This is a genomic window from Flavobacterium sp. PS2 (assembly GCF_046250155.1).
GTDB lineage: Bacteria > Bacteroidota > Bacteroidia > Flavobacteriales > Flavobacteriaceae > Flavobacterium.
This window is the reverse complement of record NZ_CP176426.1, coordinates 2306859-2364529: the sequence shown is the minus strand read 5'-3', so window position 1 is coordinate 2364529 and position 57671 is coordinate 2306859. Positions and strand designations below refer to the sequence as shown.

The window sequence follows — 57671 nt, the reverse complement described above, 5'->3', positions numbered from 1 at the left end:
CCATTGGGATTATATTGGATTGGTCTTTGGCTTGGAAATCCAAATATAGGATTAGCATTAGTTGCTATAGCAGGAATAATTGGTTTTGCTTTTAAGGATAAAGTCTTTTTGCTTATCGAAAAAAGATATAAAATCGAAAAATATTCTACTATAAGTGCTTATAAACAAAAGAACTAGAGTAATTATAAAATGTGTCAATTTGATAATTTTTATCTAGCCAATAATCAAAAAAACATCAAATTAACAATTAACCAGATCAACAATTAAACATTAAAAAATGATACAAGTAAATAAACTTTCAAAGATATATAACGGAACAACAGTTTTAAAAATCGATAATCTTGAAATTCCAAAAGGGCAAAGTTTTGGGTTAGTAGGGAATAATGGTGCGGGAAAAACTACTTTTTTTAGTTTGCTATTAGATTTAATTCATCCCTCTACAGGAAATATTACAACAAATTCTATTCAGGTAAATAATGACGAAAGTTGGAAAACTTTTACAGGTTCATTTTTAGATGAAAGCTTTTTAATAGGATATTTAACTCCCGAAGAGTATTTTTATTTTGTAGGAGATTTACGAGGACAAAATAAGGCCGATGTTGATGCATTATTACTCAAACATGAGGAATTTTTTAATGGAGAAATTCTAAAAAACAAAAAATACCTGCGAGATCTGTCTAAAGGAAATCAAAAAAAAGTAGGAATTATAGCTACACTTATTGGTAGTCCCGAAGTGATTATTTTAGACGAACCATTTGCAAATTTAGACCCAACAACAGTAAGTCGATTAAAAAAAATAATAAAAGAACTAGCTGATAATCCGAATGTTACAGTTTTAGTTTCGAGTCATGACTTACAGCACACAGTCGAAGTTTGCGACCGAATTGTTGCCTTAAATAAAGGAGAAATTGTGAAAGATATTCAAACTTCTAGAGAAACACTTCAAGAACTGGAATCGTTTTTTGCCGTTTAAATATAAATATCTCAAAAAGAAGCGTATTTTTACCAGTTATTATACTAAAAAACTTTTTTAGATGTTAAATGTTAAAAATGTTTCCCATTGAAAAACAATCGACTTAAATACATATTTCTGCTCTTATTTTTTTCCCTTTTGATAGCTTGTTCTACCAAAAGAGATACATTTTTAGCAAGAAATTCTCATGCTTTGAGTACAAAGTATAATATATTATACAACGGACAAGTAGGTTTTGATAAAGGCATGAAAGCTATAGAAGCAAATTATACAGATAATTTCTGGAAATTACTGCCTATCGAAAGAATGCAAATTAACGAAGGGAATTTGGATGAAGCAAAAACTAAAAATGCTGATTTTGAACTTGCCGAGACCAAAGCTACCAAAGCTATTCAAAAACATTCGATGAATATTGGAGGTCGGGAAAAAAATAGCCAGATAGACGAAGCATATCTTATGCTTGGTCAGGCACGTTATTATGATCAGAGGTTTTTACCAGCCTTGGATGCTTTTAATTATATTTTATATAAATACCCAACAAGTAGCAACATTAATACCGCGAGAATTTGGCGAGAGAAAACCAATATGCGTTTAGGTAATGATGAATTGGTTATAAAAAATATCTATAAATTAATAAAAGGAGTTGCATTAAAAAAACAAGTTTATGCTGATGCAAATGCTTTATTAGCAGAAGCTTTTATCAATTTAGAACAAAAAGACAGCGCAATTACAAAACTTAAAATTGCTGAGGAGTTTACTAAAAGAAATCCTGAAAGAGCTAGATATCGTTTCATCCTTGGACAATTGTATCAGGAAACACATAAAAGAGATAGTGCGCTTTATTTTTATCAATCGGTAATTGATATGAACAGAAGAGCAGAGAGAAAGTATGTAATACATGCTTACTCAAAAAAAGCTCAGTTATTTGATTATCAAACAGGAGATAGTACGGTTTTTATTAAAACATATAATAAACTAATTGCCGATAGAGAAAATAGACCATTCCTGGATGTGATTTATTATGAAATGGGAGTTTTCTTTGATAAGCGTAAAAATGAAAAATCGGCATTAGAGTTTTATAATTCTTCATTAAAACGAAAATCCTTAGATCCATATTTAACAGCATCTACTTATCGAAACATTGGTAATATGTACTTTAAGAAAGCTAGTTATACAATGGCGGCAAAGTATTATGATAGTACTTTGCTAAAAATGGATCCTAAAACCAGAGAGTATGTTTATATCCAGAAAACGCGAAAAAATTTGGATGACGTAATAAAGTACGAAGGTATTGCAAAGCGTAATGATAGTATTATAACAGTAGTTGGACTACCGGATTCAGCCAGAGTAAAATATTTTAGAGATTATATTGCCAAGATAAAAACTGAAGACGAAGCAAAACGAATTCTCGCAGAAAAAGAAAAACAGAAACTGGCTAATATTGCGCTAAACACAGGTGGAGGTGGTTTGGAAACAGTAACAGCAACGGGTGCTGTACCTGGAACTCCTGAAAAAAGTGGTATTCCAACACCGCCAACAGGAAACGAAGTTGCCAGCAATTTTTATTTCTATAACCCATCTACAGTAGCTTACGGAAAATTACAGTTTAAAAAATTGTGGGGAAATAGAGTCTTAAATAGTAACTGGAGATTACCATCTAATAAACCAAATATGACTTTGGATGATGATAAATCGACGGATGTGGTTGTAAATGATTCTATTAAAACAGAAGCAATAGTTGAAAAGTATACTACAGATTTTTATGAAAAACAACTTCCAAAAGATAAATCTGCAATAGATAGTATTGTAAAAGAACGCAATTTTTCTTACTATCAATTAGGGATTATTTATAAAGAGAAATTCAAAGAGTATGAATTGGCTAGCAATAAGTTAGAGCAATTGTTACAGAATAACCCTGAAGAAAAATTGATTTTACCATCGATGTATAATCTCTACAAAATTTATGAGATAACAAATCCAGCGAAAGCAGCAGCGGTAAAAAATGAGATTTCTTCACGTTATCCAAATTCACGTTATGCACAAATCATAAATAACAATGGTTTAGATGAAGAATCGGCAAGCAAAGCACCTGATAAAGAATATCAGAAATGGTATAAATTATTTCAGGAAGAAAAGTATGGCGAAGTCCTAAGTAATATTGATAATTTAATTAATCAATATTCCGGAGATGAAATCGTATCAAAATACGAGTTATTAAAAGCCAATACTTTAGGTAAAGCAAAAGGATTAGTTGCTTATAAAAAAGCAATAGAAAACGTGGCTGCTAATTATCCAAATAGTGAAGAAGGAAAAAAAGCTCAAGATATTTTAACAAATCAAATTCCGTTTTTAGAGAAGCGAGTTTTTACTACAACAGATACAAAAAATTGGAAAATCCTGTATAAAATTGGTATTCAGGATGAGAAAGCAAGAAAAACAATTGAAGATATTATTAAAAAGTTTTTTGCAGATGAAAATTTCCAAAAGCTTACTTTTTCTTTCGATAAATACGATTTAGATTCAGGATTTGTTACCGTTCACGGTTTAAGATCAGAAGTTTATGCAAATGATGTTGCTAAAGTATTAAAAGAAAATAAAAAATATAACTTGGTAGAATATCCTGCAGTAATAATATCAAGTGATAATTATAGTATAGTACAAATTAATAAAAATTTAGAAGCTTATTTAGCGCCTAAAACCCCGTAATCATGTTTAATAAAGCACCCAAATTTAGCACAGAGCACTTAGGAAAAACAAATAGAATAGTTGAAGGAACTATAATAACAGGAGATATTACATCGCTAGCCGATTTTAGATTAGATGGTGAATTAATAGGGAATTTTACTTCAAAAGGAAAAATTGTAATTGGCCCAGCAAGTAAAGTTAAAGGAGATATCATTTGTCAAAACGCTGATATCGAGGGAGAATTTACAGGAAAAATCAAAGTTGTAGACCTTTTAAACGTAAAAGCCACAGCTAAAATTACCGGTGAAGTTACCATAGGAAAATTATCGGTAGAACCAGGAGCCGATTTTAGTGCGACTTGTATAATGGCAACAGATTTTAAAACTGAAATAAATGACGGACAAGGAACCAAAAAAGGATAATCAGCGAAATAATAAATGGATCGCGCTTATTAATATTCCATTTCAGATGGGGGTAATTATATTTTTATTTTCCTATCTGGGTATTTGGTTAGATGAAAAATATTCAAACGGAGGTTCTTTATGGACAATCGTTTTGTCTTTGTTTTCGGTTTTCTTAGCACTTTATAATGTCCTGCGACAAGTTAAAAATTTAAATAAATAATGAATAGAACTGTTGATTTTCTTAAGTATTTTATCCCTTTTTCGATTGTATTGTTTGCCACACAATACTTTATTATGCAATCTCTTTCAGAGAAATTAGTTTTTTTTTACTCCGCGTGGAGTATTTATACATTTAATATTCTTGCTACTTTTTTAGTTTTCCTGTTTTTAATTTTTGTCAATAAAAATTTCCCAACTTATACAGGTTTTGCTTTCCTTGGCGCAAGTTTTTTTAGAATGATGGTAGCCGTCATTTTCTTAATTCCTTTGATAAAAGGAGATGTAAAAGACCCAATAATAGACTTGGGCACGTTTTTTATCCCTTATTTTTTATTTTTACTTTTTGAGACATATTTTGCCGTTCGCCTAATAAATAAAAGTTAACCACTTCATTATTAGATAAATTGACTAAAAAAAATGTAATTTTAAAAATTACATCTATAAATTTTCAATTTTCAATTTAAAATGTACCTTTGCAAAAAATTTTTGGAACCTAAAATTAGATAAAGATTTAATAATGATATTTTCAAATAAACCAGTTCAGTACTTATTAGTTACTTTATTAGCTTTTTCTTCGTCGATAAATTTCGCCTCTACTCCAGTTGACAGTGTTTCAGTTAAACACGAAAACGTTGCAGTAGCAGAAGGAAAAGGTCACGCAGAAAGTGTTGGTCACGAAATAGAAGAAGAATTTAATGCTAGCAAATTGATCAATTCGCACATTGGAGATGCTCATGATTTTCATATTGCCGATTGGGATGGTCATCCTATTTCTTTTAATTTGCCAGTTATTTTATGGACCAATAACGGATTGGAAATTTTTTCTTCGAAAGAGTTTCACCATGACAATACAGGGGAACATGTTGTAGATATCAACGGTCAAAAAGTAGTTCGTTATAAAGAAGTTATTTTTTATGCTGACAAATTTGAACAAATGACAACTGAAGAAAGAGATAATGGTGCATTTGCTTTTGATGCAAGACCTTTAGATTTTTCTATCACAAAGAATGTTTTTTCAATGTTGATGTCAGCGATAATTTTGTTTTTCTTATTTTTTGCAGTAGCAAGATCTTACAAGAAAAATCCAAATGCACCAAAAGGATTAGCTGGATTTTTAGAGCCACTAGTTACTTATGTTAGAGACGAGATTGCAATTCCAAACATTGGACCAAAAAAATACGCAAAATACATGCCGTATCTTTTAACTATATTTTTCTTTATCTGGATTAATAACTTAATCGGATTAATTCCTTTCTTCCCATTTAGTTCAAACTTAACAGGTAATATCTATTTTACATTTGTAATGGCATTTATTACTTTCGTAGTTACAACTTTAAGCGGAAACAAAAATTACTGGGGACACATTTTTAATACACCAGGAGTTCCTGTGTGGTTGGCTCCAATTATGATTCCTGTAGAAATTATCGGAATGCTTACTAAGCCATTTGCATTGATGATTCGTTTATTTGCAAACATCACTGCTGGTCACATTATTATCTTGAGTTTAGTTTCTTTGATTTTCATTTTCAAAAGTATTGCTATCGGACCAGTTGCTGGAGCATTCGTATTGTTCATGAGTGTATTAGAAATGTTGGTTGCTGCTTTGCAAGCGTATGTATTTACATTGCTTTCAGCATTATTTATTGGTCAGGCTGTTGAAGAGCACGATCATCATTAATTAGAGTTTTATTAATTATTAACTATATAAATTTATTATTATGGTATTAGCTGGAATCGGAGCTGGATTAGCTGTAATTGGTGCAGGTCTTGGTATTGGAAAAATTGGTGGATCTGCAATGGACGCTATTGCTCGTCAACCAGAAGCTGCTGGAAAAATTCAGACTGCTATGATTATTGCTGCTGCACTTATTGAAGGTGTTGCACTTTTCGCAGTAGTTGTTGCGTTAATCGCAAAATAATTAAAATCTAAAACTTCCTGTAGCGGTTGGCTCCAGGAAGTTTTTTAAAAAAAGACAAACAATTTTTAAATATATAATGTTATGCAATTAACTTCACCAGAAAGTTTAATTTTTTGGACAACAATTATCTTTATTGTTTTCTTCATTCTTTTGGCAAAATATGCTTGGAAACCTATTTTAGGAGCGGTAAAAAGCCGTGAAGAATCTATCAATGAGGCTTTAGCATCTGCAGAAGCAGCTCGTAGAGAAATGCAAAATTTAACTGCAGATAATGAGCGTATCTTAAAAGAAGCTCGTGCAGAACGTGATGCGATGTTAAAAGAAGCTCGCGAAATGAAAGAGCAAATTATAGCTGAATCTAAAAATGAAGCTCAAGAGCAAGGTCAAAAATTGATCGCTCAAGCTAAAGCAGCTATTGAAAATGAAAAAAATGCAGCTATGGCTGAATTGAAATCTCAAGTTTCAACTTTATCATTAAGCATTGCTGAAAAATTATTGAAAGAAGAATTATCTAGCAAAGAATCTCAAACTAAATTAGTTGAGAAAATGTTAGATGACGTAAAGCTAAACTAATATTATGGCAAGTACAAGAGCAGCAATTCGTTATGCAAAAGCAATTCTAGACTTAGCAAACTCTAAAGGTGTTGCCGAAGCTGTCAATAACGACATGAAATCAATTGCTTCAACAATAGGAGCAAATGAAGAATTGAGTACCTTTATCGAAAGCCCAACTATAAAAGTTGAAGTTAAAGAGAGTGCTCTTTTAGAAGTTTTTGCAAGTGTAAATGGTGTAACCAAAGGGTTATTTCATTTATTGTTTGAAAACAAAAGATTCGAAATTCTAGGAGCAATTGCACTAGAGTACAATAAATTATTTGATGAAAGCATTGGTGTTGAAGTAGCTACGGTTACAACAGCAATTCCTATGGATGCTGCTTTAGAAGCTAAAGTATTAGCTAAAATTGCAACATTATCAGATAAAAAAATTACAATAGAAAATAATGTAGATGCTTCAATTATTGGAGGATTTATTTTAAGAATAGGCGATAAGCAATATAATGCATCTGTTGCAAACAGATTACAAGTATTAAAAAGAGAGTTAAGTAATTAGTTTTATTACACATAAAAGTGTCTAAATTATAAATTTAAGATGGCGGAAATCAAACCTGCTGAAATTTCAGCAATATTAAGAAAGCAAGTAGAAGGTTTTGAATCTGGTGCTACGCTAGAGGAAGTAGGAACGGTACTTCAAGTTGGAGATGGTATTGCTCGTATTTACGGGCTATCTAATGTACAATACGGTGAGTTAGTTGAATTTGAAAACGGACTTGAAGCTATTGTATTGAACCTTGAAGAAGACAATGTTGGTGTGGTACTTTTAGGACCATCAACAGGAATCAAAGAAGGATCAACTGCAAAAAGAACACAACGTATTGCTTCTCTTAAAGTAGGTGAGCAAATGGTAGGACGTGTAGTGAACACTCTTGGTTTTCCAATTGATGGAAAAGGACCAATCGGTGGAACATTATATGAAATGCCTTTAGAAAGAAAAGCTCCTGGAGTTATCTTCCGTCAGCCAGTAACTGAGCCATTGCAAACAGGTATTAAAGCTGTTGATGCTATGATCCCAGTTGGTCGTGGACAACGTGAGCTTGTTATTGGTGACCGTCAAACAGGTAAATCAACTGTTTGTATCGATACAATCTTAAATCAAAAAGAATTTTACGATGCAGGAAAACCTGTATTTTGTATATATGTTGCAATTGGGCAAAAAGCTTCAACTGTAGCAGGAATTGCTAAAATGTTAGAAGAAAAAGGTGCAATGGCTTATACAGTTATTGTTGCTGCAAATGCTTCTGACCCAGCTCCAATGCAAGTTTATGCTCCTTTCGCAGGTGCAGCAATTGGAGAATATTTTAGAGATTCAGGTCGTCCAGCACTTATCGTGTATGATGATTTATCTAAACAAGCTGTTGCTTACCGTGAGGTTTCTCTTTTATTAAGAAGACCACCGGGACGTGAGGCATATCCTGGAGACGTTTTCTACTTACACTCTCGTTTATTAGAGCGTGCTTGTAAAGTAATTGCAGATAATGGAATTGCTAAAAACATGAACGATTTACCAGATTCTATTAAGTCTATCGTAAAAGGTGGTGGTTCATTAACTGCTTTACCAATTATTGAGACTCAAGCTGGTGACGTTTCTGCATATATCCCAACAAACGTAATTTCGATTACAGATGGTCAGATTTTCCTTGATGGAGATTTGTTCAACTCTGGAGTTCGTCCTGCTATTAACGTAGGTATCTCAGTTTCTCGTGTTGGAGGTAATGCACAAATTAAATCAATGAAAAAAGTATCAGGTACTTTAAAATTAGACCAAGCTCAATTCCGCGAATTGGAAGCGTTTGCTAAATTTGGTTCTGACTTAGATGCTGTTACTTTAAACGTAATTGAAAAAGGAAAAAGAAACGTTGAAATCTTGAAACAAGGTTTAAATGATCCTTATACAGTTGAAAACCAAGTTGCTATTATTTACGCTGGTTCTAAAAACTTATTAAGAAACGTTCCTGTAAATAAAGTAAAAGAATTTGAAGCAGATTTCTTAGCATACCTAAACAGCAAGCATAAAGATACTCTTAATGCGCTTAAAGCAGGTAAACTAGACGATAACATTACAGATGTTATTGAAAAAGTAGCAAAAGAAATTTCAGCAAAATATAACTAATAAGATAATTGGATAATTAGATAATTAGAAAGATCAAAGTGTTTTTCTAATTATCTAATTGACTGATTTTCAAATTTTCTAATTAGAAAAGATGGCAAATTTAAAGGAAATCCGTAATAGAATTACTTCCGTTTCATCTACGATGCAGATTACATCGGCGATGAAAATGGTTTCTGCTGCAAAGCTTAAGAAAGCACAAGATGCAATCACAGCGATGCGTCCTTATGCCGAGAAATTAACGGAATTATTACAAAACCTTTCTGCAACACTTGATGGTGATGTAGGAGGAGATTTTACTACACAACGTGAAGTAAAGAAAGTATTAATTGTAGCAATAACATCTAATAGAGGTTTATGTGGTGCATTTAATACCAATGTAATAAAGGAAGCAAAAGTACGTTCTGAATTTTATGCCGGAAAACAAGTTGACATTTTTGCTATAGGTAAAAAAGGAAATGATGTTTTAAGCAAAACACATTCAGTAATAGACAATAAAAGTTCAGTTTTTGATGACTTGACTTTTGATAACGTAGCTGAAATTGCTGAAATTTTAACTCAACAATTCTTAACTGGAAAGTATGATAAAATTGAATTGATTTATAATCAATTTAAAAATGCTGCGACTCAAATTGTTCAAACTGAACAGTTTTTGCCTTTGGCTCCAATAAAATCAGATGTACCAGTTTCGACAGGAGATTATATCTTTGAACCTTCAAAAGAAGAAATCGTGTTAACTTTGATTCCTAAATCATTAAAAACACAATTATACAAAGGTATTCGTGATTCATTTGCGTCTGAGCATGGTGCACGTATGACTGCTATGCACAAAGCAACTGATAATGCAACTGAGTTAAGAAATCAATTGAAATTAACTTATAACAAAGCACGTCAAGCTGCAATTACAAACGAAATCTTAGAAATCGTTGGTGGAGCAGAGGCTTTGAAAGGATAGGAAAAATTTTAATTTTTCAAATCTTCAAAATTGCAAAGCAATGAAAGGATAAGAAAAATTTTTAAGTATATAAAAAAGAGCCAACAATTGTTGGCTCTTTTTTTATGTCTATATTTTAGAAGTTGAGAGGGATAAATTTTACTTTAAAAAAAGTTCTTCTTCAATTTTTGAAAATTCTTCTTTTTCATATTCTTTGATAGCTGTATTTTTTACCAGAAAAATTTTGTCGCAGTCTTTATATAGAATTTCCAGAATATGTGAAGAAATAAGGACTATACTTTTTTGAGATAACTCTCTAATATAATTCATCAACAGATAATTAGATTCTAAATCGAGACCATTAAAAGGTTCGTCAAAAATATAAATTGGATATTCTCTTTGGAATACGGCATTCATGTAAGCCTTTTTTTTCATTCCAGTCGAAAATGTCTTGATGAGTTTATCTTGTGAGACATCAAACAAATTGGTTTTATTTCCAGTTTTTAGATTTAGTAATTCTTTATAAAAATTTGAAAATTCTGTAGCAGTAAGTTCATCGTAAACTGGTACTTCAGTTGGGAAAAATGCTATTTCGTTATGTTTAATGGGCAAATCAATGTAGGATATTGTTCCTTCAAAATCTATTAGTGCAGTTATAATTTTAAATAATGTAGTTTTACCTTCGCCATTTTTCCCAACGACTCCATATATTCCATTTTTTGAAATTGAAAGATTTATATCCTGTAAAACAGTTTTATTTCCAAATGCTTTCTTCTTGATATTAATCTGTAACATATTTCAAATTGTTTATTGTTTTTATTGACTTATAGTATAAATAAGGTAAAATTAAAAAAGGTATTCCAATTTGGATATTTATAATAAATAAAGCGAAAAAAATCTGTTGTAATAAACTATTGCTAAAAAAAGTGTATTTAAACAAGATGCTAATTATTGGAAATAAAAAAACTAATGGTACAAACAGTAGTAAATCCCATTTTTTGAATATTAATAGACATAAAATTAAAGCTGTACTCAATAGTAAGGTGTTGTATATCGCAACTTGAATTTGCTTTAAAAGATATTTCCCAGAATCGAAAGAACTTATTTTTATATGAATTATGTTCTCTCTATTAAAGGATGGTAAACAGCCAATAAAAGAAACTAAAAATAAGCTGGCAAGATTTAGATTATCATTATTGTATTGGTCTCCCATTACATTAAGGAAAATAATCAAAGGTATAAAAAGGATAAGTTTATTTTTTCTAAAGCAAATATGCCAAAATGGATCAAATAATCTGAAGGGATACTTTATGGTTTTAAGCCCTAGTTTATTTAGTAGAATCAAGAAATACAGTATTAGAGAGTGTATTATAAGAATATCCCAACGTTGGTTTATAAGATAAATAATTATAAACGGAAAACTATATATTGTGTATTCCAGGAACAATAAAAGACGATAATTTTTATTTACCCTCAATAGCTCTATGTCCTTTCTGTTCTGATGATAAAAGGCTATTTCTAAAGTTGTTATTAAAAAGAAATAATTGTATTTTGGAAATAATTGATTTAGAAAATAAATAATAACTGCGTAAAAAGCCAAGAACAATCCTATTGCTAAATAGTCATCTTTTGGTAATATTTTTCTAAATCGGATTAGGATTAAATACTTTAATATTTTTATCATTTCTTATTTTAAAAAGCAGTCATTAAGCAAAATGTAATATTATTTTCCTGCTATAAAGGCTGCAAAATAGATAAAAAAACAAAGCCGCAAATAATCAAATACAATTATTATCCTTCAAACTCTTTTTTCCAAGCTTTTAAAATACCAGAGAAATCCCATATCTTTTTTTGGTATTTTGTTACCAAAAATATTAAAACAACAACATCAAATAATAAAAACAACAATATTATGTATAAGCTCATAGCTATTAATTTAAGTAGTATTGTGTATATATTGGTAAATCTCCGAAATTCTACATATTCATAGCATAAATTATCTATTCATAAATGCATATGTAAATCTGCCCAATTCAAAACCGATGTAAGTTAATATAGCGGATATCCATAATAACCATACTATGAAATTGTTGGTTTCCTCTTTGGCATAAAGAGCTATTTTATTCATATACTTTTTCATGTTTTTATAGTTTAATTAGTTAGTAGTTTGAAGAGTTGTTAATGGATGAAATTATAATATGCTTTTCCTATTACGCATCCTGCAAAATATAAACTAGCCCATAATATAACTGCTGATAGGACTATCTTAGCAAGAGTGTCGATATTTATAATATTGTTTTGGTTTTTCATCATTTATATATTTTTAAGATAATAACACCCTAAATATAGAATTATTTATGATAACACCACATTATTTTGTAAATAAAATCTGTAAAAACATTAGGAATGCATAAATAGAAGAAAGAATAATCAATTTTATTTTTTGAGTTACATCTAGTTTCATTACAATAGCAATTGTTTTATTCCCAGTATTCACTATAAAAATTTTTAGTTTCCATTAATTCTAAATGACTTCCTGATATGGAAACTGTTTTGTCTTCTAGAATATAAATAGTATCGGCTATGTTTTTTAGCATATTTAAGCGATGTGAGATAAAAAAAATGGCACATTCTTTTTTAATTTTTTGCAATAGATTTATAGTAAATTGTTCTGTGTTTCGATCCATTGCAGCGGTAGCTTCATCCAGAATTAAAAATTGAGGTTTTTTGTATAAAACTCTAGCCAAAGCTATAATCTGTTTTTGACCTCCTGATAAATTGATTCCTTCTTCACCAAGAATAGTTGTTAAGCCTTGGGGCAATTGACTAAAATAAAAATCAAAACCATATTCGGTTATAAATTTCATGAAACCTTCTGGTGTTTCCTCTTTGCCAAGTAAAATGTTATCAATAACGGTTCCTTTAAAAATGGTAATTTCTTGAGGAATCACAGCCAGTAAATCTCTGTAGTGTTTAAGACCAATTTTTTTAAGGGAGTATTTATTATTTACAATAATATTCCCGTTTTCAAAATCATAAAAGCGCTGTAATATTTGCCCTAAGGTGCTTTTCCCGCTTCCACTTTCTCCAACAACAGCTATAAATTTGCCCTTTTCCATATCTATATTTACATCATGGAAAAGTTCACTTCTTCCTGCAAAGCGGAAAGAAAGATTTTGAATAGAAATTTTCTCAATTTCAAAAACTTCTAAACCATCTTCAGTTTCTTTTTCTATCGATGCAAATTCATACATTCTATTAAAAGCAATTTTAGCCTCATTTATAGGAATTGATATTAGAGCTAAATTTGCAATAGAAGGGAGCAAAGCTCCTACAATACCTAATATAGCCATCAATTCACCAATTTTAATTTCATCATTAAAAACCTGAACAGAAGTATAAATCAAAATACTGATTGAAAAAATAAGACTTGCCAATCCAGATTGCCAAGACAGGGTGATGTTGATTTTTCCTAGATTGAATTTTTTTTCTTGAAAATCAGAAAAAATATGTTCGTTTAATTTATTAAAAAGAGGTTGTTTATTGTCAATTTTTATAGTTGAAATCCCTTGAATAGTATTGATATAATTACTTTCATTAAGAGCGTAACTCTGCATAACTTCTTTTTGAGAGTCCATTATTTTTTTATTTTTACTATAAATAATGAAAAAATATATAGGCAAACTTAATAAGGAAATTAAGCCCAGCTTCCATGAATAACCAAACAGGAATACTAACGAAATAATAGCGACTAAAACATCAATAACAAAAGTACTGGTGAGCATTTTAATTACACCTTGTACACGTTGTACATCGTTTAATCGTGCTACTAGTTCTCCTATTTGTCGAGTATCAAAAAAAGGTTTTGGCAATTGTAAAAGAGAAGAAAAAAATGAATTGTTTATTCGGTTATTAAAATCTTTGGATTGTTGTAGTAAGAAGTATTCTCTTAAAACAGCTATTCCTACTTTGGCCAAAAGCAAAATGACTAATAGAGAAATTCCTGAGATTAGCTTTTTGATATTGTGTGAAGGTAAAATATCATCTATGAGTTTTTGAGAAAATAATGCCATCGACATTCCTAAACTAGCGATAAAAATACCTAGTAAAACAGAAATCCCAATAAGTTTGTAATCTTCCTTCACTACGTCCAGAAACCATTTTATCTGAGCTTTTTTATCTGTCTTTTCAGTTATGAAATTTTCATTTGGTTCCAGGGTCAAGCAAGTTTTTGAAATCCAAATTGTTTCTAACTCTTCTACTGATAAATTGTAAAGGCCTTTTGCAGGATCTCCAATCAAGAAACCTTTGCTGTCATCATATTTATAACACACAATATAATGTTGTAGTTGGTTGTCTATAAGGACATGAAGAATAACAGGTTGTTTGTGAGTAATAAGCGTTTTTATATCTGCCTCATAACCTTCTGCCGTAAAACCTAATTTATTTGCAGCTTGGTAAAGCCCTAGTGTTGTAGTACCTTGTTTGGTTGTACCACTTATTTCTCGAAGTTTTTCGGTAGACTGATTTCCGTTATATAATTTTATAATCGATAATAAACAGGCTACGCCACAATCGGATTGGTCCAATTGTAGAGTATGTGTTTTCTGAATTTGTTTTATCTTCATTATATTTTATTCGAGATTCATTTGTTTTATCAAAACTTCGATTTTAGTCTGACCTTTTATTTTCTTAATTAGGTTCTGCTCTTTATCATAAAGGACTAAACATGGCAATGACTTAATATCAAAAGTAGAAGCGAAAGTAACTTTGTTATCACATAAAAAATAAACGTTGTCATAAGTGGTTAATTGATGTTTTTGGGCAAATATTTTTATGTTTTCCGGTTTTTCAAATGAGACGAAAATTAATTGGAAATTACTCAAACGCTCCATGTTTTCTTTAATCATTTTAGCTTCTTCATGGCAAAATTCACAATCTGTATTAAAATAAATAAAAATTGTTGCAGTCTCTTTCTTTAATTTTTGATTGGTGAAAATACCTCCTGATATATCTTGGTATGAAAATTCAGGAATGTTTTTTATATTTTGTGCAACCTCTTTTTTATGGTTTATCTTAGACACAATTAAGTAACCTAAAAAAAGTAAAATGCCAATGAATGTTATAAGAAGAATGATTTTTAGAGATTTTTTCATTTTTCTGGTCCTTTATTCATAATCAGAGACATTATAAGGCAAATCATTGCAATAGTTCCCATAGCTGCTTGAAGAATATCTTCATTATAAAAGAAATACCTTACTATATGCGCAAAAAGCATGATAAAGCATGCAATAAGAAATAATTTTTTAGTGTTAGACATGTTAAGAATAATTAAGGGTGAAAAACATAACGATAGTTATCCATAATAATAAAGTGGGACCATAACTATAAGCTACAATTTTAAGCCCTTTATCCATATTGGTTTCGGTTTCTTTGCCTATAAAATAAGCAAGGATAAGCCAGTATGCCAACTCGAATAAATTGAGTGTTTGAAAGGGATAAATAAACCAAGATTCTAAATCTTTGTAGCCTACTATATTTAATGCTGATAAGGGGTAGTAATATTGAATATCCTCTAAATCGTATTTGGTTTGAAAAAAATAGAACCAAATAATTTTAGTAATAGGAACAAGCAGAAAGACAAACTCAGCTTTAATTGCAATAGTCCATAATGATTTGTATGCTACTTCTTTCTGGCTAAAAAAATAAGTACCCATGTATAACACAATGGCGATTACACTTGTTTTTATTGTAATGTATACAGGAATGAAAAAATAAGAAACCCACTTCCATTTATTTTGAATTTCAAAAAAGTGGTTTAGTTGTTGAGAGCTTAGATTTTCTGCCATTGAATTGTAAAGTAACTTGTCAATATTTAAAACTGATTTTATAATCTCAGTAATTAGGATTAAAGCGATAGAAAGAAACAAGCATTTAATAAAAGGATTTTTCATTTTTTTTCATTTAAAAATACGCAACAATCCTTCCTTGATTTATGCAGCATGAAGTACAGATATGTGTTTTTAAAATATTTAATAACGATTCTTGATTACAAGAAGGATTGCAAACTTGTGTTATAAACATCATAAAAATAAAAGATTGAGTTTATTATTTATTTTCAGTTTCATCTTCTTTAAGATTGTCATTAGATGCTTTCTTAAATTCTTTGATGCCATTTCCGATACCTTTCATTAATTCAGGTATTTTTTTTCCTCCAAATAATAATATAATTGCAAGGATTATAAGTAAAATTTCTGTAGTTCCTAATCTTCCCATAGATTTTGTTTTTAATAAAAACGACCTCAAACAAAGTTTGTTTAAAAGGTCGCTTTTAAATGAATTATTTGTTAGTCTTTTTTTATGGAATCTGTATCCTAATCCAATTATTATAACTAGAAGAGATAAAATTAATACCGAATTATTCATAATTTTATTAATTCAGATGTTTTTTTCCGAACAAAAAAAGTATAATAAATATTGGCAAAAGTTATGAAAACCCGATTTTTCCATAAAATAAGTTTTAAGTAACCTCAAACATATTATATTTGAGGTTAAATATTTTAAACAGAGGCAAAATCATTTTTTTCTGTCCTTATAAATTTTATACCTATAACCTATTGCTATTATTATAATTAGCAACATCATTGTTATTGACCCTCTGTTCATAATTTTTTAATTTAGTAGAAAACAAGCAGCAGTTGCTAGACCACCAACTAATGGATTCAAACCTGCTGCAACACCAGCAGCTAAGCCAGTTAAAGCACAGCCCCATTCTCTGGAAGTTGAACTCCCACCACCAGTATCATCATCATCTTTTTTAGGTTTTATTTGTCCTCCTAATAAAATTTCCATTTGATTTAATTCTAATTTTTTCATTGTATAAAAATTTAATTGGTTAATAATAATTTTATTGAATTCCCATTTGTTTTATTTTTAAAGGTTATAAAACAATTAAACAATCCTTGATAAATTGGCCAAATTATAATTTATAGAAAAATAGAGTATTCTAAAGTAACGTCTTACTAAAAAACAATCTCGTTTTCTTCTGCCAAAACTATGTCAAACATCATATTGAAAGCAAATGGTCGTTATCGGGATTCGGGAAAACCGATATAGATCTCAGGAATTTCGTATTAAAAACACGGTTAACTATGTGATTTTTAGTGTTTTTCTTGTGGTTCGTTAAATTAGCAATTTGTTGGTTTAATTGTACAAGTTTGCTGTATTTTTGTAAGAAAATTAAATTTAATGAAGAGCTTTATCTGGAATATGAAGGTTTTATTGTTTTTATTGCCGATAATCGTATTGGGACAAACTCCAAAAAAAGAGTATGCAAAACTTTCTTATGATGAGTTGCATGATTTGTATTTTGCTAATGAAAAAGATAAAATAGTGCAACAGCAATGCGCACAAGCTTATTTGGCTAAAGCCAATAAAGAAAACATTCCTATCCAAAAAGCCAAGGCAAATTACCAATTTGCCCTTTTGTATTATGATAAAGATGTCAGTAAAGCCATTATGTATCTGGATAGTGTGATTAAATATTCTCAAAATACAGGTCATAAATTTTTTCCTGCTGCGGCTTATTGCGAAAAAGCAGATTTACTTCAAAGACAATTTAAGTTTAAAGAAGCTTTGAATAATTATAATTTAGCCGAAAAAATAGCGCTTAAAACAAATATCGATTACTATTATGTAGTGCGGGGATATATAGCTATTACGAAATCAGAAGATTTAGGAGATTTTAAAGAAGCACTCGATATTTATAAAGAATGTTATCGGTATTATAAGAGCAAAGATGTAAGAAATCCGAAACTTGGCAGGGATTATCTAACTGTTATTTTTGGAATAGCAGATTGTTATAAATCGTTACATAATAAAGATTCAACTACTTATTACAATAAATTAGGCTACAGAGAATCATATATAACAAAAAATGAAGAATATAAGTACCTGTTTGTTTTAAATGAGGGAGCGAACCAAGTAGAAGGAAAGAATTATAAAGTAGGTTTGGACAGTATTAGTAAAGCATTGCCCAAGATGATCAAATATGATAATGTTAGTAATGTATTAGCAGGGTATTTTTATTTGGGTAAAGTCTATGAGGGATTGGGGAAAAAAGCAATAGCTGCTGAAAATTTTATTAAAGTAGATTCTATCTATAAAGTAACAAAAGAAATAAGTACCGAATTTATAGATGGATATCCGTATTTGATTTCATATTATAAAAATTTAGGAGATAAAGAAAATCAATTAAAGTACATAACTGCCTATATGACGATAGACAGTACTTTACAGAAAAATTATAGAGAATTAAATAAGTTGGTGCATAAAGAATATGATATCCCACGTTTAATTTCCGATAAAGAAGCTCTTATAGAATCTCTGGGCAAGGATAAAATAAAGACATATTGGGGATTTGGAGTTTTATTTTTAATAACCATTGGTATGGGGGGTTTTGGTATCTATCAGTATAAACTTAAGAAGAGATATCGTTCCCGATTTGAAAAAATAATAAATGAAACGACAGGAAAAGAGGGCAATGGAATTGAGGAAAATAAAGATAAAGAAATTAAAATAGCTGTAACAAAAATTGAAGATATTGGAATAGCTGAAGAATTAGTGAACCAGATTTTGGAAAAGCTGGATGATTTCGAAAACAAAAAAGAATATCTAGAATCGAATATTACGGTACAAATGTTGTCTACCACATTTGTGACGAATACAAAATATGTATCCAAAATAGTAAATGTGTATAAGGGAAAAACTTTTACCCAATACATAAACGATTTAAGAGTTGAGTATGCAATTACCCAATTACAAGAAAATAAGATGTTAAGAAAATATACCATTCAGGCTCTTGCTTTGGAATTTGGTTTTAACAATGCGGAATCCTTTTCGGCTGCTTTTTATAAAAAAACAGGTATCAAACCAACTTATTTTATTAAGGAGCTCGATAATGTCACATAATAGTAAAGCTTTTATTCTTATGTTGTTATAAGAATCTACAAACTCGAAATTCCCGAATTTCGATATACACTAGGTGATTGTTTAGTAGTTTTGTAAGAGAGCTGTTCTATATTTGTAAGTAAATAATAAATATAATTTATAAAAATGAAAACGAAAAGAGAAAAAAAAGAAGTTAATAAATTTGATTTAGAAAGATTTGTAATAGCAAAATTAAAGAATCCACATTTAATTAAAGGGGGAGGAAATGGCACTGAAGGTGAGCCGGTTACTAATCCAAAATTTAAAAAATCGACAGATTATTGTAAATAGGATAAAATTATTTATGCTATTTATATGCAGTTAGTTATTAACTGAAATTTAATTAAGATAAATAATGACAAAAGATAAAAAAAGTTTCATTTTCGAAATTATCCAAATCGGGTAAAGTTTTAAATGTGTATAATGCGATGCAACTTGCAGAAAAAGTGAGCAAAAAGAAACGATAATAGATACCATGATAACATTAAGTATAAATAAATTGAAAAAAATTATAACATTATTAGTCATTAGTTTTTCTGGAACTATATTGGCTCAGTCTCCTGCATTGGCTCCATCAATTCCAGCAACCGATGTATATCATGGAATTGAAGTTGTTGACGAGTACAGAAATTTAGAAAACCTGGAAGCCCCAGCTGTTATTGATTGGATGAAAAACCAAACGATTTATACTGAAGCAACCTTGAAAAGTATTTCTAAAAGAAATGAATTTTTAAATCGAATGCTAAACATAGATAAGAAAACAGAATTTTTTTATGGTGCTATAAATACAACTACAGATGGCACTAATTTTTATACTAAAATGCGTAATGACGAAAACTATCGAAAATTGTATTGCAAAAAAGGAATTAATGGTAAGGAACAATTACTTTTTGACCCCAAGGATTTTAAACCAGAGGATAATAAAAAATATTTAATAAGTTATTATAAGCCTACCAAAGACGGTTCTAAAGTAGTTATTGCAGTTACGGAAGGCGGAAAAGAAATTGCCGAAGTTGTTATTTTTGATGTACTAAAAAATAAGATGTTACCAGAGATTATTGCCAATACCTGGCCAAGTGGAATAGGAGGAATAAGTTGGTTGCCCGACAACTCGGGAATTGTTTATGTTCATATTCCTAATATCGACATGAAATCTGATGATTTTATTATGAACACAAAGGCTGTTGTTTATAAACTTGGAAGTAACCCTAATACGATAAAAGATATTTTTTCGATATCAAATAATCCTGAATTAAAATTAGACAAGGCAGATCTTCCTATTGTAACAATTCCTCAAAAATTTAATAATTACATATTTGGACGCGTGGGTGGAGCCACCAATTATAGTGATTATTTTTATGCAAATGCGGTAGATGTTTATAATGATAAAGTGATTTGGAAACCCTTTTTTAAAAAAGAAGAAAAAATTAAAAGTTTTATAATAGACGGAAACGATGTGATTTTTATTTCAGAAAACAATAACAAAAGTCAGCTATGTAAAACATCTCTTGATTCTCCGAATTTTTCAACTCCGGAGGTTATTGTTCAGCAAATAAAAGATGAAATAATAGATGATGTTGTAAAAACAAAAGATGGATTTTTCTTTACAACAGTAAAAAATGGAGTTGTAGCAAATTTTTATTTTTATAACGGAAGAAATTATAAAAAAATAATTATGCCAACACCTTCTGGTAAAATTTACATGCAAACCATAAGTGAAGATGTATCGGATATTTGGATTTCTTGTTCAGGATGGACTCAAAATAGAAAAAGATATAAGTGCGATATTAAAACAGATACCTTAAGACCGGAAGATTTTCGTGAACAGCCAGATTATCCCGAATATAAAGATATAGTAGTAGAAGAAATAGAAATAATAACACATGACGGATTAGCTTTACCTCTAACGATTATTCACAAAAAAGGATTGGATAAAAATGGTAAAAATAGAGTAATCATGGATGGATATGGTGCTTATGGGGATTCAAACGAAGCTTATTTTAATCCATATAGTTTATTATGGGTTTTAGATGGAGGTATTCTGGTGCATACACATGTGCGAGGTGGTGGAGAAAAAGGCGATGCATGGCATAAAGGCGGTTTTAAGAAAACAAAGCCAAATACATGGAAAGATTTTATTTCGAGTGCAAAGTTTTTAATCAAGGAAAAATATACTTCTCCAGAATACTTGGGTGTAGAAGGTGTAAGTGCTGGCGGCATCTTAATAGCCAGAGCGATTACAGAAAGACCAGATTTATTTAAAGCAGCAATTATCGATGTAGGATCGATAAATGCGGTTCGTGCTGAAATTGCACCCAACGGGCCAAATAATATAAAAGAATTTGGAACTGTTAAAAATGAAGAAGAGTTTAAAGCATTGCTAGAAATGGATGCATTTCATCATATAAAAAAAGGAACAAAATATCCTGCAACCTTGATAACTGCTGGTATGAATGACCCTCGTGTAATTGCTTGGATTCCGGCTAAGTTTGCAGCCAAACTTCAAGCTAATAATTCAGGAGATAACCCTATATTTTTAAATGTAGGTATGGAAAGTGGTCATGGTGGAGATGTATCTTTTGATAAATTAAATGATAGACTTGCCGATTCTTATGCTTTTTTTTATTGGCAGTTGGGGCATCCAGATTACAAATTAAAGAAGGAATAATGTGTTTAAATCAAAAGAATGAACATTTATAAAGTTCATCATTTTTCCCAGTATGTTTTACGAACGCCTTTATTTCCTATTTCTTTTTATTTAAATGTAATAGAGAATCATTCTCAGGAAGGATTATTAGAGGCGTTTGAAAACCAGTTGGTTCGGGAAGCAATTTATATCGCATCACCCGAATTGGTGTTGGCCTTAGATAAATGGAAAAAAGATTCTTCTGTTCTTTCGAACAAAAAAGAGAACGGTCTAGAGATTACCTTATTAAAATACATTGCCAGAATGTCTGCAAGGTGTACTCCTTTTGGGTTATTTGCTGGATGTACTACAGGAAAAATAGATTCGGAAACAAATTGTATTCTTAAATCGCCAGCTAGTTTTAATCGTTTTACGCAATTTGATAGACAGTTCTGGTTAGGAATGTTGCAGGAATTTGGGAAACGAAAAGAAATTAGAAATCATCTTGTATATTATCCTAATACTTCAGTTTATACTCTTGGCGATTTCTATCGCTATGTAGAGTATAAATATGTAAATACTAAAAGGGAGCATAGTATTTCGGCACTAAGAAAATCAGAACTTTTAGAAACGGTATTGCTTCATGCAAAGTCAGGAATAAGGGTTGATGAAATTGTTTTACATCTTATCGATGATTCTTCTGAAAAGGAAGACGCATTAGCTTTTATTTACCAATTAATCGATTTTCAGTTTCTTGTAAGCGAGATTGATGGTACTATAACAGGTAAAGAGGAGTGGGATAGTGTATTTACTATTTTTAATAAAATTCCCAAATTACAACATGATAATAAACAATTGCAAATTCTTAAAAAAGGGCTTTTAAAATTAGACAAGAGCTTGATTCCTGTAGAAAACAGTTATACCGAAATAAAGGAATTAATCCAAAACATGGATTTGTCTTATGATGAAAAATATCTTTTTCAGACTGATTTAAACACAGCTACCTATGTAAATGTATTAAGTGAAAAAGTTCCAGAAAAAGTAATGCAAGCGATTCGTTTTTTAAACGGAATTCAAAATTCTAAAAAGTTTACAAATCAGACCAATTTTATAAAAGCATTTAATCAAAGATATGAATCAAAAGAAATGCCACTAACTACAGTTCTGGATACAGAAACGGGTATTGGCTATCTTCAAGACTCAGATATGAATGATGTTCATGACATATTAGAACGGTTCTCTTTTCAAGGTACAAAACCGAAAACAGAGAATCAATCTTGGAGTGCTTATGACTACATCATAGAGAAAAAATTGCAAGAGGGTGTTGTAAAAAAAGAGAAAAGCATTCTATTTTCAGAAAAAGATTTTCCTGATTTTGATGCCAATTGGGATAATGCTCCAGCTACATTTTCGGTAATGATCGAACTTTTAAAAAATGAAGAAATTAGTATTGAATCTTCAGGAAATAGTAGTGCGGCAAAATTATTAGGACGCTTTTGTAATGGAAACAAGGGGATTCATAATTTGACAAAAGAAATTATTGAAAAAGAAACAAAATATCATTCTGATAAAATCTTGGCAGAAGTGGTACATATTCCTGAATCAAGAACGGGGAATATATTACGAAGACCAGTTTTAAGAGATTATGAAATTGCCTATCTTTCTATTCCTGGTGTAGCAGAAGAGAAAGCAATCGATTTAAATGATTTGATGATTTCTATTAAAGAGAATAGGATTTTTTTGCGATCTAAAAAGTACAATAAAGAAGTTGTTCCTTGTTTATCTAATGCTCATGATTATTCTAATAATAAATCATTACCCATTTATCATTTTTTATGTGACTTACAAAGTCAGGATTTAAAACCTATTTATAGTTTTAATTGGGGTGTTTTGGATTTGCATTATGATTATTTCCCACGAGTATTATATAAAGACGTTATTCTTTCGAAAGCAAAATGGATGGTGGATAAAAAGGAAATAAACCAGTTTTTAAAAATGGAAGAAAGCGGTTTATTTGAAGCTTTTACAATTTGGAAGAATGAACGCAATATACCCCGACTTGTAAATTGGATTAACACAGATAATACACTTTTACTTGATTTAGAAAAAGAGATTTGTATGAAGATGTTTTTAAAATCGGTTCAAAACTATAATAAAATTACGCTGGAAGAATTTTTGTTTACTGGTGATTCTGTTGTTAAAGATGCCAATGGAGAAGATTTTACAAATCAATTTATATTGTCATTTTACAAAGAGTAAATAGACTTTGAGAATAGAGACGCAATGGACGCGGATGATACGGATTCGCTATCGCGAAAACACGGATAAAAGCGGATTTTCTTTCTGTTGTCTTTACCGCAGAGCACGCTAAGAAGAAACGTAGGGGACACAAAGCTTTGCGAACTTTGTGAAAACTCTTTTAAACTTTGCGGTTAATTTTTTTGCTACAAATTATACAAATAAAAATCTGCTAAATCTTTGCGGTTAAAAAAACATAAAAATGAAAAGAGATTTTTGTTTAGGGAGTGAATGGTTGTATTATAAAATATACACAGGAGTTAAAATGACCGATATTGTTTTAGTAGAAAAACTATATCCTATTATTTCATTATTAAAAGAGAAAAATTTAATAAGTAAATGGTTTTTTATACGATATAAAGACCCTGATGAACATTTGAGGATTCGTTTTTTGGTAGCTTCACCTGATAGATTATCTGAAATAATAGCAATGCTTTATCCTGTTTTGGATGAGATGATAGAACAAAATATTGTTTGGAAAGTAAAAACGGGTACTTATAAAAGAGAAATTGAAAGGTATGGCCAGAACACAATGATTGATTCAGAATTTCTTTTCTACCAAGACAGTGAAATGGTTTTGCAATATTTAATCTTAAAATCGGGATTTGTAAATAACAGCATACCATTGCTTTTTAGTTTTTGTGCGATTGATAGTTTTCTAAATTCATTTTTGTTAACAAGTGCAGATAAACTAAAGCTAATGGATGAGTTGCAATTATCTTTTAAAGAAGAATTTAATGCCGATAAGAATCTTAAAAAAGAAATGGATAAACACTATCGAGAGTTATTTCCTGAAATGAATCGATTTTTATTTGATAAAAGTATAAATGATTATCCTGAAGTTTTTGAATTTATACAAGAAAAACAAAATGAAGTAGATAAAGTGATTTTACAGATTAAAGAAAATCTAGAAATTTCTCTATCAAGTTTTTTAAAGAGTCACATACACATGATGGTAAATAGGCAGTATACATCCAAACAAAGAATGTATGAACTATTAATTTATGATCATTTATATCGATATTATAAAACAATAGCCTATCATCAATTGGCTCCAATTGAATCATGATTATAGTGACACCAATTATTAATCAGTTTTTTTGATTAATTTTGGCTTCTATTTTTATATCAACATGCAATTTATAATCAAAGAACTAATTACTATTGAAGAAATGGTTGCTCAAATTGCGACCATGCAGTATTTATATCCTAATCTGGATTTGGAGAAATATGAATTATACCTATCAGAAATGGTTCCTCATAATTATACCCAAATTGCTGTTTTTGAGGATGATATTTGTTTAGGAATTACAGGATGTTGGTCATCTACAAAGCTTTGGTCTGGAAAATATTTGGAGATAGATAATTTTGTTGTGCATCCAGATCATCGTTCTAAAGGAATCGGGAAATTACTGACGGATTATATTGAGAAAAAAGCACTTGATTTAGGATGTTCTAATATTGTTTTGGACGCATTTACTTCTAATTTTGCCGCACATCGTTTTTATTATAATCAAGGTTATGGCCCTAAAGGATTTCATTTTGTAAAAATATTAGATGAAAATAAGTTGACTTAATATAAAAAAGCATAACATTTCCTTAATGAATCGATAAAAACGATATTAAACCAAAGAATTGGTTATTTTTGTTTTATAAATTTTATTACCACAAATATTTTGGGATTATATAAAAATCTTTTTAAACAGACAGCTATTTATGGGCTTGCGACAGTATTGCCACGAATGCTGAGTTTTTTATTAGTACGATTATACACCGGAATTTTACCAACAGCAGAGTATGGTGAGGTTTCTATCGTGTTATCGTGGATGGTTTTCTTTAACGTAGTACTTTCTTACGGAATGGAAACTGCTTTTTTTAGGTTTTATAATTCCGAACCAGATAAGAAAAATGTCATTGCGACTTCTACAATTTCTATTTTTTGGTCATCAATTATTTTTCTTTTTGCAGCATTAATTTTTAGAAATACACTTGCAACTCTTGCCGAAGTCGATGTGCAGTTTGTTACCTATTCGGTTTGGATTTTAGTTTTGGATGCATTGGTTTTAGTACCTTTTTCTAAGCTTAGAGCCAATCAGCGACCAATGGTTTATGCAGCAATAAAAATTGGAAATGTAATAGTAAATCTTGTTCTGAATATTTTCTTCTTGATGTACTTACCTAAACTTGCGGCTGATAATCCAAATTCAGTTTGGGATAATTTATATGTAGAAAATTTCCAAATTGCTTATATTTTTATTGCTAACCTGCTTGCTAGTTTGGCTACTTTTATAGTGTTATCTCCTAATTATCTTTCGCTTGGACGAAAATTTGACCCTATACTTTGGAAAAAAATGATGAAGTATGGTTTGCCAATTTTGGTGGCTGGATTAGCTTTTGCGGTTAATGAACATTTTGATAAAATCTTACTAGGTTATTTATTGCCGGAAAACATAGCAAAGTCAGAAGTTGGAGCGTATTCAGCATGTTATAAATTGGGTTTATTTATGGTTTTATTTGCAACAGCATTTAGATTAGGAATAGAACCTTTCTTTTTTAGTCATGCTAAAAATGCAAATGCACCTCAAACTTATGCAGTAATCACGAAATATTTTGTGATTCTTGGATCTTTGATTTTGTTAGGAGTAATTGTTTTTGCAGATATTTTAAAATTACTACTGTTAGAAAATAAATCTTATTGGGAAGCTATGAAAGTAGTTCCGTTAATTATCCTGGCGAACTTTTTCTTAGGAATTTATAATAATTTATCGGTATGGTATAAACTAACTGATAAGACAAAAATTGGTGCTTACATATCGATAGTTGGAGCTATACTAACTTTAGTATTAAATTATCTTTTAATTCCGAAGTATAGTTACTATGGATCAGCAATTGCAACAATTTCGGCTTACGGAAGCATGATGCTTATTTCGTATGTTTTAGGAAACAAGTATTACCCGATACCTTATGATATGAAGAAAATTGGAGCCTATTTAGGAATTTCAATTGTATTCTCGGTTATTTCTTTTTACGGATTCAGAGAAAATTATTTTGTCGGAATTCCATTGTTCCTTCTGTTTGTTTATTTCGTTTATCATAACGAAAAGGATACGATAAAAGGAATTCTTAGCAAAAAATAACAAATTCAAGATTTACATTTAGCTTTAAAAATATAAAAATGACGATTAATATTATCAACAAATCACAACACGATTTACCTAACTACGAAACAATAGCTTCGGCAGGAATGGATTTGCGTGCTAATTTATCTGAACCAATAACATTAAAACCTTTAGAAAGAACCATAGTTAAAACGGGACTTTTTATAGAATTACCAATTGGTTACGAAGCACAAGTGCGACCAAGAAGTGGATTGGCTGCTAAAAAAGGAATCACCGTTTTAAATTCTCCAGGAACTGTAGACGCGGATTATAGAGGTGAGATAGGAGTAATTTTAGTAAATTTATCCAATGAGGCTTTTGTGATTGAAAATGGAGAAAGAATTGCACAACTTATTGTTGCCAAACATGAAAGAGCTGAATGGGTTGAAGTTAATGAACTTTCGGAAACATCAAGAGGCGAAGGAGGTTTTGGTAGTACTGGGGTGAAGTAAGCCCCCTAACCCCCGAAGGGGGAATTGAAAAAGCAAAAAATAATATAAATTAAAAACCTATTAACCCCTAATAGGTATTCCCCTTCGGGGGCTAGGGGGCTAAACATGAAAATAATCGTTCCAATGGCAGGTCGCGGATCAAGACTTAGGCCACATACATTAACTATACCTAAACCATTAATTCCGGTTGCAGGAAAATCAATTGTACATCGTTTAGTCGAAGATATTGCTAAAATTCTTAAAGAGCCTATCGAAGAAGTTGCATTTATATTAGGTGATGAAGCTTTTTTTGGTGATGATGTTGTAGCAAGTTTAAAAGAGTTAGCAAATGGTTTAGGAGCTAAAGCATCTATTTATCGTCAGGATTTACCTTTAGGGACAGGACATGCTATTATGTGTGCCAAAGAATCTTTATCAGGACCTGCGGTAATTGCTTATGCAGATACTTTAATTAGAGCTGATTTTGAATTAGATCCAGAAGCTGATGCTGTGATTTGGGTAAAACAAGTTGAGCAACCAGAAGCATTTGGAGTAGTTAAGTTAAATGCTAATAATGAAATTACAGAGTTGGTCGAAAAACCAAAAGAGTTTGTTAGTGACTTAGCTGTTATAGGAATATATTATTTTAAAGAAGTTGAAATTCTTAAAAATGAGCTTCAAATAGTTTTGGATAATAATATCCAGAACGGTGGAGAATATCAGATTAATGACGGTATTAAAGCAATGATGGCTAACGGAAAAGTTTTTAAAACCGGTAGCGTAGATGAATGGATGGATTGTGGTAATAAAGATGTTACTGTCGAAACTAATTCCAGAATGTTAGGATTCTTGCATAATGATGGAGAACATTTAGTAGATTATGATGTAAAATTAGAAAACTCAACTATTATTCCACCGTGTTACATTGGTGAAAACGTAGTATTGAAAAATGCAACTGTAGGACCTAATGTATCTTTAGGAAAAGGATGTTATGTTATTGATAGTTCAATCAAAAATAGTTTGGTGCAAACTAATGCACAAATAAAAAACGCTAATTTAGACAATGCAATGATAGGAAACCACGTTGTTTATGACGGTAAGTTTACAAGCATTAGCATAGGAGATTATTCGGTTTTAGAATAAACAAGAAGTTTATTAGGGGTTCGTTTTTACTTTAATATCATAATATAAAAATGAAAAAAAGAGTTTTAATAATTGTATTTATGGCTTTGCTTGGCAATCAGGCTTCGATAATGGCTCAAACCGAGCCAGAAGATATAGCTATGGCTACCGATGAATTTCAGGACTCTTTTTATGAATCATTATTGCAAAAAGGAATCGAGAATTATGACAAAGCAATAACAGCTTTGCAAAAATGCGAGAAATTGCAACCTAATGACGCAACTGTTTATTTTGAATTAGGTAAAAACTACCTGTCTTTAAAAGATTATAGAAATGCCCAAAGTTCGTTTGAAAAAGCGGTACAGATAAATCCAAAAAACAAGTGGTTTTGGTTGGGTATTTATGATGTTTCTTATCAGACTAAAAATTATCCTTTGGCGATAGAAACGATCCAGAAGATTATTCCGTTTGATGAGGAATATAAAGACGATCTGATTTCTTTGTACATGATTACAAATCAGTGGGACAAAGCGCTTGCATTGATTAATGAAATGAATGACAAGTTTGGAAAATCAAGTGAAAGAGAATTATATAAGGCACAGATTTTGTCACAAGGAAAATATCAAAATGTCGAAATAGAAAGTCTTACGGATCAGATTAAGAAAAATCCGAAAGAAGAGTCTAATTATATTGCTTTGATTTCTTTGTATGCAAAGAACAATGACGCTAATAAGGTATTGGAAATTACGCAACAATTAGAGAAAGCAATTCCAACATCGGAGTGGGCACAAGTAAGTTCTTTTAAAACGTATTTAGATCAGAATCAACCTGAAAAAGCAATTCAGGCAATGGATGTTGTTTTAAAAAATTCTAAAATAGATTCGAAAATCAAACATAGAATATTAAACGAATTTCTAATTTTTGTAGGTAAGAATCCACAATATAGTCCTGATTTGGATAAAGCGATTACTTATTTTAAGAATGACCCAGATGTAGATGTTGCAAAAGAAATAGGGAAGTTTTATCATAGCAAAAACCAATTTGATCAGGCAACTAAATATTATGAATTGTCAGTAAATTCGGCTTCACAAGTAGATATAGAAACAAATTTACTTTTGCTTCAAGCGTACACCGAAACTAAACAATACGAACCGATGGGAAAACGTTCGCAAGTAATGATAGAAACATTCCCAACGCAACCGCAGTTTTATTTTTATTCGGGATTGGCTAATAATCAGTTGCAACAATTTAAAAAAGCAAAAGACGTTTTAGAAATGGGACTTGATTATGTTGTAGATGATGTAACTTTAGAAGCAAATTTTAACATTCAGTTAGGAGAAGCTTATAATGGTTTAGGAGATTTGAAGAAAAAAGAAGCGTATTTTGCGAAGGCAAATCAATTATTAAGACAAAAAAAATAAGAATCTTTTATTTTAGGTAAAAGTTCAAAACAAATAAATTCTGATGAAGAAATATCTAATGTTATTGTTACTCGTTTTTATTGTTTCGTGCAAATCGAAATCGGGTGCAGTAAAAGGAAATAATACAAGCAAAGAGGAAGTAAATCCAGTTTCTGCGAATAAAATTATCGACGGACATTATAATAATAAATTACAGTTTTCGACTTTATATATTAAAGCTAGTGCAAAATATTCGGATGATAAACAAAATCAGAATGTTACGGCTGAGATAAAAATAAAAAAAGACGAACAGATTTTGGTAAGTATCCGTTTTCTTGGAATTACAATGGCAAAAGCTTTAATTACACCAAATTCGGTAAGCTATTATGAAAAAATTAGTAGCACTTATTATGATGGTGATTTTAGTAGTTTGAGCAAATGGTTAGGAACAGATTTAGATTTTAATAAAGTTCAAAATCTTTTGATAGGTGAAGCAATCGACGACTTAAAAAAAGGAAAATACACTGAAACATTAATTGACAGATTATATCGTTTGGACGAGGCAAAAGAAACGGATATTAAAAAATCATTCTTTTTTGAAGCAGATAAATTTTTATTGGAAAAAGAGCAAATTTCGCAAACTTCCAAAAATATCATGATGCAAATTGCATATGGTGAGAATAGAACTTTTGATCAAGGAATACTTCCAACAAGTATTGCAATAGAAGCGATTCAACCAAAAGGAAAAACAGAAATCAATTTAAATTACAATACAATTACATTTAATGAAGAACTTTCTTTTCCTTATAGTGTCCCAAATGGATATAAAAAAATTATAATTAAGTAAGTTTGCAAAAATATATTTTAAAGATGCCAAAATTTCTCCTAAGCCTAATTCTTATTTGCACCACTTCGTTTATGTGGGCGCAAGACTCGCAACAAGAAAAACTGGAACAACGTAAAGCTCAGATTCAACAAGAAATTAGAGATAACGAAAAAATGTTGCAGTCTGTAAAGAAGAAAGAAAAATCTGCGGTGAATGTTTTTATTGTTCAGTCTAATAAAATAAAACTTAAAGAAAAACTAATCAATACTACCGAAAAGCAAACGAAGCTTTTGAGTAATGATATGTATATTAATCAATCAAAAATTAATAAGCTTAAGAAAGAGTTAGAGATATTGAAAGCTGATTATGCTAAGATGATTCTTAAATCGTATAAAAGTCGCTCAGAACAAAGTAGAGCGATGTTCTTATTATCATCAGAGAGTTTCCTGCAAGCATATAAACGTGCACAGTATATGAAACAATATACTAATTTTAGAAAAAATCAAGGAGAAGAAATTCAGTCAAAATCACTTCAATTAGCTGATTATAATTCAAAATTAGATGGACAAAGACAGGTAAAGAAAAAAATCATTGCCGAAAATGAAAAGGAAAAAGTAGCATTAGAACAAGAAAAGAAAGAACAGCAAAAACTAGTTAACTCGATTAAGAAAGATAAAAATAAGATTATTGCTGATACGAAAAGTAAACAACAGGAATCGAAAAGAATCGACAGACAAATTGATCGTTTAATTCGTGAAGCTATTGCCGCTGCCAACCGTAAAGCTGCTGCAGAAAAAGAAAAAGAAACTGGAACAAAATCTGTTGCTGCAGTATCTGACACAAAAATTGCATTAACAGCCGAAGCTAAATTACTAGCTGCCGACTTTAAAGCTAATAGAGGTAAATTACCTTGGCCGGTAGAAAAAGGATTTGTATCATTGGGTTATGGTGATCAGCCACATCCTATTTATAATACTTTGGTAATTCATAATAGTGGTGTCGAAATCACGACAGAAGCAGGTTCAAACGCAAGAGCAGTTTTTGAAGGAGTTGTATCTAGCGTTATGGTATTATCACCAATAAACAAGGCAGTAATGATCCAGCATGGAGATTACTTTACAGTATATCAAAATTTAAGTTCTGTATCTGTAAGTAAAGGAGATAAAGTAAGTATCAAACAAAATATAGGTAAGATTAGAACTAGTGGAGAAACAGGAAAAACAACTATTAAATTCTTAATACTACAAAACACAACATACAACAATCCGCAAAGTTGGTTGTATAATATGTAATAAAAAACGGGACTAATGTCCCGTTTTTTTATGGTTATATTTTGATTTAATCGTATTGTTCTAAAAAGTATCTTACAACATCGGTTGTTGTAACAATACCTTTAAGTTCTCCATTATCGACTACAGGTAAAGCATGGAATTCTTCTTTCACAAAAATTTCTGCTAAATCTCTTATAATCGAATCCGATGATACCGTCATAGGTTTTGATGTCATTACTTGAGGGATGGTAAGCATATCCAGGATTGCTTCATCGGCACCTTCTTGTCCTTCAAATAAAGCTCCAAATGTTAATCGGTTTATATCTGTACGACTTATAATACCAATCACTTCTTTACCTCGAACGATTGGGATGTGTCTAATGGTATTTTTTTTCAACTTTTCGACTACCATTCTTAAGCCGTCATTTTCATTTGCAGTTACTACGGTTTTAGTCATTATATGACTAATTGGTTCTCTCTTTTTCATAATAGATGTGTTGTTATATTTCTATTAAAGGTGTAGAATATTTCTGATAAAAAACATGATTTTTATCACATTGGAGAAATGAAATCGAGGAGGAATAATTATTCCAATTTTAGGCTTTTATTAAAAAAGAGTATCGAAATTTGCACTAATGAAGATAAGAATAGAAAAATCATCTTATTGTTCATTTGAAATTGTATCGATTGAAATTTAAAAATAGTATTTTTGCACTATGGAAACAAATAGACAGAAAAAAATAGGCGGTGTCATCCAAAAGGATTTGGTTGATATTTTGCAAGGTGAAGTGAGAAAAAATGGAATTAACAATTTGATAATTTCAGTATCCAAAGTTAGCGTAACTACAGATTTATCTGTGGCAACAGTATATTTAAGTATTTTTCCTCAGGATAAAGCTAAAGAAACATTGGCAGCAATTAAGTCAAATTCAACTTTGATTAAGCATGATTTATCACAACGTGTACGTTTACAATTACGTAAAGTGCCAAACTTAGTTTTCTTTATAGATGACTCATTAGATTATATTGAGAAAATAGATAATGCATTAGCAAATAGAGATAACCCAATAGAAAATCGTGATCTTTTAGAAAAAAGAAGAAAATCATAGTTTGAACTTTCCCCTTTACATAGCCAAACGGTATATTTTTAGCAAAAGTAAAAACAATGCTATCAATATCATAAATCGTATTGCCAGCCTTGGAATTATTGTTGGTACAATGGCTTTGTTTGTGGTTTTATCCGTTTTTAGCGGATTAAAAGTATTCAGTCTTTCTTTTACAAATGAGATAGATCCTGATTTAAAAATTGAGAGTACCTACGGAAAATCATTTTTGGTTACTCCAGATCAGGAATCTCAGATTAAAAAAATTGAAGGAATTGCTTCGTACACTAAAATAATCGAAGAACGGGTTTTGTTTATTTTTAACGGAAAGCAACAAGTTACCTACTTAAAAGGAGTTGATCGTAATTATCCTGTTGTAAACGATATTAGAAAAAAACTCTTTAACGGACAATGGCTAAAACCCGATACGTATCAGGTTGTTGTAGGGTATGGGATTTCCAAAAACTTTTCGATGGGAATATTGGATTTCGAAAATCCATTGCAAGTATTTGCTCCAAAACCAGGAAAGGGCGCAATCGAAAATCCTGAAGAAGCTTTTAGTAAAACCGATGTATTGCCTGTTGGGATATATTCGATAAGCGAGGATTTAGATTCTAAATATGTTTTTGCCGATTTAGGGTTGGTTCAGGAGTTATTGGAATATAAACCGAATCAGATTTCGGGAATCGAGTTTAAGTTAAAACCGAATGCAAACGAATCTAATATCGATTCGCAATTGCAAAAGATTTTCAATAATAAAGTCACTACAAAAAATAGGGCTCAACTTAATGCGTCTTTGTATAAAATGCTTAATACCGAAAACATTGCGGTATATTTAATCTTTACATTGGTAATTATAGTAGCTCTTTTTAATTTAATTGGAGCATTAATCATGATGATCTTGGATAAAAAAGGCAACCTAAAAACGCTTTTTAATCTAGGAACAGAAATCAAAGATTTGCGAAAAATATTTTTGCTACAAGGAACCTTGCTTAGTGTATTTGGAGGATTAATTGGTCTTGTTTTAGGTGTTATTTTGGTCCTATTACAACAACGATTTGAACTTATCATGATTACTGCAACGCTAGCATTTCCTGTTGTTTTTACTCTCGAAAATGTATTTATTGTTTTAGGGACTATATTTTCACTTGGATTTATAGCTTCATTTATAGCAAGTAAGCGCGTTAGCGAAAAATTGCTAGATTAGAATTTTTATTCTAAAATTAAAAATATTACTTATATTTATCGTCTTAAAAAAAATACGCTATGATAGTTTCTGCCTAATCCTATTTTATTTTTAGAATAATTAGGATGCCTTCAAATTTTTTAAGTCCAGCCAATAAACAATTGGTTCTGGACAATTTTATCATATATCCTTAATTATCATGACAGAAACAACAATACAGAAAAGTTTATTTTCTCGAATTTTCTCAACAATAAAACAAGCTATCAAAGGAGATGAATCTTTTGATTACACTTCGGGCAGTATCAAAAAAGCCGTAATTCTTCTTGCTATTCCAATGGTATTAGAAATGCTTATGGAATCGGTTTTTGCATTGGTCGATTTATATTTCGTAGGACATCTGGAGCATAGCAGTTTTGCTATTCAGGCAGTTGGACTTACAGAGTCGGTTATTACGATTGTTTACTCGATTGCAATCGGGATTAGTATGGCTGCAACAGCAGTTGTTGCTCGTCGTATAGGCGAAAAAGATCCTGTTGCCGCAGCAAAAGCAGGAATGCAAGCCATTATTATTGCTTTTGCAATTAATAGTGTGATTAGTATTTTTGGTTTTATTTATGCCAAAGACATCTTGTTACTTATGGGTGCATCTGCAGAAGCGGCAGAATATGGTTATAAATTCACCCAAATAATGATAGGCGGAAGCTTATGTGTGATGCTTTTATTTCTTATCAACGGAATATTTCGTGGAGCAGGAAATGCTGCTATAGCCATGAAAAGTCTTTGGATTGCCAATATTTGTAATATCATTTTATGTCCTATTTTAATTAACGGACTAGGACCAATTCCTGCTTTTGGATTAGTTGGAGCTGCTATAGCAACAACTTCTGGACGAAGTATTGGTGTATTATATCAATTGTACCACTTGTTTAATGGTCGTGGGGTTTTAAAGATTATTTCATCTTACTTTATTCCAGACTTTGAGCAAATCAAGGCATTGGTAAAAATTGCTGCGCCAGGAGTATTACAATTTGTTATTGCATCTTGTAGTTGGATTTTTCTGGCACAATTGGTAGCAACAACAGGTGGAGATCATGGTTCTGCAGGATATCAAACCGCATTACGTATCATGATGTTTTTTATTCTTCCGGCTTGGGGATTAAGTAATGCTGCAGCCACTTTGGTTGGGCAAAACTTGGGTGCAAAACAAATAGAACGTGCCGAAAAATCGGTTTTTACAACCGCAAAATACAATGTCATTTTTATGGCTACAATTATGCTTATCACATTCTTTTTTGCAAAATATATAGTTTCATTTTTTACCAATGATATCCTTATCCAAAACATAGCTGTCGAAGCATTACAGATTATGAGTTCTGGATACATTTTCTACGGAATTGGGATGGTATTGATTAATACCTTTAATGGTGCTGGAGATACCTGGACACCTACATTGGTAAACTTCTTTGGTTTCTGGTTATTTCAGATTCCATTGGCCTATATATTAGCCAAACATTTTAAAATGGGACCAACAGGAGTTTTTATTGCAATTCCAGTTGCCGAAACAGCGATAACGTTGGCAAGTATAGTACTTTACAAAAAAGGAAAATGGAAACGTACTCAGGTATAGTAATTTTAAAAGACTAACACAAATTGCACGAATTTCCACAAATTAATCCGTGGTAATTATAGAAGAATCGATTTATGATTATAAATAAGAAAGACCGTCAATTGACGGTCTTTTATTTTAAAATATCTTTGTCAAAGTTTTAAGCTTTTTTATTTTTTAAACAAATTCATATCCAGCATATACTTCCTGGATTTCGTTCATTACATTAAATAATCCTTGAGGATCATCGATTGTAACTAGTTTTTGTTTGTATTCTTTAAACGAGTGGATTCCTTTGAAGTAATTGGTATAATGACGGCGCATTTCTACAATTCCTAAGCGTTCGCCTTTCCACTCCATCGACCATGTAAGATGGTTTCTTGCGGCTTCTACACGATCACTAACGGTTGGAGCAGGTAAATGCTCACCAGTTTCAAAAAAGTGCTTTATTTCGTTAAAAATCCAAGGATAGCCAATTGCAGCACGACCAATCATAATACCGTCGATACCATATTCATTTTTAAATTTTAATGCTTTTTCAGGACTATCGATATCGCCATTTCCGAAGATAGGCATTGTAATTCTAGGATTGTTTTTTACACGAGCAATATGTGACCAGTCTGAATGGCCTTTGTACATTTGAGCACGTGTTCTTGCATGAATCGTTAATGCTTGTACACCAATATCTTGTAAGCGTTCGGCAACTTCATCGATGTTTATCGAGTTATCATCCCAACCCAAACGAGTTTTTACAGTAACAGGCAAATTAGTACTATCGATAACAGCTTTGGTTAAACGTACCATTAAATCAACATCTTTAAGAACTCCTGCACCAGCGCCTTTACAAACTACTTTCTTTACAGGACAACCAAAATTAATATCAATTAAATCAGGATTCACGGTTGTAACAATTTTTGATGACATTGCCATCGCTTCTTCGTCTCCACCAAAAATCTGAATTCCAACAGGGCGTTCGTAATCAAAAATATCCAACTTCATTCGGCTTTTAATAGCGTCACGAATTAATCCTTCCGAAGAAATAAATTCCGAATACATTAAATCGGCTCCGTGTGTTTTGCACAATCTACGGAACGGTGGATCACTCACATCTTCCATAGGAGCGAGTAGTAAAGGAAATTCGGGTAATTCTATGTTGCCAATCTTGACCATCTTCATTATTTTTTGCAAAATTACAACTTTTAGTTTAATTCCTTGCTATTTAGAGATTCAAAGGGGGAGGAGAGGTGCAAAGGCTTAGAGAAGGTTCAGAGGGACAAAGGTTCAAAGGTTTTCTATAGAGGTGCGGCAGTTTATCTCTATAAAAAGATTAAAGGCTCAAAGGTTTTAAAAAAGGATCGTATTATTTCCAATTTTAAAACCTTTGGGCCTTTGTTACTCAGAGCCCTAGAACCTTCTTTAAACCTTTGTGGCTTTATACGCACAGCAGTGCGTCTCTACGAAAAACCTTTGTCCCTTTGAACCTCAGAACCTTTGTCCCTCTTTTTAAGAAATCCTATTATCGAAAAAACGAATCGGCTTGCGACTCATTGGGTTAAAAACCAAAGGATTTAATATTTCTTTTGAAGTAAATTCTATTTTTGGAGTTACTCTTAATTTGGCTCTAAAGTGGTCTTTAATTTCTTGCAACAATTCACTCGATTGACTTTTTACGGCAATCTTGATTAGGATTTCATCTGTTCCTAAATCATTGGTGAATATCTCGATGATGTGATTTTCGATAGCATCAAAGTCACTTAAAACATCATTCATAGCTGGCGGATAAAGGGTTGTTCCTTTATATTTTATCATTTGTTTTTTACGCCCGATAACTGGACCAACACGCAAAGTATTTCTTCCGCAAGCACAAGGAGTATCGTGCAACTGAACAATATCACCAGTTTTAAAACGCAATAAAGGCATGGCTTCAATCCCTAAAGTGGTAAAGGTAAGTTCGCCAGCTTCGCCATTTTTTACTCGATTATTATTTTCATCAAGGACTTCTACAATGATAAGTTCGGGATGATGATGTCCTCCGTTTTGATGTTCACATTCGGTAAAGGCTGTGCTCATTTCGGTAGATGCATAAGTTGAGAATAGCTTAATATTCCATTTTTCTGTTATTTTTTTAGATAAAATATTCATCGAAAAATCTTGATTTCTCAACGATTCTCCGATGCAAATTGCGCCTTTTATGCTCGAATTATTATAATCGATATTATGGCTTTCGGCATATTCTATCAGTTTTAATAAAAATGAAGGAACAGTTATTAGGTACGAAGGATTATATTTTAAGATAGAATCCCATTGCAATTCGGGTATTCCTGCACCAACACGGATTACACCTACTTTTAATTTTCGTAATCCTAAAAAGTAAGCTAGTCCAGCCATGAATTTGCGATCAATTGTAGTCATAAGTTGTACAATATCACCTTCTTTAATTCCGGCACAGTCAAAAGAAATAGCTTCGTTGTAAGCCAATCTGTCTAAATCGGCATCGGTTAAACCAAAAGTTACAGGATCACCTAAAGTTCCCGAAGTGGTTGCAAAATCGATGATTTTAGAAACTGGTACACACAGAAAATCATCGTTATTATTCTGAAGATCTTCTTTGGTAGTAGCAGGTAAAAGTTGAAGATCTTCCAGTGTTTTGATAGTAGAAACATCAATGTTTTTTTTCTCAAAAAGGTCTTTATAATAAGGTGAATTCTGACTTATGTAAGTCAAAAGTTCAACTAATTTTTGTTCTTGAAAAACTTTAATTTCTTCTAAAGAACCTTTTTCTATTTCTGGAATCATCTTAATTTTCTTTTGATTTTCTTAATATATTTTTCAACTTTCTGTTTTTCAGGAAGTGTGGTAATTTCTTTTGTCAATGCTTTTTTAAACTGATTTTGTGCCAAAGCATATTCTTTTTTCTGATAAAAATACAATCCCACTTTGTAATAAACTACCCAGTAATCAGGGTTTAAGGATAGATATTCCTGAATAAATTCAGGTGAAATTGCGTTCTTGCTTTTTAAATAAGAATTGATTTTTTCATCTTCAATTCTGAATTTTTGATAATTTTTAAATTCGGCTGTAGCCAAAAAAGGATCTTTGGCAATATTCAATTCACTCTCAGACAAAGATACAATTGTATCTGTTTGCTCTCTGTTTTTAAATATTTTATTCAAGTCGTAACAAACAAATTCTCCCAGTTGATACGGATTGGCAGAAACCCAAACTAATTTTTCTTCGGGTTTAAAAATTATGCCATGGTGCGCCATTAATTGATTTAAGGATTTTTCGTTACCATAACCCAATTTAATATTTTCCAAACCTTCTTTGTTTCTGAGTATTTCGGATGCTTTTTTAGGATTTACTTTTGGTGTTTCTTCAAAAAGTTCCACCATTCTATCGTATCTATATTTCGAATGACTGTTTAGAATTTGGTTCTCATTTCGTTTGTCATCTTTTAAGGCGTCGCTTTGAAAATGATTGGAACAAATAAGCTGATTGTTGTTTGAGACTTCATAAACTCCAAATTTGTGTGGAGAAACTTCTATTAAAACGGCTTTGTTATCATTGGCACTTCCTACCATTATAGATTCGGAAACGAAAACGGTTGTCTTTTTTGCAATAGCAATAGCTTCATCAATGTTAGTTGCATATTGTAATATTTGACGGGTGAGAACAGAAATAGGAGTTTTGGCAATTAGCGGAATTTTCGATTTTCCTGCATTGATGGTTACTGTTAATCCTTCCTGATTCATTCCTGAAACTGCTCCAATCATTCCCGGCCAGGTTACCATCATAAACGGATGACCTGTTTTTGGTTTTATAAAGGCTACGATTTTGTCTTTCGCGAAAGCGTCATTTACATAAAAATCGAAATTGCGACCAAGAATTAAATTCCCATCTTCAGATTTTTCTCCCCAAGCAGCAAATGAGGAACAACCTACTAATGCCAAATCTTGTAATGCGTGCCCAATATCGTGCGCTGCATGTAAATATAAATTGCGTAAATATTGCGATGCGATGGCATCATAATCATGAGATGTATATTGAGAAACACCGTAAATTTCGGTTTGATATTCTTCGGGAACATTGAGGTATAATTTCCTGTTGTACCATTTTAAAAAGTTCCGAAGCATATTTTGCTTAAACTTTGAAGGTACTAAATCTTTAATTTTTGAGAAAAATATGAGTTCTTGCTTCTTTAAAAGAGAGTCAGTTAATGCTCCAGAGTTAAGACCAATTTGATAAGCGTCGCCTTCTACATAAAGTTCCCAAAGACCTTGTTTGTTTTTTAAAAGAGAGTTCTTTCCAACTGAAAATACAGAATTGGATTGTTTTTTTACGATAGGTAAAATAGCATCATAATCTGCGATATTGGGCTGATGATGCATTGATTTTGAAGTGCCACAGGAGAGAAACACCAACAAAAAACCGATTAAGAATACAATCAGAATTCGCTTTTTCATAATCAAAATTATTCAGAGGCTTGATTGATTTTGGTTACTAGATATTCTTTCCCAACTATTTCTGAGCAAGTAACAACGGCGCCAATAGTTACGCCCAAAACGCCATGCATATTAATACTTTGTCCTGTTAAATACAGGTTGTTAAGTTTGGTCTTAGAAGCAATAAATGATTTCATAGGATTGTTAGAATCTTTAATGTAACCATACATATTACCATTATGTCCACCAATATAATCACGATAAGAAAGTGGAGTAGAAGTGTGTATCGATTGGATACAATCTTTTATCCCGGGAAATTTTATCTCGATTTCGTTTAAAAACTTGGTTGCTTTACGGGATTTAAATTCATCATAACTTTCGCCACGATCATTCTTTTCGGCAGTCGTATTAAATGTATCTACCCAAGGTAATAAATCGTCGAATTTCATGTAGGTAATAAAAGTCATTCCATCCGCCCATTCTTCATCTTTCTTAGATGCGTTCATAGATGCCATATATGCTTTTGGCCAAGAGTTTTCGTTATACTCATGGGCAGTCCAAACATCATTACTATTTTTAAAATGATAGTAGTTATGATTGATATATTTAAAGGTATTTGGTTTAAAAACCAAATACAAACTAAACGCTGAGATTACACCTTCGAGACTTTGGATTCGGCTATAAAATGATTTTCTAAAATTTTCTTCGCCAACCATTTTTAAAGTGGTTTTGGGTTCAATGTTAGAGATGAAGTACGTTGCCGAAACTTCGGTTCCATCTTTTATTTTAACGTTGGTAACATTGTTGTCTTCAACATTAAAGCGAACGACTTCTTTGTATTTATGAACTTCACCCCCGTATTTTTTTAATTGTTTAATGAGTTGTTTTGTAATCTGGCTTCCACCATTTATACATCTCCAAGAACTCTGAATGTATGAGTTTACAGATAAAGCATGTACATAAAAAGGTGATTTATCTTCAATACCAGCATATAAAAAATTAGAACCAGCAAGCACAGCTCTTAGTTGTTTATTATCGGTTATCTCATCGATGGTTTGTTTGGCATTTAAGGTCAGGATATCGCTATCGTATTTCCCTTCCCAACGCAAGTTGTATAACGGGAACGAATCGCAGGTATCTTTTATTTTTGTGCAATAATTTTCTATTGCTTCTTTTTCTTCTGGAAAGTGTTTTAATAATTGGGCAACGAAGTTATCATATCCTTGAGCATGTGGATATTCTTTGTTTTCATCTTCAAATGAGATGATATCAAAACCATCTTCATCCATTTTTTTTAGTTTCAAATTATCCATGATGCCTAGATATTTGAAATATTTATACAAATTTTGTCCTTCACTCAGTCCTCCGATATAGTGAATTCCTGTATCAAAAATGGTTTTATCTCTCACAAATGTTTGGAGGTTTCCACCAAACTGATTATTTTTTTCGAGCACACAAACGCTATATCCTTCTTTGGCAAGAATAATAGCCGAAACAAGACCGCCTAAACCGCTTCCTACGATAACAACATCATAACGTTCTTTCATGCTATTCTTTCTTTAAGACTATAATTTTGTCTTCTTCATTTGTACAAGTATAGCCAAAATTAAGCAATGTGTCCTTTAAACTTGTGCTATTTATTAAAATAAAACAAGATGTTGTCGGAATAATTTTTTCAATAATTGAGTTGTAACTTTCGTCGGAAACTAAAACAACATCATATTGTTTTTGTAATGCCACATCTAGATTTTCCAGATAATGTATGGCTCTTTTCTTAACGATATAATTGGTTTGTGCAACCTTATGTTTTTCTTCATCGGTTGTATAAGAATCAATCTTTCGTTGTGGTTCTTGTAATGTTAATAGTAAATCGAGTTGGCCATAATCATTGGTAAGATGCAAGATTTTGGCTTTAGGTTTTATGTATTTATTTAATAGATAATAGGTCTCTAAATTGGTTTTTAGATTCTTTTTTACACTATTTATTATTTCTGATTCTTTATAATCAAAACTATTGATAATTATTTTTTTGAAATAATCTGGTCCTTCAAGCTGCTCTCGTACTTTATGGAATTCGGCTTTAAAGAAGGTGCTTATTTGCTTTGTTCTTTCGGTATAATTTTTCCCAAAAGAAAGATTATCAGGAGTAATTCGCTCAAGAATAGAAATGGTTATTGCACTATCATATATAATGAAATCTCCTTTTGGCAACGCTTCTGAAGTACCGTGGATCAGGATAGGAATAATATCCAGATTAAAATGTTCTGCAAGATAAAATGCGCCTTTATGGAATCGTTTTACCTGATTGCTTTCAGATCTTGTTCCTTCTGGGAAAACCATTAAGGAATATCCTTCGTCAATTTTTTTGCGTAAATGTTCAAGACCTCCTTCAAGACCTTCTGATACGGGATAAAAACCTGCTTTTCTTACCGTAGCACCAAAAATAGGAGAATTATAAACCCAGTCGCTTACCAGATAAATGATTTTAGGGCTTAGCATTCCAACTGCCAAAATATCTAAAAAGGAAGAATGGTTGGCAATAATTACAGCTGGTTTTTCGAATTTCTCGTTATGAATATTAATTACTTTTTTGCTTACAAATGGATTTGTATATAAAACGGATTTCATGAATTTAGAAATCAGATATCGGAATCCTTTTATTTTTGTCTCTTCTTTTAGAGGAAGAATTTTCATAAATGTCAGGCAAAAAAGGGACATTAGGACTCCACCAAGACCATAGTATAAAAATGATAATACGCCATGTATAAAGGAACGAAGCTGGAATGGTGCTTTTCCGTTTTTAGGGCGATTAGACAAGAATAGCTTGAATAAAATTGGGTAGAAGATAAATGTAATGATTAGCGCTGCAAAAACCCCAATTAATGAAATTGATGAAATAGATTGTAATGCGGGGTGTTTGGCAAATATCAAAGCACCAATTCCTAGTATGGTTGTTATTACCGCAAGTATAATTGATGTTCTGTATATCGCAATCTCATTCTTTCCGGTTGTATATTCTTTTTGTAAGGCGCTTGTCATGAAAATACTAAAATCGACACCATGACCAAAAATCAAAGTACATACAATCATGCTAAAAATATTCAATTCGATATTAAAAATTCCCATGATACCAGCAGTTACAATTCCGGTTAATGCAATCGGAATGCAACTTATAATAACCAATTCAACTCTTCTGAAAAAGAAGAACAGAATAAGGATCACGGCGACAAAAGAATAATTTACAAGAGAATTAAAATCGGTTTTTAGTGTGCTAAAGAAAGTTTCATTCATTTGCTGGCGGTCAATTGCCAATAAACCATCTTTGGCAGAAGCCGATTTTACAAATGCGTCACGTTGTTCGGGAGCAACTTTTACTAATGTTGAGATGGTGAAAAAGCCGTTTTTCTCACTAATAAATTCCTGTAATTGTAAGGCACTTATCTTTAAATAATCCTGATAGGTTATAGGTTTGAAGCTGGCATCAAGATGGTCAAAAAATGTGGTGTAGGTTGTGGGTTTAAACCCCAGTTTTGCACCTTCGTTTATTAATTGGGATTTTAATAGTTGCTTTTTATTAGTATCCCAAAATGAATTCCATTTATCAATTTTTTGCTTTTGCTCCTTTTGCGAAAGCATAATTCCTCCTACAGAACTATAATTTAATATTTTGTTTTCCTGTTTTTCTTTTGCAAGAGCATTAAAAAGCAAGCTGTTTTTTTGCAAAACATCTTCCATACTATTTCCGTAGGATGCCAGATAAATAGTTTTAGAAGTTAAGCTTGTTGTACTTTCTTCAAGATCTTTTTCGGCAGCTTTAATTTCTTTTGGAACAAAATTAAGTTGTGATAAATCGTTATTAAAACCAACATCGTTATAAGTAAAACAACAAATTATTGTAATAAGAACGCAAAAGCCAATTAAGAATTTATTGTTATGAAATGAAAAATGCGCCAATTTATCAATCACATTTTTCTTGTGTTCAAAATTGTTTTCTTTTGGTTTATACAAATGCGGAACAATGAGAAGGGAGAAAAATGCGGAAGCCATTACAATTACTGCAGCAAAAATTCCTAAGTCGTTTAATGCATCCGATTTTACAAAAAGCAGACATAAAAATGCAACAGCAGTTGTAGAACTACTCATGATTACTGGCATCGTAATGTCTTTGTACAATGTTTTTACATCGCTATTGTGCTTGTAATGTGTTAAGATATGTATAGAATAATCTATTGTGATTCCTAAAAGAATTGAACCAATACCAAGTGAAATCGCCGAAATTCTTTCCTTGACAAAGTATAAAAATGCAACGGCAAATAAAGCGCCAAAAACTGTTGGAAGAAATATGATTAATGGGATAAAAACTTTTCGATAAAACAAAATCAAGATAAGCATTAATGTAATCATTGCAATAGTTGTAGTAAGTACAATATCGCTCTTAATCTGGTTGGCATTTGCAACGGCAATAAGTGCTGATCCAAAATAACTTACTGAAGTTTTTGTTTTAAATTGCTTGTTTAAATTGTCTTTTATTGTATTAAGCTTTGCTGCAAAAATGGAGTTTTGTTCTGTTTCGCTCGAAGGTAGATTAGAAGTAATAAACAATAACAATTTCTTTTTGTCCTTGGTCATTACAAAACCATTGTCGAGGGTAAAATCATCGCCAACATTTAATTGCTGTAATTTTTTTAGGGCTATAAATGAAATCCCTAATGGATCTTGTAATATAAAATCTTTGGTAATAAATCCCGAAGGAGAAATTATCGATTTGTAATTTCCTTGCACTGTTGCCGCAATACTATCTTGTTGCAATTTTGATTGTATGGTTGCATAATCTTTATCGTCTAGAAAAAGAGGCACATTGTTGTAAACAAAATCGATAGTTTCCTGAATGTTTTCTTCATCGATTTTTCCTTGTACAGCTGTTATATAAGGCTTGCAAGTTTTGGCAATACTATCTGTAAAAACTGCTGCCATTTCTTTTAAATCTTCATCAGTTCCGTCTTTTTCAATTTGGAAAATAACGGTGATTTTATCGGCAAAATTAAGCTGCTTTAATACTTTGGCAGTAACATCGGCTTTATCGTTTGTTGGAATAAGTTTGGTGATATCTTCTTCAAATTTAATTTTTGAAGCAAAAAAGCCAAATATAAAAAGCATCGCAATTGCCAAGAAAACCGATAACGATTTTCTCTTGTTTACAAATAGATGTATGGCGTAAAAATAATGATGCATGCTTATAGTTTTTTTAGCCACTGATTATACTGATTCGCACAGATTACTCCCGTTGCGAATATAATTTTCTTTAATCCTTTAATCTGTGGCAAAATATTTAATTTAATTATTGGTTTTATTTTTGGGTGTACTAAACAATGTTAAAAGCAAGTAGGCTATTGATCCTAATAATAATGCCATTACGGATGCTAATACTAAACTCCCAACAACATATTGTGTTACATTCTTTGATACATTTGTAAGTGATAGTGAATCATTTAGTACCAAAGGAGCTGTATTTGTTATAAAAAGACTTCCCATTTTTAAAGATCCATATATTACTAATGGGATGAATGGTGGGAAACTAACATTTGATGCCAAAAAAGCGATGACTTTATTAAGCTTGAATAAGGTGGCAGAGAAAAGAAGTAATACGGTCTGGAATCCCCAAAATGGTGAAATCCCAATAAAAACTCCTAATGCAATTGCAGCCGATTTTTTAAAATTAGATTCGTCGCTTTCCAGAATATCTTCTAGTAGGAATTTTTTAAGTCCTTTTTTTTTAATTTTCCGAACTAAATCTCTCGGTTTAATGTAAACAAGAGCAATAAAAACCAATACGGTATTTAAGATACTGATTCGGGTAAAATCCTTGAATGGACGAAAATGTGAAACTCTTTCGAGAGGGTCGTACAAAACTTTGACAGGAATGTTTTTAACCGGAATGCCTTTCCAGGCAGCACGTACAATAATCTCGATTTCAAATTCAAATTTAGGCGTGAAATGTCTCTCGGGAATTAATCGTAAAGGGTATAATCGAAATCCGGATTGTGTGTCCTGAAGTCTAATTCCTGTTTCAAACCAAAACCAGAAGTTTGAAAATTTGTTTCCGAAACTACTTTTTTTAGGTACATTTTCCTGAGTCATATTACGACTTCCAATAAGCAAGGAATTTGGTTCTTTTTGGATAGCATCAATAAACGAAGGAATATCCGAAGCAAAATGTTGTCCATCGGAATCGATTGTTATCGCATATTCGTAATTTAAAGCAATTGCTTTATTAAATCCGTTTTGTAATGCAATTCCTTTTCCTTGATTCTCGGGATGGTGAATTTGTATGAGTTCTGGAAAATTTTCTAAAATTTCTCTTGTTTTATCTGTCGATCCATCATTGACTACAATAACATCTTTGGTGTAGGTTAAAATAGAATCAAGAACTTTTGCTAACGTTTTGTGGTTGTTGTACGTGGGTACAATAACACAAAAATTAGTTTGGGCAAGTTGTTCTTCTTGAGATAAAATAGGTTCCATTTTGTGGTTTTGCTTTAACTACTTTACAGTTTGCTTTTCTTCTGCAGAAAAACTTTTAGATTGTAGGATAAAGTTCTTTAGATATTCCTTTAGCGCAGTATTTTGATCTTTATAATGTGCCAGAATAAATTTTTTGTCTTCTTTGATGTTTTTTTTATAACCCGTAATTCCAGGAACATTTTCCTGAATACTTAATCGAATCATTCTAATTTCTATCGAGTTTGGCTCTTTTACGACAGTGCTTTCTAATAATTTAGCACCTTCTTTAAAACGACTCATTTTGGCCGAAACTTTCTTCTCATATTTAGAATCCAATAGGATAGAAGCGGCTTTATATGCTACCAGAATATTTTCGTCTGTGGTCGAAATGTCGTTTAGTTTTGCAGTAAAATCTTTTGCGCTTGTTTCAGAACCTGAAGCTGTTGGATATATTTTCCTAATAGTTGCAAGATCTGGTGTACTTACCAGACTTACTAATAAAAATATGGATAAAAATAGTTTCATGATTAAGTCTTTTTATAAACATTGCTTAGTTTTAAAGCAACTGTTTCATTAAAATAAGTCGTATTTTTTACTTTTACCAAACCGTCTTCGGTTGTGGTGATATCCAATTCTAAACGTAATTCGGGTGTAACTTCGGGATTAATTAGCGCCATGAATTTTACATTACTCAGCGTTTGCATCATTAGGTTACTTTTGGTAATTGTTTCCGAAAGTTCTTTTATAATTTGTATCATACATACTCCCGGCATTATCGGGTTGTCTGGAAAATGACCTTTAAAAACATCGTGTTTATCATTTACTAAAATGACAGCATCATATTTAGAATCACTTGTGTTTTCTAATGAAAGTATTTTATAAAAGTCTTTTAAAACCATAGTTACATTTTATTTCAACCCTGTTGGGTGTAGTTAATTTTAACGTATGAAATCTATGTTTTTATACGTTAAATAAAATTTTTATGACCCGAGTGAACAGATGCTGTAATTTACACCTAACAGGTTATTTTACTTTAAATGTATAACTAATCCCAATTTGGAAAACGTTATTTAATATGATGTTATCATAGTAATCATCGTATCCGTTATCAATACCATCATATCCGTAAATATCGATTAGTCCTTGTTTAAATCTTGCTTCAAAAGTTAAACCATTAGGCAAAGTATATCCAAGACCAGCAACGAAAGCAACATCAACTCCAACTGGATTGTAGTCGTATGAAGGGAAATTATCACTTGTTTTAAAATCTACCGACGGACCACCTAATATATGAAATCCACCTCCTGCAAAATGAAATTTAGCAACTGCACCTAATGAAACATAATTTAATTCGTAGGTTACTTTATTTGATCTAAATGATTCATATGAATATTCACGTGCTTCTGCGCCTTGTCTTGTATAGGTTAGTTCTGGCTGAAGAGTAAAATATTTATTGAATCTTATGGCTACCAAACCACCCACATAAAAATCTGTTTTAGCGTCGCTAGATCCAAAATTGGTTAAGTTCGAAATATTTAAACCGCCACGAATTCCTGGACTTACAGTTACCTGAGCTTGTGTGTTAAGGATTCCAACAAGGAATACAACTGCGATTAAGATTAATTTTTTCATTTTTGATTTAATTTTTAATGATTCGTTTAATTTTTACTCTGATTTAAAATAATTCAGCTCTATTTTTAACTTTATATTTTGATGTAAAATCTCTATTTTTTCTGCAAAAATATTGTTTTCTGAACTAAAACTAATAGTTATTTTTTCTTTTGTTTGTGAGGCATGTACTACCTTCTCTAGTTTGTTATTTTCTTTAGATAAAAATATAAAATTATATTGTTTACCATCTTTGGTTTGGTAGATGGTATTTTCTTGATTTTCAAATAATTTGTCGATTATGTAGTTCTTTTTAAGAAGTAAACGAAAATCTTTTTTTAAGGTCGAAATAAGAATTTTTCGGTCTAATTCGGATACAATTGAGTTGACTTTAAAACTGGTTTCCGAAATTTCAAAGTCTAATAATTTGTTACCAAATTCAGTTGTAAATACTACTCGATGTGTAGTATCATTTATTTTCTTGGCAATAAAAATTCCTGACAGTTCATGACCATAAACCGTTATGTTTGCTTTATAGACATAATCAATTTCGGGATTAGAAAAATAAGGAGCTTCGTAAGTCGTTTTTTCTAATGGTTTTGGAGTATAATTTTTGGTAATTTTTTGACCACAAGAAAACAAGAAAATGACTAGAAAGCAATTAATTAGTAAATACGGAGTCGTCGATTTTTGCATTTATCACTTTATTTTTAAGTACAATTCGAGTATAATCTTCAGATGATTCAAGTAATTTTACCTGAACAACAGTTGCGTCTTCTTTATCAAAAGTCAATTCTATTTGCTTGATGTATTTTTTTAAAGTTACATCTTTTGGAATAAACTTGGCAATGTTCTGGTTTTTTGATTTAAAATAACTGATGCTAAATTCCTTATCATCAAACATATCGCCACTTACACTACCTACAATAAGTTTATTGATTCGACCAAAGATTTTGCTATTTCCAATATCGACCGCACTTTTTTTGCCTTCGTCATTAATCAGGATTTTACCATTTTTAAAAACAATACTATAATTATATGGTTTTTTGTATTGCCATTGTAATAAGCTTGGTTCTTTAAAAATCATCTTTCCAGATGTTTCAATATCCTTGGATAAAAAATCCAAATGTTTGTACTGAACGAAATCGGTACTTAATGTTTTTATTTTTTTAGAAACTACATTCACAGATTGCTTGAAAGCTGCAATTTCACTATCAGACATTTTTTGTTCTTGTGCAAACGAGTTCAAGACGAACAGGTTCAGAATTATAACGGATAAGTATATTTTAGTCTTCTTCATATGCTTTAAGATTCAAAAGTTTTTCAACCGAAATTACGGTGTAATTGTTTTGCTGCAAGAACTGCAAGAACTGTTCCAAGACCAAAACCGAATGCTTGGCTGTATCATGCAAAAGTACAATTCCGCCAGGAGAAACTCGTTTTATAATGCGATTGTAAATAATCTCTTGGTCTTTAATGCCGCCATCAAGCGACCGGATATTCCAACCAATTACTTTATGGTTGCTTATTTTTAAAGCTCTTCGGATGGATGGTGTTGTTACGCCATACGGTGGACGGAAAAATTGTGTTTTTTTTGAAGTAAATTTTTCCAGAAGCGCATCCGTTTTCCTCAGTTCTTCGAGTATTTTTTTAGCATTGTAAAAATCAAAAAAATCAGAATGACTATAAGAATGATTCCCTACCAAATGTCCTTCGGATAAAATACGTTCTATAATTTCGGGATGTTTCTCGATGTTTTTTCCAATGCAGAAAAAGGTAGCTTTTGCATCGTATTTTTTTAAAACATCCAGAATTTCTAATGTAGTTTCGCTTGGACCATCATCAAACGTTAATGCAATTTTCTTTTTAGTTACCGATGAATTATTGCAATAAGCCTTTACATGATAATTAGAATTTATTCGTGCCGAGTTTATCGCAGCAATACTCAACCAGATTATTCCAATGATAATAAACCACCAAATGTTGATTGCGATATAAAGTTTCGAAAGAAGCAGTAAAAGCAATATGATGATAAAAAACAAAGAAGTGTTTTTATGCGTTATCATTTTGAAATTAATGTAAAACTATGGTCTTTACCGTTTAATTGATTGTACAATAAAATAGTATTATATGCTGGTTTCTCTAGTGAATTAACTCTAATCAGTTCTAGGATTGTTTGTGTCTTGATAATTTTAGAACCAACCCATAATCCAAAAGACGAAGCAGTATTGTATTCTCCACAAAGATGTTTGTAATAAACCTGTGGTGTATTTGCGAAAGCATTTTCGGTTAAATTGGTATAATAAGAATCGAATTCTACATCACCATTTAAGCCTAAAACAACAGCGTCAATATCCGAAATCTCTAAATTATTCGATTTTAAGAATTCAATAATTTTAGCTTCAACTTCACTTTCTTGCAACTTGTTCTTGATTTCTACATCTAGAAGTTCAGCATAAGTAGTTTCTTTTTTTTCATTTTCTAAAACAAAAAAACTAGCTCCTTCACCACAAACATATCCTTTTGTGGTTTCGTTTAAAAGTTCGTAAGGTTCATTTCTTTCCTCTTTTATGTATCCTGCTAATTTAAAAAGTGAGATAGTATAATCTCCGTTTTCATCAACTCCACCCACTAATACTGAGTTGGCTTCGTTTCCTTCAATCTGCATTTTTGCATCCAAAAGAGCCGACTCAAAGGAGATTGCACCATTTACATAAGTAAAGTTATATCCCTTGCATTGCAATGTTAGGGCTATTTGTGCTCCAACAGTATTGTGTGTTGATTGTATAAAAGCAGTAGGAGTTAAAAACTCCTCGTTATTATCGATAATTGCTTTTAGGAATTTCTCCGAATCTTCGATGCACCCCATTCCGGTTCCGGTAATAATAGCATCAATGTTCGTAATATTGGCTTCTTTTAATGCATAAGCCGAAGCTACAATCCCGTTTTTGATTCCATTAGCCATTCTTCGGCTTGCAACTGGAGAAATGAAATCTTTGTAAATAGGTTTTTTTAAAAATAAAACGTTGTCATTTTTATTCCATTCAGCTTCTTCTAAAAAAACAGTATCAAATGTTTTTTGAGCTGAAAGACAACCTGTACCATTTATATATGTTTTCCTCATTTGCTTTTAGAAAATATAAGAGTAGAACAATTACCACCAAATCCGAAAGAATTTGATAATACGTGTTCGATATTTTTATGTTTTAATGTTGTTTGTGGCGTCAGATTAAATTCCTGCATTGGAGTTTCAAAGTTTAAACTTGGAAAAACCACATTGTTCTGAATAGCAAGTACGCTATAAACCGCTTCGATTGCCGCCGCTGCCGCCAGTGTATGTCCTGTAAAAGGTTTGGTCGAGCTAAAATCGGGAACAGGTTTCTGGTCGTAAATTCTAAGAATTGCTCTTCCCTCAGATAAATCATTATTGGGAGTTGCCGTTCCGTGAACATTTATATAATCGATCTCGCCAGGATTTATAGCAGCAACATCAAATGCTTTTTTCATAGCAAGATAAGCACCATCTCCATTTTCGGACGAAGCAGTTTGATGAAAAGCATCATTGGCATTGCCGTAACCAGAAACACGAGCGAGAACTTTTTTGTTTTCTTTTTTTACAATTTCTTCAGATTCTAAAACTAAGAACGCAGCAGCTTCGCCTAGGTTTAATCCTTTGCGTTCATCATCAAATGGTTTATTATATCCATCAGATAATATCATTAAAGTTTTAAAACCGTTGATTGTAAATTTTGCCAAAGCATCGGTTCCACCAACAATTACTCGGTCTAGTTTTCCGGTTTTTATCAATCGTGCACCAAGCATAATTGCATTTGCAGCCGAAGAACAAGCGGTACTTATTGTAGTAACCATTCCTATTAATCCGAGTTCGTCGGCAATTTTTTGAGCTACATCGCCACAATTATGACAACTAATGTATTTTTCGAGTTCGGGATTGTCAAAATAATCGTAATAATATTTCTCGGTCATATCCATTCCGCCAACGCTTGTTGCCGAAATTAATCCCGTTTTATATTCATTAATTGATGTAATTCCTGCATTTGCAACAGCTTCTTTGGCAGCAATTGTACCAAGCATAGCTGTTCTCGAAAAGTTGTTTTCTTCGTCAAGTTGTAATTGAGCGATTAACTCAGCATTGGTTTTTTTTATTTCACCAACCTTAATAACATCGGCATGAACTGTCGAAATGTTTTCGATAGTTGTAATAGCAACTTTGTTATTTATTAATGAAATATAATTTTCCTCAACCGAATTTCCGATTGAAGAAATTATTCCCATACCAGTTATAGCAACTCCTTTTACCATTTTTTTAGACGACTTAGATTTTTAGACTTCTTAGATTTTTAGACTTCTTAGATTTTCTAGATAAAAATTCATGAAAAACTAGAGGATAGTTGAATAATTTAAAAATCGAACAATTTATTATTTTAAACTTTGAAAAAGCTTCTTGAAACTATTTTGAATTATTAGACTTCTTGGGTTTTCAGACAATACTTTTATCTAATCCCGTCCCGACGTTTCGGGATCGGGATAAAAATCTAAGCCAGTCTAATCAGTCTAATCAGTCTGAAAAAGTCTATTTAGTTCTATTAGCTGTTATGTAAGCAGCCATTGATTCGATTGATTGGAAAATTACTTTTCCTTCTTTCGGGTCAACTAATTTAATTCCGTAATCTTTATCAAGAATAACAATTAATTCCAAAGCATCGATAGAGTCTAAACCTAGACCATCTCCAAACAAAGGGTCATTGTCATTAATATCTTCAAGGGTAATATCTTCAAGGTTTAAAACAGTAATAATTTTATTTTTTAATTCTAATTTTAATGCGTCCATGATTATTTATTATATAATGTTTCTATCGTTTCGTTTTGATACTTATGGTTTTCGTCTTTACCAATCAGGCAAAGAAAAGCTTTATATTCCTCATTAAAAAATTCAACCCATCCACAAAGTACCTTTTCCGCTTTATTGGTATGCAAAAGCGTATTGGCATAACTGTTCATGAATTCTGGATTGAAGGCATCAAATATAAAGAAAGAATTCTCGCTTTTTAATTGATGACGTATGCTTATTTCGCCCAAGCAAATGTTTGGCAAGGTATAAACAAAAACGGCCGGACTTGGATAATAATTCTCTTTATCAGATATAGATTCCTGATATTTTACATCGGTATCTAAACTGGATGATTTATTTGCTAAAAGTAAAGCGGTATTATTCTCCGTTTGCTTTGTCAATTCACTATCGTTCTGGTGCGATTCTGTTTCTGATTTCAAAAGTAATTCGGCTCCTAAAAAAGCAAGCTTGCTTAAAGAGTCCATCTTGAAAAACTTAGGATAATTAATCTCAAAATTGCGATAAGCTTGTTTCGAAAAATCAGCAAATAAAGTGGGTTCTATTTTAAAAATAGAATCTCCATTTAAAACAATTTCGTTGTTTTGGATTGTGCAAAAATCGTATATGTATGTTTTGTTTTGAGCCATTTTATTTTATATAATCTTCTGCGTCATAAGCATCAATAGGAAAGCCTTCTTCAGTTATCGATTTATAGAAGAAAGTCCCAATACTCTTTTTTAAATCAATGAAAATTTTATTTAAATCTTCAATATTTTCTTCTTCCCAAAGAATGTCATGAAAAATATATCCAACACTCATTGTTTTTATATTTAGAACAATTGGATCTCCGTTTGCGCCTGAACCAATAATTAATAAATCTTTTTTATAAATTTCTTTATTCTCTTCTTCAAGATTTTCTGTTTTAATTCTGTTTACGCAATTAAAATATATACTTCCAAATTTAATTTCTTCTCTAAATGAAAATGTTTTAAAAAAAATTATCAAATCTTGAGATAAGTTTAAGTTTTCAAAAAACTCAATAGTTTTATCTGTTACTTTTATTGCATTATCTTTAAATTCAAAGTTTTGAATTTTTAAAGCTTCTTTAAAAAGTGATTCGTCTAAATTCATTTCTTTAAGTTTTGAACTTGTAAGGATTACTTGCAAGTTGGATTTCAAATTTGAACTGTTTGGAATTTCCGAACAGTTCAATCTCATTTCACTTTTTCAAAAACCACAGCCGTATTACAACCTCCAAATCCCGAAGCTGTTTTTAGGAATGTCTTGATATTTTTATCTTCATTTTCTTCAATTACATTTATCGACTGACTTACGCCTAATTCATCAAAACCTAATGAAACAAAAAGCTTGTTTTGGAGCACAGATTCAATCGCAATAACTGTTTCTAATAATCCTGACGCGCCCAATGTATGACCATAAAAACCTTTCAGACTATTTACAGGAACTGTTCCCATTTCTAATCTGTTGAAAGCAATGGCTTCCATTTCGTCATTAAAAGATGTTGCGGTTCCGTGTGCAGAAATATAATCGATATGTTCTGGTTTTATTTGTGCTTCGTTCAGGGCATTTTGAATACTTCTGAACAAACCTTCACCTGTTCTTGAAGGTCCAGAAATATGATTGGCATCGTTTATCGAACTATCTCCAGTAACTTTTATTTTTGAATTTTTGGCTTCCGCCGAAACTAAAATAGCAGCAGCAGCTTCGCCAAGACTTACACCTGTTCTGTTTAAGGAATACGGTTTGCATGGTAAACTACTCATTGCCTGAAAAGCATTAAAGCCAGACAAAACAAATTCTGAAACTTCATCGCCAGCAACGATAAAAACGTTGTCGTAAAGTTCGCTTTGTATTAATCTTTTGGCAATCGAAACGGCTAGAATTCCAGATACACAAGCATTTGATACCACGATGGGTTGGGTTTTAAACCCAAAATAATCGGCTATTGTTTGAGCCAAAGTATGTAAATGTGCATTCTGAAAACTCTCTGGCGAATCATTTTTTAATGCAGTAATATTTCCTTTAGTTGTCGAAAGTATAAAGGCTGTCTTTGAATCTAAATCTATTTTTGAGTTTTTGACAATTGGCTCTAAAGCCAAAATCATCATTTTCTCTAATCTTGAATAGTTGGTTTCGGAACTAACTTTCGCGAAAGCGGTATTTAGTTTCTCATCATTTATAATCGATGCATAAAAAGGATTTGGCATCAAGGATACATCTTCATGCAACTGAATACCAGATTCACCACGTAGGATAGTTTCAATGTTTGATGGAACATTAAATCCTAATGGTGTGATGCAATTGGTTTGCGCGATGTAAACTGCTCTTGTCATTTTTATTGTTTTATCCTAACAGGTTTTTAAAACCTGTTAGGTATCTTGTATTTATTATCATATCTACAAGGTAAAAAAACCTTGTTGGAAAGCTTTCCTGTGATTGCATCTTGTGTTACCTAAAAAGGCACGCAGATTTTACAGATTAAGCAGATTTACACGGATTATTTTTATTTCGTGATAATTCGTGTTTGTTTTTACTTCAATAATCCTACTTTTCTCTTCCATTCTTCATAAAATGGAGGATTGGTAAGCATTAAGTTTCCTTCTTTATTTAAAAATACCTGAGTGGTTTCGCCTGTGCAGACAATCTCATCATTGGTATTGAAAATTCTAAATCTAAAAATTATTTTTGCGGCAGGAGTATCTACAATACTTGTTTCTACCCGAATGACATCGCCATAACGTAAAGATAATTTATGTTCGCAAATAGATTTTACAATTGGGGTTGTATAGCCACTTTCGGCAACATCCAGATAGGTAAGTTTGTGTTTACGCCCGAAAGCTTCACGACCATCTTCAAAATAAGTTATATAATAGCCGTGCCAAACGATTCCGAGCGCGTCGGTTTCGTTAAAGCGAACTCTAACTTCTTCGGTAACTGTTAATGCAATAGCTTCGTTATACTGCTCTTTTCTTCTTATCATATGCTAAGGCAATTGTTGTGGTAATTATAAAAAACAGAAATAATAAACTTATTTCCGGAATGATTTCTAAGATAGATGCGTTACGTAATAACACATCATAAAAGGCATTTAATCCCCAGTTCATCGGTGATGATTTGGCAATAATTTGCATGATTTTTGGCATTGCAAAAACAGGAACCCAAACTCCTCCAATTGCAGCTAAGATAATAACGCTTGTTGCGCCAAAGGGAGCCGATTGTTCTTGTGTTTTGGCAACGGTTCCTAATAAAATCCCAAAACCTATAGCGGCAAATCCAGAGAACAACGCAACGATACTCATTAAAAATAAATGCCCTTCGATATTAAGTGGTGGCAAACCAATTTCTGGAAACAGAAAAACAGCAACAGCAACCATCATGTAAAACTGAATCATGCAAATTACAGAATACGTAATTGTTTTGCCCATCATTACAACACGATTTGAAACTGGATTTGTTAATAACCGTACAAAGGTTCCTTGTGTTTTTTCTTTTACAATATTAATCGAAAGCGGAATCACAATAAAGAACATAGCAAAAAGTGTCCAAGCCGGAACGTTATGTTGTGTCGAATTTGGCAACACTTCTTTGTTGTTTACTCTAGGAACTATTTCTTTGAAAGTGATAAAACTTTTTTGCTCAAAACTAGCGCTTCCTTCTCCTAGTTGTTCCTGAAAAGCAGTGTATATAGAATGTGTTTCTATTTGCGAGATCATCTTATCGATAGAGTTCATAACCGCATTCTTGAAACTCATTTGTACCGCAGGGTCAAAGTATAGTTTAACCTCCTTTTGGTTGATTATTTTAGGAGTTTCTGTTTGGGCAAGTGTATCGGTTAAACCAATGCTGCTCACTATTTTTTGTACATTCTGGTCGATTTTTGCCTGTAAATCTTTACTTAAGTTTTGCGGAATTACAATTGCTAATTGATATTTTCCTTTATAAACAGCTTCTTTGGCAACAGCCTCGGTTAAAGGAATGTTGTCGATTTGAGTTACTACAGTAAACAGGTTGCTTTTTTGCAAATTATCATAAACTGTTTTGGCTACTGAACCGTTGTCGTTATTAACGAGAAGAATTTCGATTTTGGAATCGCTTACGGTTTTAAATGTACTATCCTGAATTAAGGTTACGGTAATAACAAGTACCAGAGGCATCACAAATAAAATGATTAATCCTCCTAAATCTCGTTTTAACAACAAGAATTCTTTCACAACGGACATCCATAGTTTATATATCATCTCTCAGTTCTTTACCAGTTAATGAAATAAAAACGTCCTCTAGGTTTTGGGCATTTTGTGTATTCGATATTAATCCTGACGGAGTGCCTTGGGCATAAATTTTCCCTTGGTCAAGTATTGCAATATCACTACAAA

Annotated in this window: 57 protein-coding genes (2 of these 57 cut by a window edge); 27 read left to right on the top strand and 30 right to left on the bottom strand. The window is 31.6% G+C overall.

The features are described from left to right. The 12 genes from ACJ6WR_RS10205 to atpG all read left to right on the top strand — a co-directional run. Positions 1-177: the final stretch of a DUF5687 family protein gene (locus ACJ6WR_RS10205; protein ID WP_409417736.1), read on the top strand. Its footprint begins 1287 nt before the window's first position; 177 of the gene's 1464 nt are visible here — the last part of the coding sequence; its start codon lies off the left edge, out of view; it ends in the stop codon at positions 175-177. Between the two features lie 100 nt (positions 178-277). After that, positions 278-973, top strand: coding sequence for an ABC transporter ATP-binding protein (locus ACJ6WR_RS10200; protein WP_409417735.1), 696 nt, complete (start codon positions 278-280; stop codon positions 971-973). Positions 974-1165: 192 nt separating this feature from the next. Continuing rightward, a complete protein-coding gene (locus tag ACJ6WR_RS10195) occupies positions 1166-3679 on the top strand; it encodes a tetratricopeptide repeat protein (RefSeq protein ID WP_409417734.1) in 2514 nt (837 codons plus the stop codon). A gap of 2 nt (positions 3680-3681) precedes the next feature. Continuing rightward, positions 3682-4080, top strand: coding sequence for a polymer-forming cytoskeletal protein (locus tag ACJ6WR_RS10190; protein WP_039113320.1), 399 nt, complete (start codon positions 3682-3684; stop codon positions 4078-4080). After that, a complete protein-coding gene (locus ACJ6WR_RS10185; protein ID WP_409417733.1) occupies positions 4052-4282 on the top strand; it encodes an AtpZ/AtpI family protein in 231 nt (76 codons plus the stop codon). The genes ACJ6WR_RS10190 and ACJ6WR_RS10185 overlap by 29 nt, the downstream gene beginning before the upstream one ends. Next, the gene (locus ACJ6WR_RS10180) at positions 4282-4665 is read left to right on the top strand and encodes a hypothetical protein (RefSeq protein WP_409417732.1); all 384 of its coding nucleotides are present in this window, start codon (positions 4282-4284) and stop codon (positions 4663-4665) included. The genes ACJ6WR_RS10185 and ACJ6WR_RS10180 overlap by 1 nt, the downstream gene beginning before the upstream one ends. Before the next feature lie 133 nt (positions 4666-4798). Then, positions 4799-5959: a F0F1 ATP synthase subunit A gene (atpB, locus tag ACJ6WR_RS10175; RefSeq protein ID WP_409417731.1), complete on the top strand. Its 1161-nt coding sequence runs from the start codon at positions 4799-4801 to the stop codon at positions 5957-5959. A 40-nt stretch (positions 5960-5999) separates the two neighbouring features. Beyond that, positions 6000-6200 carry an ATP synthase F0 subunit C gene (gene atpE, locus ACJ6WR_RS10170; protein ID WP_031453874.1) on the top strand — a complete coding sequence of 67 codons (201 nt, stop codon included), beginning with the start codon at positions 6000-6002 and terminating at the stop codon, positions 6198-6200. Between the two features lie 81 nt (positions 6201-6281). Continuing rightward, positions 6282-6773: a F0F1 ATP synthase subunit B gene (locus ACJ6WR_RS10165; RefSeq protein WP_039113324.1), complete on the top strand. Its 492-nt coding sequence runs from the start codon at positions 6282-6284 to the stop codon at positions 6771-6773. A 4-nt stretch (positions 6774-6777) separates the two neighbouring features. Further along, positions 6778-7311: an ATP synthase F1 subunit delta gene (atpH, locus tag ACJ6WR_RS10160; protein WP_039113325.1), complete on the top strand. Its 534-nt coding sequence runs from the start codon at positions 6778-6780 to the stop codon at positions 7309-7311. A 39-nt stretch (positions 7312-7350) separates the two neighbouring features. Beyond that, complete coding sequence (gene atpA / locus ACJ6WR_RS10155; protein WP_035620159.1) at positions 7351-8928, top strand: F0F1 ATP synthase subunit alpha; 1578 nt, start codon at positions 7351-7353, stop codon at positions 8926-8928. A 91-nt stretch (positions 8929-9019) separates the two neighbouring features. Further along, a complete protein-coding gene (gene atpG, locus ACJ6WR_RS10150; RefSeq protein WP_039113326.1) occupies positions 9020-9880 on the top strand; it encodes an ATP synthase F1 subunit gamma in 861 nt (286 codons plus the stop codon). A 138-nt stretch (positions 9881-10018) separates the two neighbouring features. Here atpG and ACJ6WR_RS10145 read toward each other — a convergent pair whose 3' ends face one another. The 8 genes from ACJ6WR_RS10145 to ACJ6WR_RS10110 all read right to left on the bottom strand — a co-directional run bounded on the left by ACJ6WR_RS10145 (position 10019) and on the right by ACJ6WR_RS10110 (position 16735). Beyond that, a complete protein-coding gene (locus ACJ6WR_RS10145) occupies positions 10019-10654 on the bottom strand; it encodes an ATP-binding cassette domain-containing protein (RefSeq protein ID WP_086895511.1) in 636 nt (211 codons plus the stop codon). A 996-nt stretch (positions 10655-11650) separates the two neighbouring features. Continuing rightward, on the bottom strand, positions 11651-11785 hold the full coding sequence (locus ACJ6WR_RS10140) for a hypothetical protein (protein WP_255398715.1): 135 nt from the start codon (positions 11783-11785) through the stop codon (positions 11651-11653). A 252-nt stretch (positions 11786-12037) separates the two neighbouring features. After that, positions 12038-12172, bottom strand: coding sequence for a hypothetical protein (locus ACJ6WR_RS10135; protein WP_409417730.1), 135 nt, complete (start codon positions 12170-12172; stop codon positions 12038-12040). 167 nt (positions 12173-12339) lie between these two features. Further along, positions 12340-14487 carry a peptidase domain-containing ABC transporter gene (locus ACJ6WR_RS10130; protein ID WP_409417729.1) on the bottom strand — a complete coding sequence of 716 codons (2148 nt, stop codon included), beginning with the start codon at positions 14485-14487 and terminating at the stop codon, positions 12340-12342. A gap of 6 nt (positions 14488-14493) precedes the next feature. Continuing rightward, the gene (locus ACJ6WR_RS10125) at positions 14494-15015 is read right to left on the bottom strand and encodes a redoxin domain-containing protein (protein WP_086895514.1); all 522 of its coding nucleotides are present in this window, start codon (positions 15013-15015) and stop codon (positions 14494-14496) included. Between the two features lie 165 nt (positions 15016-15180). Further along, positions 15181-15813 (bottom strand): hypothetical protein, encoded by a 633-nt coding sequence (locus ACJ6WR_RS10120; protein WP_409417728.1) that lies wholly within the window; start codon positions 15811-15813, stop codon positions 15181-15183. Positions 15814-15967: 154 nt separating this feature from the next. Then, a complete protein-coding gene (gene tatA / locus ACJ6WR_RS10115; protein WP_082001808.1) occupies positions 15968-16135 on the bottom strand; it encodes a twin-arginine translocase TatA/TatE family subunit in 168 nt (55 codons plus the stop codon). A gap of 396 nt (positions 16136-16531) precedes the next feature. Next, positions 16532-16735: a hypothetical protein gene (locus ACJ6WR_RS10110; protein ID WP_039113334.1), complete on the bottom strand. Its 204-nt coding sequence runs from the start codon at positions 16733-16735 to the stop codon at positions 16532-16534. A 372-nt stretch (positions 16736-17107) separates the two neighbouring features. Between ACJ6WR_RS10110 and ACJ6WR_RS10105 the strand changes: the two genes are divergently transcribed. From ACJ6WR_RS10105 to ACJ6WR_RS10050, 12 genes are all read left to right on the top strand, one after another. After that, complete coding sequence (locus ACJ6WR_RS10105; protein ID WP_409417727.1) at positions 17108-18829, top strand: helix-turn-helix domain-containing protein; 1722 nt, start codon at positions 17108-17110, stop codon at positions 18827-18829. A 144-nt stretch (positions 18830-18973) separates the two neighbouring features. Continuing rightward, positions 18974-19138, top strand: a complete 165-nt coding sequence (locus ACJ6WR_RS10100) for a hypothetical protein (protein ID WP_165763180.1) — start codon at positions 18974-18976, stop codon at positions 19136-19138. 208 nt (positions 19139-19346) lie between these two features. Further along, positions 19347-21515, top strand: coding sequence for a prolyl oligopeptidase family serine peptidase (locus tag ACJ6WR_RS10095; RefSeq protein ID WP_409417726.1), 2169 nt, complete (start codon positions 19347-19349; stop codon positions 21513-21515). An 18-nt stretch (positions 21516-21533) separates the two neighbouring features. Then, positions 21534-23732 (top strand): lantibiotic dehydratase family protein, encoded by a 2199-nt coding sequence (locus tag ACJ6WR_RS10090; protein WP_409417725.1) that lies wholly within the window; start codon positions 21534-21536, stop codon positions 23730-23732. Positions 23733-23973: 241 nt separating this feature from the next. After that, positions 23974-24840 (top strand): thiopeptide-type bacteriocin biosynthesis protein, encoded by an 867-nt coding sequence (locus ACJ6WR_RS10085; RefSeq protein WP_409417724.1) that lies wholly within the window; start codon positions 23974-23976, stop codon positions 24838-24840. A gap of 64 nt (positions 24841-24904) precedes the next feature. After that, a complete protein-coding gene (locus ACJ6WR_RS10080) occupies positions 24905-25348 on the top strand; it encodes a GNAT family N-acetyltransferase (protein ID WP_323490030.1) in 444 nt (147 codons plus the stop codon). Positions 25349-25447: 99 nt separating this feature from the next. Further along, entirely contained in the window at positions 25448-26908 is a 1461-nt protein-coding gene (locus ACJ6WR_RS10075) for a lipopolysaccharide biosynthesis protein (RefSeq protein ID WP_039113340.1), read from the top strand. A 38-nt stretch (positions 26909-26946) separates the two neighbouring features. Continuing rightward, complete coding sequence (gene dut, locus ACJ6WR_RS10070) at positions 26947-27381, top strand: dUTP diphosphatase (RefSeq protein WP_086893896.1); 435 nt, start codon at positions 26947-26949, stop codon at positions 27379-27381. A 105-nt stretch (positions 27382-27486) separates the two neighbouring features. After that, complete coding sequence (locus tag ACJ6WR_RS10065) at positions 27487-28503, top strand: sugar phosphate nucleotidyltransferase (RefSeq protein WP_039113343.1); 1017 nt, start codon at positions 27487-27489, stop codon at positions 28501-28503. A gap of 50 nt (positions 28504-28553) precedes the next feature. Continuing rightward, the gene (locus ACJ6WR_RS10060) at positions 28554-29903 is read left to right on the top strand and encodes a lipopolysaccharide assembly protein LapB (RefSeq protein WP_039113345.1); all 1350 of its coding nucleotides are present in this window, start codon (positions 28554-28556) and stop codon (positions 29901-29903) included. Between the two features lie 43 nt (positions 29904-29946). After that, entirely contained in the window at positions 29947-30729 is a 783-nt protein-coding gene (locus tag ACJ6WR_RS10055; protein WP_409417723.1) for a DUF4292 domain-containing protein, read from the top strand. A 23-nt stretch (positions 30730-30752) separates the two neighbouring features. Continuing rightward, positions 30753-32000: a murein hydrolase activator EnvC family protein gene (locus ACJ6WR_RS10050; RefSeq protein ID WP_039113347.1), complete on the top strand. Its 1248-nt coding sequence runs from the start codon at positions 30753-30755 to the stop codon at positions 31998-32000. A 46-nt stretch (positions 32001-32046) separates the two neighbouring features. Here ACJ6WR_RS10050 and ACJ6WR_RS10045 read toward each other — a convergent pair whose 3' ends face one another. Next, on the bottom strand, positions 32047-32466 hold the full coding sequence (locus tag ACJ6WR_RS10045) for a CBS domain-containing protein (protein ID WP_039113349.1): 420 nt from the start codon (positions 32464-32466) through the stop codon (positions 32047-32049). A 229-nt stretch (positions 32467-32695) separates the two neighbouring features. On the opposite strand from ACJ6WR_RS10045, the gene rbfA reads away from it, so the two are divergent. The 3 genes from rbfA (at position 32696) to ACJ6WR_RS10030 (ending at position 35895) form a co-directional block, all read left to right on the top strand. After that, positions 32696-33088 carry a 30S ribosome-binding factor RbfA gene (rbfA, locus tag ACJ6WR_RS10040; RefSeq protein ID WP_039113350.1) on the top strand — a complete coding sequence of 131 codons (393 nt, stop codon included), beginning with the start codon at positions 32696-32698 and terminating at the stop codon, positions 33086-33088. Position 33089: 1 nt separating this feature from the next. Continuing rightward, complete coding sequence (locus ACJ6WR_RS10035; protein ID WP_039118593.1) at positions 33090-34289, top strand: ABC transporter permease; 1200 nt, start codon at positions 33090-33092, stop codon at positions 34287-34289. A gap of 178 nt (positions 34290-34467) precedes the next feature. Beyond that, positions 34468-35895 (top strand): MATE family efflux transporter, encoded by a 1428-nt coding sequence (locus ACJ6WR_RS10030; protein WP_323490026.1) that lies wholly within the window; start codon positions 34468-34470, stop codon positions 35893-35895. A gap of 156 nt (positions 35896-36051) precedes the next feature. On the opposite strand, the gene dusB is transcribed toward ACJ6WR_RS10030, so the two are convergent. The 21 genes from dusB to ACJ6WR_RS09925 all read right to left on the bottom strand — a co-directional run. Then, positions 36052-37044, bottom strand: coding sequence for a tRNA dihydrouridine synthase DusB (dusB, locus tag ACJ6WR_RS10025; protein WP_039113353.1), 993 nt, complete (start codon positions 37042-37044; stop codon positions 36052-36054). Between the two features lie 333 nt (positions 37045-37377). Next, entirely contained in the window at positions 37378-38670 is a 1293-nt protein-coding gene (locus ACJ6WR_RS10020) for an AMP-binding protein (RefSeq protein ID WP_409417722.1), read from the bottom strand. Then, a complete protein-coding gene (locus ACJ6WR_RS10015) occupies positions 38667-40337 on the bottom strand; it encodes an acyl-CoA--6-aminopenicillanic acid acyl-transferase (protein ID WP_039113355.1) in 1671 nt (556 codons plus the stop codon). Before ACJ6WR_RS10015 ends, ACJ6WR_RS10020 begins: the two co-directional genes overlap by 4 nt. 8 nt (positions 40338-40345) lie before the next feature. Then, positions 40346-41863, bottom strand: a complete 1518-nt coding sequence (locus ACJ6WR_RS10010) for a phytoene desaturase family protein (RefSeq protein WP_039113356.1) — start codon at positions 41861-41863, stop codon at positions 40346-40348. 1 nt (position 41864) lies between these two features. Then, positions 41865-45548: a 1-acyl-sn-glycerol-3-phosphate acyltransferase gene (locus tag ACJ6WR_RS10005; protein WP_409417721.1), complete on the bottom strand. Its 3684-nt coding sequence runs from the start codon at positions 45546-45548 to the stop codon at positions 41865-41867. A gap of 102 nt (positions 45549-45650) precedes the next feature. Continuing rightward, positions 45651-46838 carry a DUF2062 domain-containing protein gene (locus ACJ6WR_RS10000; RefSeq protein WP_409417720.1) on the bottom strand — a complete coding sequence of 396 codons (1188 nt, stop codon included), beginning with the start codon at positions 46836-46838 and terminating at the stop codon, positions 45651-45653. Between the two features lie 18 nt (positions 46839-46856). Beyond that, positions 46857-47342 carry a hypothetical protein gene (locus tag ACJ6WR_RS09995; RefSeq protein ID WP_409417719.1) on the bottom strand — a complete coding sequence of 162 codons (486 nt, stop codon included), beginning with the start codon at positions 47340-47342 and terminating at the stop codon, positions 46857-46859. Positions 47343-47344: 2 nt separating this feature from the next. Beyond that, positions 47345-47716, bottom strand: a complete 372-nt coding sequence (locus ACJ6WR_RS09990; protein WP_409417718.1) for a 3-hydroxyacyl-ACP dehydratase — start codon at positions 47714-47716, stop codon at positions 47345-47347. Between the two features lie 124 nt (positions 47717-47840). Beyond that, positions 47841-48449 (bottom strand): porin family protein, encoded by a 609-nt coding sequence (locus ACJ6WR_RS09985; protein ID WP_409417717.1) that lies wholly within the window; start codon positions 48447-48449, stop codon positions 47841-47843. 33 nt (positions 48450-48482) lie between these two features. After that, positions 48483-49121: a hypothetical protein gene (locus ACJ6WR_RS09980; protein WP_409417716.1), complete on the bottom strand. Its 639-nt coding sequence runs from the start codon at positions 49119-49121 to the stop codon at positions 48483-48485. Beyond that, positions 49087-49725: a LolA family protein gene (locus ACJ6WR_RS09975; RefSeq protein ID WP_039117437.1), complete on the bottom strand. Its 639-nt coding sequence runs from the start codon at positions 49723-49725 to the stop codon at positions 49087-49089. The genes ACJ6WR_RS09980 and ACJ6WR_RS09975 overlap by 35 nt, the downstream gene beginning before the upstream one ends. Then, positions 49712-50491: a polysaccharide deacetylase family protein gene (locus ACJ6WR_RS09970; protein ID WP_409417715.1), complete on the bottom strand. Its 780-nt coding sequence runs from the start codon at positions 50489-50491 to the stop codon at positions 49712-49714. Before ACJ6WR_RS09970 ends, ACJ6WR_RS09975 begins: the two co-directional genes overlap by 14 nt. After that, the gene (locus ACJ6WR_RS09965) at positions 50488-51549 is read right to left on the bottom strand and encodes a beta-ketoacyl synthase N-terminal-like domain-containing protein (protein WP_409417714.1); all 1062 of its coding nucleotides are present in this window, start codon (positions 51547-51549) and stop codon (positions 50488-50490) included. Before ACJ6WR_RS09965 ends, ACJ6WR_RS09970 begins: the two co-directional genes overlap by 4 nt. Further along, on the bottom strand, positions 51546-52748 hold the full coding sequence (locus ACJ6WR_RS09960; RefSeq protein ID WP_039113369.1) for a beta-ketoacyl-[acyl-carrier-protein] synthase family protein: 1203 nt from the start codon (positions 52746-52748) through the stop codon (positions 51546-51548). Before ACJ6WR_RS09960 ends, ACJ6WR_RS09965 begins: the two co-directional genes overlap by 4 nt. A 271-nt stretch (positions 52749-53019) precedes the next feature. After that, a complete protein-coding gene (locus ACJ6WR_RS09955) occupies positions 53020-53277 on the bottom strand; it encodes a phosphopantetheine-binding protein (protein ID WP_035620100.1) in 258 nt (85 codons plus the stop codon). A 2-nt stretch (positions 53278-53279) separates the two neighbouring features. Beyond that, positions 53280-53924, bottom strand: coding sequence for a 3-oxoacyl-ACP synthase (locus ACJ6WR_RS09950; protein WP_409417713.1), 645 nt, complete (start codon positions 53922-53924; stop codon positions 53280-53282). A 1-nt stretch (position 53925) separates the two neighbouring features. Beyond that, positions 53926-54408: a hypothetical protein gene (locus ACJ6WR_RS09945; protein ID WP_409417712.1), complete on the bottom strand. Its 483-nt coding sequence runs from the start codon at positions 54406-54408 to the stop codon at positions 53926-53928. 83 nt (positions 54409-54491) lie between these two features. Further along, positions 54492-55631, bottom strand: coding sequence for a beta-ketoacyl synthase N-terminal-like domain-containing protein (locus tag ACJ6WR_RS09940; RefSeq protein ID WP_409417711.1), 1140 nt, complete (start codon positions 55629-55631; stop codon positions 54492-54494). Positions 55632-55828: 197 nt separating this feature from the next. After that, positions 55829-56278 (bottom strand): thioesterase family protein, encoded by a 450-nt coding sequence (locus tag ACJ6WR_RS09935; RefSeq protein ID WP_039117444.1) that lies wholly within the window; start codon positions 56276-56278, stop codon positions 55829-55831. After that, complete coding sequence (locus tag ACJ6WR_RS09930) at positions 56253-57536, bottom strand: ABC transporter permease (protein ID WP_409417710.1); 1284 nt, start codon at positions 57534-57536, stop codon at positions 56253-56255. Before ACJ6WR_RS09930 ends, ACJ6WR_RS09935 begins: the two co-directional genes overlap by 26 nt. After that, positions 57526-57671 carry the final stretch of an ABC transporter ATP-binding protein gene (locus tag ACJ6WR_RS09925; RefSeq protein ID WP_039113377.1) on the bottom strand. It continues 553 nt past the right edge of the window, so 146 of the gene's 699 nt are visible here — the last part of the coding sequence; its start codon lies beyond the right edge, outside the window; it ends in the stop codon at positions 57526-57528. The genes ACJ6WR_RS09930 and ACJ6WR_RS09925 overlap by 11 nt, the downstream gene beginning before the upstream one ends.

Excerpts from the sequence above, each read along its gene's own strand:
- ACJ6WR_RS10200 (WP_409417735.1), top strand. The coding sequence starts at position 278 with ATGATACAAGTAAATAAACTTTCAAAGATATATAACGGAACAACAGTT.
- ACJ6WR_RS10190 (WP_039113320.1), top strand. The coding sequence starts at position 3,682 with ATGTTTAATAAAGCACCCAAATTTAGCACAGAGCACTTAGGAAAAACA.
- ACJ6WR_RS10185 (WP_409417733.1), top strand. The coding sequence starts at position 4,052 with ATGACGGACAAGGAACCAAAAAAGGATAATCAGCGAAATAATAAATGG.
- ACJ6WR_RS10180 (WP_409417732.1), top strand. The coding sequence starts at position 4,282 with ATGAATAGAACTGTTGATTTTCTTAAGTATTTTATCCCTTTTTCGATT.
- atpB (WP_409417731.1), top strand. The coding sequence starts at position 4,799 with ATGATATTTTCAAATAAACCAGTTCAGTACTTATTAGTTACTTTATTA.
- atpE (WP_031453874.1), top strand. The coding sequence starts at position 6,000 with ATGGTATTAGCTGGAATCGGAGCTGGATTAGCTGTAATTGGTGCAGGT.
- ACJ6WR_RS10165 (WP_039113324.1), top strand. The coding sequence starts at position 6,282 with ATGCAATTAACTTCACCAGAAAGTTTAATTTTTTGGACAACAATTATC.
- atpH (WP_039113325.1), top strand. The coding sequence starts at position 6,778 with ATGGCAAGTACAAGAGCAGCAATTCGTTATGCAAAAGCAATTCTAGAC.
- atpA (WP_035620159.1), top strand. The coding sequence starts at position 7,351 with ATGGCGGAAATCAAACCTGCTGAAATTTCAGCAATATTAAGAAAGCAA.
- atpG (WP_039113326.1), top strand. The coding sequence starts at position 9,020 with ATGGCAAATTTAAAGGAAATCCGTAATAGAATTACTTCCGTTTCATCT.
- ACJ6WR_RS10145 (WP_086895511.1), bottom strand. The coding sequence starts at position 10,654 with ATGTTACAGATTAATATCAAGAAGAAAGCATTTGGAAATAAAACTGTT.
- ACJ6WR_RS10140 (WP_255398715.1), bottom strand. The coding sequence starts at position 11,785 with ATGAGCTTATACATAATATTGTTGTTTTTATTATTTGATGTTGTTGTT.
- ACJ6WR_RS10135 (WP_409417730.1), bottom strand. The coding sequence starts at position 12,172 with ATGATGAAAAACCAAAACAATATTATAAATATCGACACTCTTGCTAAG.
- ACJ6WR_RS10130 (WP_409417729.1), bottom strand. The coding sequence starts at position 14,487 with ATGAAGATAAAACAAATTCAGAAAACACATACTCTACAATTGGACCAA.
- ACJ6WR_RS10125 (WP_086895514.1), bottom strand. The coding sequence starts at position 15,015 with ATGAAAAAATCTCTAAAAATCATTCTTCTTATAACATTCATTGGCATT.
- ACJ6WR_RS10120 (WP_409417728.1), bottom strand. The coding sequence starts at position 15,813 with ATGAAAAATCCTTTTATTAAATGCTTGTTTCTTTCTATCGCTTTAATC.
- tatA (WP_082001808.1), bottom strand. The coding sequence starts at position 16,135 with ATGGGAAGATTAGGAACTACAGAAATTTTACTTATAATCCTTGCAATT.
- ACJ6WR_RS10110 (WP_039113334.1), bottom strand. The coding sequence starts at position 16,735 with ATGAAAAAATTAGAATTAAATCAAATGGAAATTTTATTAGGAGGACAA.
- ACJ6WR_RS10105 (WP_409417727.1), top strand. The coding sequence starts at position 17,108 with ATGAAGAGCTTTATCTGGAATATGAAGGTTTTATTGTTTTTATTGCCG.
- ACJ6WR_RS10100 (WP_165763180.1), top strand. The coding sequence starts at position 18,974 with ATGAAAACGAAAAGAGAAAAAAAAGAAGTTAATAAATTTGATTTAGAA.
- ACJ6WR_RS10090 (WP_409417725.1), top strand. The coding sequence starts at position 21,534 with ATGAACATTTATAAAGTTCATCATTTTTCCCAGTATGTTTTACGAACG.
- ACJ6WR_RS10085 (WP_409417724.1), top strand. The coding sequence starts at position 23,974 with ATGAAAAGAGATTTTTGTTTAGGGAGTGAATGGTTGTATTATAAAATA.
- ACJ6WR_RS10080 (WP_323490030.1), top strand. The coding sequence starts at position 24,905 with ATGCAATTTATAATCAAAGAACTAATTACTATTGAAGAAATGGTTGCT.
- dut (WP_086893896.1), top strand. The coding sequence starts at position 26,947 with ATGACGATTAATATTATCAACAAATCACAACACGATTTACCTAACTAC.
- ACJ6WR_RS10065 (WP_039113343.1), top strand. The coding sequence starts at position 27,487 with ATGAAAATAATCGTTCCAATGGCAGGTCGCGGATCAAGACTTAGGCCA.
- ACJ6WR_RS10060 (WP_039113345.1), top strand. The coding sequence starts at position 28,554 with ATGAAAAAAAGAGTTTTAATAATTGTATTTATGGCTTTGCTTGGCAAT.
- ACJ6WR_RS10055 (WP_409417723.1), top strand. The coding sequence starts at position 29,947 with ATGAAGAAATATCTAATGTTATTGTTACTCGTTTTTATTGTTTCGTGC.
- ACJ6WR_RS10050 (WP_039113347.1), top strand. The coding sequence starts at position 30,753 with ATGCCAAAATTTCTCCTAAGCCTAATTCTTATTTGCACCACTTCGTTT.
- ACJ6WR_RS10045 (WP_039113349.1), bottom strand. The coding sequence starts at position 32,466 with ATGAAAAAGAGAGAACCAATTAGTCATATAATGACTAAAACCGTAGTA.
- rbfA (WP_039113350.1), top strand. The coding sequence starts at position 32,696 with ATGGAAACAAATAGACAGAAAAAAATAGGCGGTGTCATCCAAAAGGAT.
- ACJ6WR_RS10030 (WP_323490026.1), top strand. The coding sequence starts at position 34,468 with ATGACAGAAACAACAATACAGAAAAGTTTATTTTCTCGAATTTTCTCA.
- dusB (WP_039113353.1), bottom strand. The coding sequence starts at position 37,044 with ATGGTCAAGATTGGCAACATAGAATTACCCGAATTTCCTTTACTACTC.
- ACJ6WR_RS10020 (WP_409417722.1), bottom strand. The coding sequence starts at position 38,670 with ATGATTCCAGAAATAGAAAAAGGTTCTTTAGAAGAAATTAAAGTTTTT.
- ACJ6WR_RS10015 (WP_039113355.1), bottom strand. The coding sequence starts at position 40,337 with ATGAAAAAGCGAATTCTGATTGTATTCTTAATCGGTTTTTTGTTGGTG.
- ACJ6WR_RS10010 (WP_039113356.1), bottom strand. The coding sequence starts at position 41,863 with ATGAAAGAACGTTATGATGTTGTTATCGTAGGAAGCGGTTTAGGCGGT.
- ACJ6WR_RS10005 (WP_409417721.1), bottom strand. The coding sequence starts at position 45,548 with ATGCATCATTATTTTTACGCCATACATCTATTTGTAAACAAGAGAAAA.
- ACJ6WR_RS10000 (WP_409417720.1), bottom strand. The coding sequence starts at position 46,838 with ATGGAACCTATTTTATCTCAAGAAGAACAACTTGCCCAAACTAATTTT.
- ACJ6WR_RS09995 (WP_409417719.1), bottom strand. The coding sequence starts at position 47,342 with ATGAAACTATTTTTATCCATATTTTTATTAGTAAGTCTGGTAAGTACA.
- ACJ6WR_RS09990 (WP_409417718.1), bottom strand. The coding sequence starts at position 47,716 with ATGGTTTTAAAAGACTTTTATAAAATACTTTCATTAGAAAACACAAGT.
- ACJ6WR_RS09985 (WP_409417717.1), bottom strand. The coding sequence starts at position 48,449 with ATGAAAAAATTAATCTTAATCGCAGTTGTATTCCTTGTTGGAATCCTT.
- ACJ6WR_RS09980 (WP_409417716.1), bottom strand. The coding sequence starts at position 49,121 with ATGCAAAAATCGACGACTCCGTATTTACTAATTAATTGCTTTCTAGTC.
- ACJ6WR_RS09975 (WP_039117437.1), bottom strand. The coding sequence starts at position 49,725 with ATGAAGAAGACTAAAATATACTTATCCGTTATAATTCTGAACCTGTTC.
- ACJ6WR_RS09970 (WP_409417715.1), bottom strand. The coding sequence starts at position 50,491 with ATGATAACGCATAAAAACACTTCTTTGTTTTTTATCATCATATTGCTT.
- ACJ6WR_RS09965 (WP_409417714.1), bottom strand. The coding sequence starts at position 51,549 with ATGAGGAAAACATATATAAATGGTACAGGTTGTCTTTCAGCTCAAAAA.
- ACJ6WR_RS09960 (WP_039113369.1), bottom strand. The coding sequence starts at position 52,748 with ATGGTAAAAGGAGTTGCTATAACTGGTATGGGAATAATTTCTTCAATC.
- ACJ6WR_RS09955 (WP_035620100.1), bottom strand. The coding sequence starts at position 53,277 with ATGGACGCATTAAAATTAGAATTAAAAAATAAAATTATTACTGTTTTA.
- ACJ6WR_RS09950 (WP_409417713.1), bottom strand. The coding sequence starts at position 53,924 with ATGGCTCAAAACAAAACATACATATACGATTTTTGCACAATCCAAAAC.
- ACJ6WR_RS09945 (WP_409417712.1), bottom strand. The coding sequence starts at position 54,408 with ATGAATTTAGACGAATCACTTTTTAAAGAAGCTTTAAAAATTCAAAAC.
- ACJ6WR_RS09940 (WP_409417711.1), bottom strand. The coding sequence starts at position 55,631 with ATGACAAGAGCAGTTTACATCGCGCAAACCAATTGCATCACACCATTA.
- ACJ6WR_RS09935 (WP_039117444.1), bottom strand. The coding sequence starts at position 56,278 with ATGATAAGAAGAAAAGAGCAGTATAACGAAGCTATTGCATTAACAGTT.
- ACJ6WR_RS09930 (WP_409417710.1), bottom strand. The coding sequence starts at position 57,536 with ATGATATATAAACTATGGATGTCCGTTGTGAAAGAATTCTTGTTGTTA.